Raw genomic sequence first — 57,671 nt, forward strand, 5'->3', positions numbered from 1 at the left:
CGGCTCTACTCGGCCATCCGGAACCGGGCCCCCGCCGCCCGTGTCGTGGTGCTCGGCTACCCGCACCTGTACCACCTCCGCGGCGCCTGCGCGCTGGGACTCCCGGACAGCGAACGCGCCACGCTGAACGAGGCCGTGGACCACCTCAACGCCGTCATCGCCCAGCGCGCCACCGCCCACGGGTTCACCTTCGCCGACGTCACCGCCGCCTTCGCCGGCCACGAGATCTGCTCGTCCCGGCCCTGGCTGCGCGGTGTCGACGTGCTGGCGATCACCGAGTCGTACCACCCGACGGCACCGGGACAGTCCCTCGGTTACCTCCCGGTGCTCACCCGGGTGTCGTGACCGCTCCAGCGGCTCGGGCTGGAGCTGGGCCTCCGCGTGCACGCCGTCGAGCAGTGCGGCGTACGCGGCGATCACGCGCGTACGGCGATGCGTCCGCGGCGAACGGAACGGCGGCTAACAGAACTCCTTTTCCAGCACGTCCGCCGTGTCCCCGGCCCAGTCCCCGTTGAAGTTGACCGCCACGGAGTGCCGGCCGTCCGCCGTCGATGCCGCCTCGGACGCCGAGCCGTGGATCCCGCCGTCGTGGCCCCACACGTGGACGCCGCAGGTCAGCCGGGTGTTCATGAGGCCGAGGCCGTACCGGATGCGGGGGGCGCCGGTCCCCGTGGCCACCGTGGTCTTCATCTCCTTCAGCTGCCGTGCCGGGAGCAGTTCGCCGCCGAGCAGGGCGCCGTAGAAGCGGGCGAGGTCGGCGGAGTCCGAGATCATCTCTCCGGCGGAGGAGGCCATGGACGGGTTGAGGGTCGTGACGTCGTACGCCGGGCCGCCGGGGACCCTGAACGTCGAGTACGCCCTGCTGCTCGGCCGCGGCAGGGTGACCCGCGTCCCGGGCACGGAGGTCGCCCTCAGATGGAGCGGGCCGATGACGCGGCGGTTGATCTCGGTGGCGTACGACCGGCCCGTCACCTTCTCGGTCACCATCCCGGCGAGGACGTAGTTGATGTTGGAGTAGCGCCAGGAGGTGCCCGGCGCGAAGTCCGGCGCGTGCCGCATCGAGAGGTCCACCAGGTCCTGCGGGGTGAGGGTGTCGTAGCGGTGCCGGAAGAAGCCGTCCTTGGTGAAGTAGGCGCTGCCGAAGCCGGGGTCGGCCAGGTAGTCGTGGATGCCGCTGGTGTGGTTCAGCAGCTGCCGGAGGGTGATCCTGCGGCCGTCGTGGCCGTGACCGCGCACCACGCCCGGCAGCCACCGGTCCACCGAGTCGTCGAGGGAGAGCCGGCCCTCCGCCTCCAGCTGGAGCAGGACGGTGGCGACGAAGGTCTTGGTGATGCTGGCGACGCGGAAGCGGTCGGCGGGCAAGCGCGGCCCGCCCGTGCGGGTGTCGCCCACGCCGGCGGTGGCGGACCAGACGCCGTGACCGTCCCGCGCGGTGACGGCCGCGCCGGGGACACCGGCCTTGACCGCCGCCTCGACGGCCTCGCGGGTGCGCTCGTGGGGTGCGGGGCCGGCCGCGACGGCCGGTCCCGCGAGGGCCGCCGTGAGGAGCAGGGCGGTGCTGCCCACCAGAGCTGTGCGTGCGCGCATGTCTTCCCCAACCTGTGGTGTGCCGGTGCGGTCGCGGGAAGGGACCCGGGAGTGTTCTGCGAAGGTTGCCTGGTGTAGGCCGGTTGAGTGACTCTCAGCCCTTCTTCAGCACCAGCTCCGTGTTCCGGTCGGCCGCCTTGCCCGCGAACGTCCTGCCGGCGCCGGGGGCGTTGAACGACAGCTCGCGGTAGAGGGCGGCCAGGCCGGTCTGCGAGAGGTCCGCGAAGTCGGTGCGGTGCGGGGCCGCGGACTCGATGAGGGTGGTGAAGACGGAGAGCGTGCCGTCCTTGTTGTCGACCAGCTCGACGATGCGGGCGAGCTGGGGGTGGTCGATGTGCGAGGCGGTGGAGATTTCCCAGAAGGAGCCGCCGCCGGAGGCCGCGTGCGGGGTGATGATGTTCCTGTGGACGTGGCCGTTCACCCAGGCGAGCACATTACGGTGCCGGGCGAGGAGGGCCACCAGTTCCTCACCGGTGTGCCGGCGCTCGCCGGGGCGGGCCGGGTCGGGGCGGGTGTTGGTCATGGTCGTGCTGGTGTGGTGGCTGAAGACGACGGCGTAGGAGTCCTTGTTGTCCTTCAGGGTCTTGTCCAGCCACTTCAGCTGGGCGGTGCCGAGGGAGCCCTCGAAGTGGCCGCCGGCGTCGTTGGTGTCGAGGCTGATCCCGACGACGTCGTCGGAGACACGGAAGGAGTAGTACTGGGTTCCGGCGTCGAGGTTCGCGGAGGAGTAGCCGTGCCCGACCGGGCCGACGCCCTGGTGGGCGGGGTCGAGGTGGGCCTTGAGGTAGTCGGCGGGCGTGTACGGTGCCCGCTTCTCGTCGGGGGTCACGGAGCGCATGGCGCGCGCGTGCGCCTTGAGGAAGTCCCGGTAGCCTGCGCCCTGCGGATCCCGGGCGTTCTTGTTGGTGTCCCGGAACTTCTTCGCCTCGGCGGCGGAGACGGTCATCAGCTTCCTGCCGCCGATGGCGGCCTCGGCCAGGTACGAGTCGCCGTGGGAGCCGTAGACACCGAGCTGGAGCATGTCGTGGTTGCCGACGGTGGAGTACCAGGGCAGCTGCAGGCCGGGGCTGCGCACTTCGCGGATCGCGGCGGCCAGGAAGCCCTTCAGATGCGGGAAGCCGAGCGCCTTGTCGTGGTCGCGGAGGGCGGCGTCCGGCTGCCAGTACAGCTTCAGGCCGCTGTTCTGCACGCCCTCGTAGTGCGCCGGGTCACCGGAGTTCGGGGTGATGCGGCCACCGCTCATCACCTTCATGTACCACTCCAGCTCGCACAGCGCGTTGTTGTCGGTGTTGTCGCCGGTGGTCATGACGAAGTGGAGCGGAGTGCCGGTGACGGGCCCGCCGCGCAGCGCGTTGACCCGTTCGACGAAGGCGATGGAACCCTGCACGGTCAGCGCCTCCTGCGGGCGCCAGGCGTGCGGGTCGGCGGCGCGCACGAACTCGGCGCGCAGGGGGTGCTGCACATCGGTCAGGTGCATGTCCGTGAATTGCACGAACGCGGCGAGGGCCTTGCGGCGGCCCGCGCGGCCGGCCCTGGGCGTGGCCAGCTCGCCGCGCACGACCCGCTTCCAGCCGGGACCGTCGCCGAGGCGGCGGTAGCCGGAGCTGTTCCTGGGGGCGGCGACGGAGGCGAGCGTCGTGCCCTTGGCGGAGGGGGCGAGCGGGGCAGCCGCGAGGGCCCGGCCGCTGTGGGCGACGGGCTCCTCGGCGGCGGTGGCGGCCTCGCCGTCGGCCCGGCGCAGGGCGTAGCCGACGCCCGCGGAGAGCGAGACCGCTCCGGCGGCGGCGAGGACGGTACGGCGGTTGACCCCCAGAGCGGAGGTGGCGACAGAGCGTGTGCGCGGCATGGCGCGGTCTCCCCGGATGCGAACGCGTCGGCAGTGGTCGCGGGGCCGTCACGGACGCGAACGCCCCGCTCACCGTGGATCGTCGGCACCGGGGATGGCCTGCGCGTGAACGCGGCGGCAACGCGCAGCACCGATCACCGTACGTGGATCACCGGGTACCGGCCGTGGCCATGGAGTGGATCGCGGGTGGACCGGGGGCGGTCACTCCTCGTTCAACTGCCGGGGCAGGGAGAGGTCCTCCAGGTGTCCGTGCGGCGGCTGTTGGCGCCACAGCCGCAGCGCGGTGTCGACCAGCGGCACCCGGGTGAGCCCGGGTACGGCGTCGAGGTCCTGCCAGGCGGCGAAGTCGGTGGAACCGCCCACCTCGTAGCGGAGTTCACCGCCGACGACCTCACCCGTGTACAGGATGCGCACCCCGTGGTGGTCGGTGCGGCGGCGCGGGCGCCCGCTGGGAAAGACGTGGCGGAAGGAGTCGATGCCGAGGAGACCGGTCACCTCGATGCGGTAGCCGGTCTCCTCGCCGACCTCGCGGCGGACGGTGTCGTACGGGTCCTCGCCGTGCTCCATGCCGCCGCCGGGCAGCACCCACTCGGGCGTGCCGTCCGGTGCCGGCGAGCGGGCGAGCAGAAGCTGTCCGTCGCGGACGCACACGGCGTAGGCCGCCACCCTCAGTTTCCGTCGCATGGACGGACGTTAGCGCGCGGCGTCCGGGTTGGCGGGCGAATACTCCGGCGCGGACCAGCGCAGGGGCACGGCGGCCGGGGTCCACAGGGCCTCGGTGAACGTGAAGCGGACGGTACGGGCGCCGTCCCGGGCGAACTCGGTACGGGCCTCGCCGGTGAGCTGGAGGGTGGTGCCCGTGTCCCAGTCCAGGAAGAGCAGGCCGGCGCGTGGGTCGGTGCGCAGGTTGCCGAGGCTGAGGAACATGGCGTTGCCGGGGTAGTCCGGCCAGGTCAGCTCGCGCGGGGACGTGACCTCGACGAAGCCGGGGTTGCCGCCGCGGTGGCTGGCGTCGGCGCCGGCCCCGTGCACGGTGGCCAGGAAGAAGGTGTCGGCCGACCGGATGAAGTCCGCCTCCTCGTCGCCGAGTTCGGTGAGGTGGCGGGGGATGCCGGGCGTACGGTCGACGGTTTCGTACGACTCCCGTCGCTGGATGTGTCGGGGGCAGTTGGAGAAGACCTGGTCCGCCTCCACGGTGAATCCGGTTGCCGTCGGGCGCAGTCGGCCGTTGAGGCGCATGCGGCGGCGGGTCCGGGGGTCCAGGGCGATGGTGCCGACGCCGATCGGGCCGTCGTTCGGGTGCGGGCCCGTTGTGGTGCTCACGGATATCCGCCGAGGCCCTGTCACCCTCACGAAACCCGGCGCTCCCGTGAGCACCGAGGCCCACACCCTTCCCGTCTCCGGGTCCGCCGCGCCCACGATCAACAGGGGCTGTTGCTCCAGGAAGGCCGCCGCGACCGGCTTGATGTCCTGGCCGAGGGAGCGGCCGACGTGGTCGGCCCGGTCACGGACGCCGGCCTGGTCCTGGATGGCCCGCGAGCCCGCGTGATACACGCTCATGGCTAGAAGAAACCGCAGGTCGGGGCGGCGGCGTGCGGGGCGGGGGCCTGTTCCGCGCCGTGCGGGACGGAGATCTCCAGGCGGGTGCCGTCCGGGTCGTGGAAGAAGATCCCGCCGGAGGCCGCGCCTTCCCGGTGGGCGACCACGCCGTCGTGGGCGAACTCCACTCCGGCGGCCCTGAGCGCCGTCTCGTACTCCCGGACCCGGTCCATCGTGTCGGCGGTGAAGGCCAGGTGGTGCAGTCCGGCCCGGCCCCGGTCGTACGCCCCCTGCGCCTGCTGCCAGAGGGTGAGGAGGAGCTGGTCGCCGCCGTGGCCGAGGAACGCGTAGCGCCGGTCGTCCTCCTTGCCCTCGCCGAGCACGGTGAAGCCGAGGACGTCCCGGTAGAAGGCGAGCGAGCGGTCGAGGTCGGTGACGTTCAGGCCGGTGTGGCCGGTGCTCAAGGTCATGGCTCTTCCCTTCGGCGTGCCCTCACCGGGCATCTCTAACCGTCATACTCACGTTAGGTGGTTAGACTCGACCGAGTCAACCGGTCACGTAGGCTTGACCGGTTAGCCGAGAAGGAGTGCCCGATGTCCAGCGCCCGCGATCCCCGCCCGCTCACCGGCGAGCCGCTCGCGCTCGACCTGCTCAACACCCGGTGGAACAGCGACGGCGTCACCCAGGACCTGCTCGCGGACACCGAGGGGCTGGCGGTCTGGCTCGCGAGCAACGGGCTGGCCGGGACCCACCCGGCCGACGCGGCGGCGCTGCGCCATCTGCGCGCGGCACGCGAGGCGATCAAGGCGGCCGTGGACGGGTCACCGCAGCGGGCGGCGCCGCTCGTGGACGCCGTCCTGGAGCACGGCCGCATCCGGGCCCGGCTGACCGCCGGCGGTCCGGCCGAGGAGCCCGAGTTCGCCGATCCCGCCTGGGGCCCGGCCTGGCTCGCCGCCCGGAACTACCTGGACCTGCTCGCCCGGGCTCCGGAGCGGATCCGCACCTGCGCCGGCGGCAGCTGCGTCCTGTACTTCTTCGACACGTCCCGGAACGGCACCCGCCGCTGGTGCTCGATGTCCGCGTGCGGCAACCGGGCCAAGGCCTCCCGGCATTACGCCCGTTCGAAGGAGGGTTGAGCGAATTCCGGCCCATACCGGCCGGATTCGCTCATATCTCATCGGGGGTTTTCCCCATACCTTGATTTCGATTCGGTCAACGGTCCCCAAAATCCGAACCCTTCGGTCAGGCTGAGCGCTCCCGTCCGCTCGTTCCTTGACCTGAGGGATGCCGATGACCCACACGCCCGAGCGTGATCCGATACCCGGTCCGAGACGCCTGGCCCGCATAGCCGTGGCCGTGGGCGTCGTGGCCGCCCTCTCCGCGGCGGGGCCCATACCCCTGGCCCTCGCCGCGGACCCGGCCCCCGCCCCGGCCGCCGACCCCGCCGTCAAGTCCGCCCACGACAAGCTCGGCTCCGACGACGCCGCCCTGCTCGCCGAGGCCAAGGCGGACGGCGACAAGAACGTCACGATGATGATCGCGACCTCGCCCGGGAAGACCGAGCAGGTCGCCGCGGAGCTGGACGCGGTCAAGGGCGGTCTGGTGGGCCGTACCGACGACGAGCTCGGCTACGTCCGCGCCACCGTCCCGACGGGCCGGGCGGACTCGGCGATCGCCGCCGCCGTGAAGCTCTCCTCCGTCCAGGCCATCGACCTGCGGCAGGAGATCCCGCTGGACGACCCGGCGCCCAGCGGCACCAAGTCCGCGGCCGGCAAGAGCACTTACCCGGCGCCGGGCAAGCAGACCCCCGCCGAGAACCCCTACAACCCGTCCTTCGAGACCGGTGCCGTCGACTTCGTCGAGGACCACCCGAAGGCGGACGGCCGCGGCATCACCATCGGCATCCTGGACTCCGGCGTCGACCTCGGCCACCCGGCCCTGCAGAAGACCACCACCGGCGAGCGGAAGATCGTCGACTGGGTGACGGCGACCGACCCGGTCACCGACGGCGACGGCACCTGGCGGCGGATGACCACCGGCGTCTCCGGCCCGTCCTTCTCCCTCACCACCGCCTCGCAGGGCACCGAGAAGTTCACGGCGCCCGAGGGCTCGTACAAGTTCAACTACCTGTACGAGTCCGCCACCGCGGGCGGCGACGAGAAGGGCGACCTCAACCGGGACGGTGACACCACCGACGCCTGGGGTGTGCTGTACGACCCGGCCGCCGGCACGGTCCGCGTCGACACGAACGACAACCTGGACTTCACCGACGACGCGGCGATGAAGCCGTACAGGGACGGCTACCAGGTCGGCTACTTCGGCACCGACGACCCGGCGACGGACGTCGTGGAGCGCGTCCCCTTCGTGGTCGAGACCCGCAAGGACGTCGTCTACAACTCCTCCGGCGCCAAGGCCGACTACGTCAACATCGGCGTCATCGAGTCCGAGCACGGCACCCACGTCGCCGGCATCACCGCCGCCCACGGCCTGTTCGGCGGCAGGATGAACGGCGCGGCCCCCGGCGCCAAGCTGGTCTCCTCGCGGGCCTGCACCTGGACCGGCGGCTGCACCAACGTCGCCCTCACCGAAGGCATGATCGACCTCGTCACCAAGCGCGGCGTCGACATCGTCAACATGTCGATCGGCGGCCTGCCCGCGCTGAACGACGGCAACAACGCGCGCGCCGAGCTGTACACCCGGCTCATCGACACCTACGGCGTCCAGCTGGTGATCTCCGCCGGCAACTCCGGCCCCGGCGCCAACACCATCGGCGACCCCGGCCTCGCCGACAAGGTCATCTCCGTCGGCGCGACCATCTCCAAGGAGACCTGGGCCGCCAACTACGGCTCGGTGGTGGAGAAGAAGTACGCCATGATGCCCTTCTCCTCGCGCGGCCCGCGTGAGGACGGCGGCTTCACACCGACCCTGAGCGCGCCCGGCGCCGCGATCAACACCACCCAGACCTGGCTGCCGGGCTCCCCGGTCGCCGAGGCGGGGTACGCGCTGCCGGCCGGCTACTCGATGCTCCAGGGCACCTCGATGGCCTCCCCGCAGGCCACCGGCGCCTCCGCGCTGCTGCTGAGCGCGGCCAAGCAGAAGGGCATCGACCTGACGCCCGCCAAGCTGCGCACGGCCCTGACCTCGACCGCCGACCACATCAAGGGCGTGCAGGCGTACGAGGAGGGCGCGGGCCTCATCGACATCGTGGACGCGTGGGAGTCGATCAAGGACGACGTCACCGCGCACGAGTACACCGTGAAGGCCCCGGTCGACACCGCGATCGACTACGCCCTCAAGACCCCGGGCTACGGCACCGGCCTGTACGACCGCGAGGGCGGCCTGAAGGCGGGCGAGAAGAAGACGTACGACGTGACGATCACCCGTACGTCCGGCCCGGACAAGGCGGTCCGGCACGAGCTGCGCTTCGCGAACAACGCCGGCGGCACCTTCCGGATCGTCGGCGACGACGACGTCAGGCTGCCGCTGAACCAGCCGGTCACCGTCAAGGTGCAGGCGGCCCCGGAGTCCGCGGGCATCAAGAGCGCGATCCTGGAGGCCGACGACCCGCGGACCGAGGGCGTCGACAAGCAGATCCTGTCCACCGTCGTGGTCGCGGCCCCGGTGAAGTACACCTACTCCGCTTCCGGTTCGGTGCAGCGCAACAGCACGCGCTCCTACTTCCTGACCGTGCCCGAGGGCGCGACGTCGCTGGAGGTCGCGATCGGCGGGCTGAAGGACAGGAGCCAGACCCGGTTCATCGCCATCCACCCGTACGGCGTCCCCTCCGACAGCACCTCGACCCCGTACTGCTACAACAACTACCTGGACGGCAACGGCTGCAAGCCCGACGTGCGCTCCTACGCCGACCCGCAGCCCGGCGTCTGGGAGGTCGAGGTCGAGTCCCGGCGGACCTCCCCGCTGCTCGACAACCCGTACCGGCTGGACGTCACCGTCCTCGGCGCCGCCTTCGACCCGCAGACCGTGACCGTCCCCGAGGCCAAGGTCGGCACCCCGGCCACCGCCTCCTGGAAGGTGACCAACACGTACGCCGCGCTGGACGGCAAGCTGGTCGGCGGCCCGCTCGGCTCCGCCAAGACGGCCCGCACGGCCATCAAGGAGGGCGAGACGCAGACCACCACGGTGACCGTCCCGGCCGGTGCCACCTCACTCGACGTCGCCATCGGAGGCGTCTCGGACACGGCGGCCGACCTGGACCTGACGGTGTACGACGCGTCCGGCAAGGAGGTCGGCAAGTCCGCCGACGGTGACTCGGAGGAGGCGGTCTCCGTGCCGTCCCCGGCCGCCGGCACCTACACCATCGAGGTCGTGGGCTACGCGGTCCCGGCCGGCTCGACCGACTACGACTACCGGGACGTGTTCTTCTCCACCGCGCTCGGCTCCGTCACGGTCGACGGCTCGGCCCCGGTCAAGCTCGGCACGGGCGCCTCGGCGACGGTGACCGGCCAGGTCACGGCCGCCGCGGAGGCTCCGGCCGGCCGCGAGTTCTTCGGGCAGGTCCAGCTGGTGAACGCGCGCGGAACCGTCGCGGGCAGCGGCAGCGTGAAGATCGAGAAGGTCACGCCGTGACGCTGTGACGGGGTGACGTGAAAGGGAGGGGCGGGCGTCCGGACGGACCCCCGCCCCTCCTCTTTTCCCTCAGGACGCGTCGTCCGAGGGGCACGTCAGGGTCCGGGAACCGGGCAGGGCGTCGGTGATCCAGGCGCGTGCGGCGGCCACGCGGGAGTCGCCGACGGCCCACAGGCTCGCGTACCGCTCGCCCCGACCGACCCGCACCAGCACGTGCTGTCCCGCGCGCGGTGCCGGCCGCGCGTCCGCGTCGAGCAGGAAGCCGGCCTCGGCCGGGCCGTGCGCCGGCCGGTAGGAGCGGATCACGGTCAGCGTGACCCGGCTGCCGGGCGCGTCCTCGTCCCGTGCCACCCGCGCCACGGTGCCCTCCACGACGAGCCGGGAACAGGCCAGCTCCCGCTCCGGGTCCGCCGGCCGCCCGCCGGCCCCGGCCTCCCGGCCCGTCGCGTCGACGTCGCCCTTGGCCGCCGACGACGCCCCGCCCTTGTCGTCCGCCCCGCCACCGCCCTGGGTCACGAGCCAGCCGAAGCCCAGGACCAGGGAGAACGCCGCGGCACCGGCGAGCGAGCCGAGCGCGGTCCGCAGGGCCCGGCGGGGCCCACTCGCCCGCCCGGGGCGGGGCGGCCGGCCCGGCCGGGCGGGAGCGGAGGGGCGGGTGCGGCTGCGGGGATGCGGGGGTGCGGTGGGGGGCAGGGGGGACACGGCGTCCGGGGACGCCCCGGCCCCTTCCCCGGTGCTCTCCTCCCCCGTCAGCGCCTCGGCCAGCCGCACCAGCTGGTCCCGCAGCACGGCCACGTCGGCCTCGGCCGCCCGGTGCGCGGCGAGGAAGGCGGGGTCCCGCCGGGCCCCCTCCGGCAGGGGTCCACCGGTGATCGCGGCCATCAGGGCGTCCATGCCGTCGTACTCCCGGTGCTCCCCGTCCTCCCCGTTCTTCCCGTTCTTCCCTGCACGCTCGGCGCCCCCGAAATCCCCGGCGTCCCGCGCGTCCTCGTGTTCGGCGGTCATGTCACGCCACCTCGTCCTCGTGCAGCCGGTCGCGCAGTGTGCGGACCGCCGTGTGCAGCCTGCTCTTGACCGTGCCCTCCGGGATGCCCAGTTCCTCGGCGATGTCCCGCACCGGCAGGTCGGCGAAGAAGCGCAGCACGACCACCTGCCGCTGGGCGGCCGGCAGCTCGTCCAGCCCCCGTGCGACGGCGAGGGACAGCAGGCTGGTCTCCTCGCCGGAGGCGGGCGCGGGCCCGCGCAGCGCGGCCAGCCGCTCCCCCAGCCGCTCCTGGCGCCGCTTGGCCCGGTGCCAGTCCATGGCCAGGTTGGAGGCGACCACCGCCGCCCACGCCGACACGTCCCGCGGTGCCTCCCGACCGCTCGCGGCCCGCTCCAGCAGCCGCAGCCGGACCTGCTGCACCCCGTCCGGCAGGTCCGACTGCGGCACCCCGCCGAGCGCCAGCACCGCCCGCACCCGGCGTTCCTGGGCCGCGTCCAGCGGATCGCCGCCGGTACCGTCCGTACCGTCGGCGTACACCGCCCCTCGGTCGCGGCGCGCCCTTCCGCGCAGCACAAGCCACCCCCTCCCGCGTTTGCCCCTACGACGTGGCGGCGGACCGAAACGTTCGGCCGGCACCGGAAGTCTTCAGAGGCGTACGTCACACCCCCGTATGGCCCGGACCCGGACGGGCAGGGGCGGGACGGCACAGCTTCCGGCGCGGACCCCCGGTGGAGGGAATTTCTGCAGCTCAGCGGGGTGCGCGGCGGAGGTATGGAACCGTCCGCCGGGTGATCGTGTCCCACTCTTCGGGCACGCGCGGCAAAGAATTGGACAGGTGGACCGGGGTCGGCCGCATGATGGAAACGCCCCGGTCAGGCAAGAGACACATAGAGGGAGTCGCTGTGAGGGTCGGAATCGTCGGAGCCACCGGTCAGGTGGGCACGGTCATGCGCAGGATCCTCGCGGAGCGGAACTTCCCGGTCACGAAGCTGCGCCTGTTCGCCTCGGCCCGTTCCGCCGGGACCGTGCTGGACGGCGTGACGGTGGAGGACGCGGCGACCGCCGACTACAGCGGCCTGGACATCGTGCTCTTCTCCGCGGGCGGCGCGACCTCCAAGGCGCTGGCCGAAAAGGTCGCCTCCCAGGGCGCCGTCGTGATCGACAACTCCTCCGCCTGGCGCAAGGACCCCGAGGTCCCGCTGGTGGTCTCCGAGGTGAACCCGCACGCCATCGCCGACCGCCCCAAGGGCATCATCGCCAACCCGAACTGCACCACGATGGCCGCGATGCCGGTGCTCAAGCCGCTGCACGAGGAGGCCGGCCTGGAGGCGCTGGTCGTCGCCACGTACCAGGCGGTGTCCGGCTCGGGTCTCGCGGGCGTGGCCGAGCTGCACGGCCAGGTGCAGAAGGTGGCCGCCGAGGCCGACAAGCTCACCCACGACGGCGCGGCGGTCGACTTCCCCGAGCCGCAGGTCTACAAGCGCGCCATCGCCTTCAACGTGCTGCCCTTCGCGGGCAACCTCGTCGACGACGGTCTCAACGAGACCGACGAGGAGCAGAAGCTGCGCAACGAGTCCCGCAAGATCCTGGAGATCCCCGGTCTGAAGGTCTCCGGCACCTGTGTGCGCGTCCCGGTGTTCTCCGGCCACTCCCTCCAGGTCAACGCCCGCTTCGCGCGCCCGATCTCCCCGCAGCGCGCGACCGAGATCCTCTCCGGCGCCCCCGGCGTGGCCCTCTCCGACATTCCGACCCCGCTCCAGGCGGCCGGCCAGGACCCGTCGTACGTCGGCCGCGTCCGCCGCGACGAGACGGTGGACAACGGCCTCGCCCTGTTCATCTCCAACGACAACCTCCGCAAGGGCGCCGCACTGAACGCGGTGCAGATCGCGGAACTCGTGGCGGCGGAACTGTCGGCGAAGTAACCCACACCTCCGACAAGGGGCGGCCCCTCCGGGCCGCCCCTTTCGCGTCCACCTGGCGGGGATCCCGCTCGCAGCTCCGTTCGAGGGCGGCGCCTTGCGCGGCCTACCCCCGGCGCACCTCGTACAGGAAGCACCCGTACTCCACCGCCCGCACATGCACCACCGCCACCTCCGGGTCGGCGAAGGCCTCCGTGAGGGCGGGGGCGAAGGCGTCCGGGTGCTCCACCAGGCGGCCGCCGAGGATGCGGCCGTCGCCCGAGTAGCGGCGCAGGACGCGGTGGGAGTTGGTGAAGGGCAGGGCGTCGCCGGCCGGGCCCGGGCACTCCTCGGCGTGGACGAAGACCGGGCCCTGCTCGTCGTAGGCCCCCGGGTCGGCGCCCGTCCCGGCCGCCCAGCGGCGCAGCGGCGCGTACGAGACCAGGGCGATCCGTTCGCCGGGCACGCTGTGGCGCAGGCAGCAGCGCAGCGGGGCGCCGCCCTCCTCGTCGGTCACCGGGACCGGGGGGCGGCCGGCGTCGTCGGCGGTGCGCAGCTCCTTCAGGACGGCCGGGTCGACGGGGCGTGCCGTGTGTGTCGTCGTCATGGGTCCAGCGTCGGGTTCCGGCGGCGCGCCGACCGGCGGGATACGGACATCGCGTTCCCCCTCGATCCCATGGAAGGATGACGCAACCGACACATAACGAGGAGATGACCGCGTGCCTGGCACAAACCTGACTCGCGAAGAGGCGCAGCAGCGGGCCGAGCTGCTCACCGTTGACTCGTACGAGATCGATCTCGACCTCTCCGGCGCGCAGGAGGGCGGTACCTACCGGTCCGTGACCACGGTGCGCTTCGACGTGGCCCGCGGCGGTGCCGAGTCCTTCATCGACCTGGTGGCCCCGGCCGTCCACGAGGTGGTCCTCAACGGTGACCACCTGGACGCCGCCGAGGTCTTCAAGGACTCGCGGATCGCGCTGCCCGGGCTGCTGGAGGGGCCCAACGTCCTGCGGGTCGTCGCGGACTGCGCCTACACCAACACCGGCGAGGGCCTGCACAGGTTCGTCGACCCGGTCGACGACCAGGCCTACCTCTACACCCAGTTCGAGGTCCCGGACGCCCGCCGCGTCTTCGCCTCCTTCGAGCAGCCGGACCTGAAGGCCACCTTCCAGTTCACCGTGAGGGCGCCCGAGGGCTGGACGGTCATTTCCAACTCGCCGACCCCGGAGCCGAAGGACAACGTCTGGGTCTTCGAGCCGACCCCGCGGATCTCGACGTACATCACCGCGCTGATCGTCGGCCCGTACCACTCCGTGCACAGCGTGTACGAGAAGGACGGGCAGTCCGTGCCGCTCGGCATCTACTGCCGGCCCTCGCTCGCCGAGTTCCTGGACTCCGACGCGATCTTCGAGGTCACGCGGCAGGGCTTCGACTGGTTCCAGGAGAAGTTCGACTACGCGTACCCGTTCAAGAAGTACGACCAGCTCTTCGTGCCCGAGTTCAACGCGGGCGCGATGGAGAACGCGGGCGCGGTGACCATCCGCGACCAGTACGTCTTCCGGTCCAAGGTGACCGACGCGGCGTACGAGGTCCGCGCGGAGACCATCCTGCACGAGCTGGCCCACATGTGGTTCGGCGACCTGGTCACCATGGAGTGGTGGAACGACCTGTGGCTGAACGAGTCGTTCGCCACCTACACCTCCATCGCCTGCCAGGCCGCGGCCCCCGGCTCGCGCTGGCCGCACTCGTGGACCACGTTCGCCAACTCGATGAAGACCTGGGCGTACCGGCAGGACCAGCTGCCGTCCACGCACCCGATCATGGCGGACATCCGCGATCTGGACGACGTCCTCGTCAACTTCGACGGCATCACGTACGCCAAGGGCGCCTCCGTCCTGAAGCAGCTCGTCGCCTACGTCGGCGAGGACGAGTTCTTCAAGGGCGTGCAGGCGTACTTCAAGGCGCACGCGTTCGGCAACACGCGCCTGTCCGACCTGCTGGGCGCCCTGGAGGAGACCTCCGGCCGCGACCTGAAGACCTGGTCGAAGAAGTGGCTGGAGACGGCCGGCATCAACATCCTCCGCCCGGAGGTGGAGACCGACGCCGAGGGCCTGATCACCTCCTTCGCCGTCCGCCAGGAGGCCCCGGCGCTGCCCGCCGGCGCCAAGGGCGAGCCGACCCTGCGCCCGCACCGCATCGCGATCGGCCTCTACGACCTGTCCGACGCCGGCAAGCTGGTGCGCGGCGACCGGATCGAGCTGGACGTCGACGGTGAGCTGACGGCCGTACCGCAGCTGACGGGCACGCGCCGCCCCGCGGTCATCCTCCTCAACGACGACGACCTGTCCTACGCCAAGGTCCGCCTGGACGAGGAGTCGCTGACGACCGTCACCGAGCACCTCGGCGACTTCGAGGCGTCCCTGCCGCGCGCCCTGTGCTGGGCGTCGGCCTGGGACATGACGCGGGACGCCGAGCTGGCCACCCGCGACTACCTCTCCCTGGTGCTGTCCGGCATCGGCAAGGAGTCCGACATCGGCGTCGTGCAGTCCCTGCACCGCCAGGTCAAGCTGGCCATCGACCTGTACGCCGCCCCGGCCGCCCGCGAGGCCCTGCTGACCCGCTGGACCGACGCCACGCTGGCCCACCTGCGCGCGGCTGAGCCGGGCAGCGACCACCAGCTGGCCTGGGCGCGTGCCTTCGCGGCGACCGCGCGCACCCCGGAGCAGCTGGACCTGCTGGAGGCCCTGCTCGACGGCACGCAGACCGTCGAGGGCCTGGCCGTGGACACCGAGCTGCGCTGGGCGTTCGTCCAGCGGCTCGCGGCCGTCGGCCGGTACGACGAGGCGGAGATCGCGGGCGAGTACGAGCGGGACAAGACGGCCGCCGGCGAGCGGCACGCGGCCACCGCCCGCGCGGCCCGCCCGACGCCGGAGGCGAAGGCGGAGGCCTGGTCCTCGGTCATCGACTCCGACAAGCTGCCGAACGCCGTGCAGGAGGCCGTGATCGGCGGCTTCGTGCAGATCGACCAGCGGGAGCTGCTCGCGCCGTACACGGACAAGTACTTCGAGGTCGTCAAGGGCATCTGGGACTCCCGTTCGCACGAGATCGCCCAGCAGATCGCGATCGGCCTCTACCCGTCCGTCCAGGTCTCCGAGGAGACCCTGGCCAAGACGGACGCCTGGCTGGCCTCGGCCGAGCCGACCGCGGCCCTGCGCCGCCTCGTCTCGGAGTCCCGCGCGGGCATCGAACGGGCCCTGAAGGCCCAGGCGGCGGACGCGGCGGCCTCCGCCGAGTAGCCGCCGATACGGCGACGGGGGCGCCCGGTGCGGCACCGGGCGCCCCTGCGCGTTGGCGGTCTGCACAGGAGCAGTACCAGGCGTTGCGGCTGCCCAGCGATCTTCCGGTACTCCGTACCCTGCGCGTGGTCTACAGCGACGACGACCGGCCCATCGAAGCCACCGTCATGGTCAAGGCAGGTCATCTCTACGAGTTGCAGTACGAGTTCTCGCCGGAGTGACCGGTTCGGCGGGGGCGGCATGCCGATGCCGGGCGGGCTCGGGCCCGTCCGGCATCGGGGTTGGGTTCAGCGGTCCGGGACCGTGACCGGCTGTCAGTTGACGACGACCACCACGACGCCGCCGCCGCCGAAGCCGGGGACGAAGCCCGAGCCGTAGAAGCCGTTGCGGAAGCCGTTGTAGAAGCCGTTGCCGTAGCAGTTGTTGAACCCGAAGCCGCGGTCGAAGCAGCCGCGGTTGGTCGTGACCTGATGCGGGGTGGCCGCCGAGGCCGTACCCGCCGTACCGATCGCGGCACCACCCGCCAGGAGGACGCCGGCGGCGGATACCGCGAAGAGACGCCTCACGCTACGTACTGTCATGGGCCTACCTTCCTTCCACGCCCGCACGGGGTTTCCGGTCCGGGGGCGATGGCCGCGGCCGCGGTGCGAACGTGGCACGGCGCGGTCGTAGGTGTTGCCGCGGGGGACGAGCAGCAGGCCTGGCCACATCGGCTGCCGGTCCCGGTGAACAGGGCACTCGCCGCCTGCGGCGGGCACACCCCTGATCGCGGCCCTTTTACTTCACGCTAACCGGCCTTCGGTGAGTCAGCATCTCGGGCCGCGACGGACCGTGACTCCCCGGCCGCCGACGATTCCGTCCGGTGAACGGTCCCCGCCCGCCTCCGGACTGCCCCGCCACGGTTGCCCCGAACGCCAGCGCCATGCCCGCCAGCTGCACCGGGGTGAGCGTCTGGCCGAGGGCCGCCCAGCCGGTGACCGCCGCGGTCAGCGGGGAGAGGGGGCCCAGGAAGGCGGCCTGGGTGGCGGGGAGCCGGCCGATGCCGCGGAACCAGAGCCAGTAGGCGACGGCCGTGTTGGCCAGGGCGAGGTAGAGGTAGCCGCCGGCTGCACGGACGTCGAGGGCGGGCGGGGCGCCCTCGGCCAGGAGGGCGACCGGGGCGATGAACAGGCCGCCCGCGGTGAGCTGCCAGCCGGTGAGCGCGAGCGGGCCGACCCCGTCCGGGCGGCCCCAGCGCTTGGTCAGCACGGTGCCGGCGGCCATGGCGGCGGTGGACGCGAGGGCCGCGAGGACGCCGACCAGGTCGAGCGCGCCGGCCCCCTTCAGCACGACGAGGCTGACTCCGCACGCGGCCATCAGCCCGGTGAGCAGCGTGCGCGGGGCCGGTCGCCGGCCGAGGAGCAGGGCGGAGAGTCCGACGACGAACAGCGGGCCGGCCGAGCCGACGACCGCGGCCATCCCCCCGGGCAGCCGGTACGCAGCGACGAACAGCAGCGGGAAGAACGCGCCGATGTTGAGTGCCCCGAGCACGGCCGCCTTGGCCCACCAGGCGCCGCGCGGCAGCACCCGGGTGAGGGCGAGCAGCAGCAGCCCGGCGGGCAGGGCGCGCGCCAGGGCCGTGAACAGGGGGCGGTCCGGCGGCAGGAACTCCGTGGTGACCGCGTACGTCGTGCCCCAGGAGATGGGGGCGAGGGCGGTGACGGCGATGACCGTGGTGCGGGGACGGATGGGCATGGCAGTGGCCCCTTCCGGAAGCGTGCGCGGCCTGGTGGCTCACCCTTAAGTAGCTTAGTCCTAAGCAACTTAGCGTCAAGTGGCTTTCTTGCGGGCGAGCGGAATCGGGCCGATACTCAGCGCATGCAGCCACAGCCCGCCGACACCGTCGACGCGATCATCGAGCAGTGGGCGCGCGTGCGGCCCGATCTGGACACCCGCGCCATGGAGGTCTTCGGCCGGATCTTCCGGCTCTCGCGCGCGATGGGCGACCGGATGGAGAGGGCGTACAAGCCCTACGGCATCTCCCGCGGCGAGTTCGACGTCCTGGCCACCCTGCGCCGGTCCGGCGAGCCGTACACCCTCTCGCCCCGCCAGCTGTCGGCCACGCTCATGCTCACCACCGGCGGGATGACCGGCCGGCTCGACAAGCTGGAGAGCGCCGGACTGCTGCGCCGCTCCCCCGACCCGCACGACCGGCGCGGCCTGAAGGTGACGCTCACCGAGGAGGGGCTGCGGCTGATCGACGAGGCGGTGGGCGCCGGGCTGGCGGAGGAGAGCGCCGCCCTGTCCGCCCTGGACGCCGAGGAGGCCGGCCACCTGGCCGGACTGCTGCGCAAGCTGCTCGACGCGACGGCCGGCTAGCCGCCGTCGGCAGCGCGGAGGACGTTCACGAGGACGCCGGGGGCGCTCGCGAAGACGCCGAGCGCGTTCACGGAAACGCCGGAGGCGCCGGTCTCACCCGGGTACGGCGTGCGCGCGTACCGACGGGAGGACCGGCGCCCCCGGCGAACGAACCGACGGTCGGTCAGGCCTTGGCCTGTGCGTCGGACTTGACGTTGATGTTGGACGAGGTGGTGTCCTTCTTGGCCCGGGACTTGTCGAGGGCCATCACCAGACCGGCGATGACCAGGAACAGCACCACCGGGGCAAAGACGTACAGGCCCAGCGTCTCGATGACGCTCAGGCCCTTGCCGGGGTCGTCGCCGTCGTCGCGGGTCAGCGCGAGCGCGGGGGACGACATGAGCAGCATCATCAGCGTCGTACCGGCGGCCAGGGCGCCGGCGCGCAGGGCGTTCTTCTTGTCCACGGAATCAAGTTAGCGAACCGCCGCCGGGGCCGCGCGGCCGGGGTGCCCGTACGGGGGCGGGGGCGGTCAGCGCAGCACCTCCAGCAGGGCCCGGAGCCGGGGAGAGGTCACCAGTTCCTCCAGGGGCACGGGGCGGCCGTCGGGGTCGGCGACCGGCAGCCGCCAGTTCGGGTACTGGTCCCAGGTGCCCGGCAGGTTCTGCGGGCGGCGGTCGCCGATGCCGTCCGGGAGCCAGACGCCGATCAGCCGGGCGGGGGTGCGCAGCAGGAAGCGGTGGACGGCGCGGATCTCCTCCTCCTCGTCGGAGCCGGGCGGTCCGGCCGCCGGGCTGTCCAGCAGACCGAGGCTGCCGAGCAGGGCGAGCCACTCCGCGGTGTCGGCGGCGGCCTCGGCGCGTTCCTCGGCGGCCGAACGGGTGAGCAGGCCGAGGCGGTCGCGCAGCTCGACGTGGTCGCCGGTGAGCCGGGCGGCGGTGGGCGGCAGGTCGTGGGTGGTGGCGGTGGCCAGGCAGTCGGCGCGCCAGCGGTCGGGCGGCAGCGGGTGGCCGTCGCCCTCCCAGTCCCGTTCGAACCAGAGCACGGAGGTGCCGAGCACCCCGCGCCGCTGGAGTGTCTCGCGCACGCCGGGCTCGACGGTGCCGAGGTCCTCGCCGATCACGACGGCGCCCGCGCGGGCCGCCTCCAGGGCCAGGATCGCGAGCATGGCGTCGGCGTCGTAGCGGACGTACGTGCCGTCGGTGGGCGGGCTGCCCTGGGGGACCCACCAGAGCCGGAACAGGCCCATGACGTGGTCGATGCGCAGGGCGCCGGCGTAGCGGAACAGGGCGCGCAGGAGATCGCGGTAGGGGGCGTGGCCGGTAGCGGCGAGCCGGTCGGGGCGCCAGGGCGGCAGCCCCCAGTCCTGGCCGCGGGCGTTGAAGGCGTCCGGCGGGGCGCCGACGGACATCCCGGCGGCGAACACGTCCTGCTGGGCCCAGGCGTCGGCGCCCGCCGGGTGCACGCCGACGGCGAGGTCGTGCACGATCCCGACGGGCATGCCGGCCTCGCGGGCGGCGCGCTGGGCGGCGCGGAGCTGGCCGTCGGTGAGCCAGGCGAGGCGGGTGTGGAACTCCACCCGGTCGGCGAGCTCCCCCCGCGCCCCGGCCGTGGCGGCCGAGCGGGGGTCGCGCAGCCCGTCCGGCCAGCGGTGCCAGTCGGAGCCGTGGATCTCGGCGAGGGCGCACCAGGTGGCGTGGTCGTCCAGGGCCTGGCCGTGGGCGGCGCGGAAGGCGTCGTAGGCTGCCTGGCGGCCGGGCCCGAGAGGGACCCGCGCGACCAGCTCCAGCGCCTCCCGCTTCAGCTCCCACACCGCGTCCCGGTCGATGAGGGCGCCCTTGTCCAGGACGGCGGCGCGCAGCCGTCCGGCCCGCTCCAGCAGCCCGTCGAGCCGCTCGCGGTCCTCGGCGTACGCGTACTCGGGGACGTCCTCGATCCGCAGGTGGACGGGGTCGGGGAAGCGGCGGGAGGAGGGTCGGTACGGGGAGGGGTCGGTGGGGGCGCCGGGTACGGCCGCGTGCAGCGGGTTGACCTGGACGAACCCGGCGCCGGCGGTGCGTCCGGCCCAGCCGGCCAGCTCGGCGAGGTCGGCGAGGTCGCCCATGCCCCAGGAGCGGCGGGAGAGCAGGGAGTAGAGCTGGACGAGGAGGCCGTAGGAGCGACCGGGCGGGGCGGGCAGCCGGTCCGGGGCCACGACGAGACACGCCTCACCGCTGCGCCCGTCGGGCGCGGTGGCGGTCAGCCGGTGGACGCCGAGCGGAAGATCCCCGGCGCCGTCCCGTTCCTCCCCGTCCTCGGTCCGGACGCGCAGCCGGGTGCCGGCGGGCAGCGCGGTGAGGGCGGCGGGCGGTTCCGCGCCGGCCCACTGGACCACCGTCGGCGGCAGCAGGCGCTCGCGCAGTTCACGCTCCCGGGCGGCGAGGGCGGCGCGTACGGCGTCCGGGCCGGCCGCGTCGACGCCGAGAGCGGCGAGGGCGGCGGTCACGGCGGAGGCGGGGACCTGGACGGTGCGGTCCGGGGCGGGGCGGTAGGACGTGGCGACCCCGTGCAGCTCGGCGAGCCGGGCGAGGTCCGCGGTGGGGTGCTCGTCGGGCGCCGCGGCCATCTACAGCCCCGGCGCGAAGGAGTCCGGGACCGGGTCGGACTCGCTGGTCAGCGGGGCGGCCTCGGCGAGCGGGGGCTCGCTGGTCAGGGGCTCGGCGTCGGGCAGCGGCGGCTCGCTGGTCAGCGGTGCCTGCGCGCAGGCGCTCTCCGCGCTGAACACCCACAGCGGCGCCGCGTCGGTCTCGGCGGACGGCTCCGCCACGGGTTTGAGCTGGGCCGGGATCGTGAGTCGGACCGGTACGGCCACGGGGGACTCCTTGTCGGTGTGCGGATGCTGCGGCTTTGGACGGGTTACGGCAGGCCTACCCCGTGAGCCCGCCGCCACGCGCGGCAAAAACCGGGGCCGGGGTGATCCGGCACGGGCCCTGTGATCGATAGAGGGGGTGTGAGACTGTTCCGCCCCATGGGGGGCCAGCGGGAGAAGGACGACGGGAGCGGCGGGGACGCGGCCCTGTTGCGGGCCGTCGCGCAGGGGGACGCCTCGGCGATGGCCGCCCTGTACGACCGGCACGCCGGGTGGCTGCACGCGCGGCTGACGCGCCGGTGCGCCGACCCCGAGCTGGTGCGGGAGGTGCTCCAGGACACGTTCGTCACGGTGTGGCGGTCGGCGGCCGGGCACCGCGGCCAGGAGGCCGGCGGCTGGCTGTGGACGATCGCCGCGCGCCGGCTGGTCGACGCGCGGCGGGCGCAGGAGCGGGCCGCGCGGGTCGCGGGACCGCTGCCGGAGCCGGAGTCCTCCGGGCGGTACGGGTCCGCCGCCGCGCCGTCCGCCGAGGACCGGGTGCTGGCGGGTCTGGAGTACGGCGATGTGGGCACCGCGCTCGACCGGATCTCCCCCGAGCTGCGGGAGGTGCTGCGGGCCACGGTCGTCGACGGGCTGAGCACCCGGGAGGCGGCCCGGCTCCTCGGCATCCCGGAGGGCACGGTCAAGTCCCGGGCCCGCCGCGCCCGCGCGGAACTGCGCGAAGCGCTGGCCCAGCTGAACCCGTCCCCGTTGGGAGGCACGGCATGACCCACCGCGACAGCCACCAGTGGCACATCCCCGGCGACCAGGTCACCCGCTACGCCGAGGGCACCCTGCCGGACCCGGACGCCTGGTCCCTGGAGAAACACGTGGAGGACTGCGCGACGTGCGCGTCCCGGGTGTCGGCCGCGGTACGCGGCACGGCGGCGGGGACGGTCCTCGCGGCGGTACGGACGGCGGTGCTGGAGTCGGCGCCGGGGGCGGTCGCAGCGGCGGAACCGGTCGCCGGGCGGGCGGGTGGGACGTCGGCGCCGGAAGCCCTCCTGCCGGGCCGCCCGCCGGCCGGCGGGCGGCCCGGCTCGTCGCGGCTCGCCCGGCTGCTGTGGGCCGCCGGGCCCGCCGTGCGCGGGGCCTGGCTGCCGGCCGTGCTCGGCGTGGCGGTGGCCGCGCTGGCCATGTCGTACGGGGCCGGGTTCCCCGGGGCACGCGCGTTGCTGCTGGCCATCGCCCCCGTGGTGCCCGTCGCCGGGGTCACCCTGTCCTACGGCCCGCACGCGGACCCCTTGCACGAGGTCACCGCGGCCACACCGGGCGGCGGGCTGCGGCTCGCGCTCACCCGTACGGTCGCCGTGCTCGCGGTGAGCCTGCCCCTGCTGACCCTCACCGGGCTGCTGCTGCCCGCCTCGGGTGCCCCCGCCGCGGTGGCCTGGCTGCTGCCCGGGCTGGCGCTGGCGCTGGCCTCGCTGGCCCTGGCCTCCTTCGTCGGGTGCCGTGCGGCGGCCGGGGTGACGGGCGGCGGCTGGCTGTGCGCCGTCCTGGCACCGGTGGCGGTCGCGCCGGGCGGTGCGGCGACCCTGCGGCTGGCCGAGCAGCTCTCCCGCTGCCTGGACGGCGTCGCCGCGCAGAGCGCGTGGGCGGCGGCTGCCGTCCTGAGCGCGACCCTGCTGACGGCACGGCGTCCGGCGTACGACCGCCCCCTGCGCCCGTGACGACGCCCTCGCCGCTTCCCGCAGGGTCCTGCGCCACAGCCACGCTCACCAGGCTCACCAGAGCCTGCCGCCCCGATCACTTCTGACCCGAACCCCGGGACCCGCCATGGGGTCCCCGTGCCCTCCCCTGGAGAGACGATGAGTTCCATACGTGTGACCGGCCTGCGGGTCCGGCACCGCAAGACGCTCGCCCTCGACTCGCTCGACCTGGTGCTCGGCACCGGTGTGCACGGGCTGCTGGGGCCGAACGGGGCGGGGAAGACCTCGCTGATCCGGGTGCTGGCCACGGTGGCGCGGCCGGACGCCGGCCGGGTGGAGCTGCTCGGCGAGGACACCGCCGGTCACCGCGGGCTGGCCGGGGTGCGGCGCCGCCTGGGCTATCTGCCGCAGGAGTTCGGCTACTACCCGGGTTTCACCGTGCGGGAGTTCGTCGCGTACGTGGCCTGGCTGAAGGAGATGCCGGCGGCGGACGTGCCGGCGGCCGTGGAGCGGGCGGTGGCCCGGGTCGGTCTCGCGGACCGTATCGACGCCAAGGTCCGGACGCTGTCCGGCGGCATGGTCCGCCGGGTCGGCATCGCCCAGGCCATCGTCAACGACCCCGCCGTCCTGCTGCTGGACGAGCCGACCGCCGGTCTGGACCCGGAGCAGCGGGTGGAGTTCCGCGAGCTGCTGCGCGAACTGGGCACCTCGGCGACGGTGGTGGTCTCCACCCACCTGGTGGAGGACGTGGCCGCCGCCTGCACCGAGGTCACCCTGCTGGACGGGGGCCGGATCGCGTACCGGGGCACCCCCGAGGCGCTCACCCTGCTCGGCGAGGCGTCGGACGGGCCGGGCGACCATCCGATCGAGCGCGGGTACACGGCGGCGCTGCGGGCGCACCGCGCGCCGGGTGCTCGGGAGGCGGTCCGATGACCCTCGTCACCGAGCCGAAGGCGCCCCCGCGCGCGCCGCACCCGCTGCGCGCCGAGTGGGTGCGGGGTTTCGCGCCCTGGGCGGGGGCCGCGATACCGCTCACGCTCGGCGTGACGCTGTGGGCGAAGGCGGACCAGTGGCAGGGCGGCTGGTCGGAGACCGCCGGCCAGGTGCACTCGGCGATGCTGATCACCCTCCCCCTGGCCGCGGCGGCGGGCTGCTGGCAGGGCGGCCGGGAGCGCCGGCGCCGTACCGACGAGCTGTGGGCGACGACCGTACGGCCGCCACTGGCCCGTCTGCTGACCGCGGCACTGCCCGTGGCGCTCTGGGTGGCCGCGAGCTATCTGCTGACCGTGGTCCTGGCCCAGCTCGCCACCTGGCCCTACGCCCAGGGCGACCACCCCCACCTGGCGCTGCTGCCCGGGGACACGGTGGCGATGGCGGCGGGCGCGCTGACCGGGCACGTGGTGGGCCGGGCGGTGCCGACGCGGCTCGCGGCACCGCTGCTCGCGATGGCCGGCTACGTGGGCCTGGGGATCGTGACGACCGTCCGCTCGGCCCCCGGCCGTGTCCTGAGTCCCACCACCTCGCCCCTGACCGGCGAGCTGCCCGTGTGGTGGCAGCCGTGGGCCATGGCGCTGTGGACGGGCGGACTCGCGGTCGCCGCCGCGCTGGCGTACGCGGCCCGGCGCCGGGTGACGGCCCTGCTGCCGCTGGCCGCCGCGCTGGCCGCGGGCACGCTGCTCGCGCAGACCGGGGACGGCCTGTGGCGTGCCAACCCGATCGCCCGCCGTCAGGTGTGCGACACCTCCACCGCCCCGGCGGTGTGTGTCAACGCCCGGTACGCCGGGATGCTCCCGCAGGTCAGCGACGCGCTGTCGGGGGTCACGGACAAGCTGCACGGCGTGCGGAACCTGCCGGTGCGGTGGGCGGACCACGGCGGCGCCCCGCGCGCCGACGAGGCCCAGCTGCCGGGCATCACCCCGCTGGGCTGGTCGGCCGTACGGGGGCGGCTGACCGATCCGGAGCAGTTCGCGTGGGAGGCCGTCACCGCGCTGGAGGGCTACGACTGTCCCGAGGGGCCCCTGACTGCCCGGGAACGCAGGGCGGACGACGCGGTGGAGTACTACCTCGTGCCGACCTCGACGCGGAAGGCGATCGACGAGGACGACGCCCGGGGCGACACGGCCCAGCGCGCCGACCTGCGCGAGCGCCGCGCCGCCCGGGCGAAGCTGGCCGGCATGGACGAGCGGACGCGCCGGGAGTGGCTGTCGGCCTACTTCGCGGCCCGCGCCGACTGTGACGCCAAGGGGGTGCCGGCCCTGTGACCGGACTCGACTCGAAGGAGGTGCCGGCCCTGTGACCGGACTCGCCCTGTACGCCCGCTCCCGGGCGCTCCCCGCCACCCTGGCCGCGCTCGTCGGCACCGCCGCCTTCGCCCTCTGGGCGGCCGGCCGGCTGGACGCCTACCTCGATCCCGACCGCCGGGTGCCGATCGTCGCGCTGGCGCCGCTGCTGGCGTCGGCGGTGATCGGAGCGAGCCTGTACAGCGCCTCGGACGAGCTGGACCGCACGGCCGTACGCCCCTGGTGGCCGCGCCGGCTGGCCCAGCTGACGGCCCTGACCGCACTGGCGGCCCTGCTGGTCCTCCCGGCCGTGCTCGGCCACACGGACACCTTCGGCCCGCCCGCCGTCATCCGCAACACCCTGGGCTGCACGGGCGTCACCGCGACGGCGGCCGTCCTCCTGGGCGCACGCCTGAGCTGGCTCCCCGCGTTCGCCTACGTGACCGCCGTCTACCTGGGCTCGGGCGCCGCCCATGGCCGCGCGGCCACGGTGTGGGCCTGGCCGATGCAGCCGGGCGCCCAGCCGGGCGCCTGGGCGGTGGCCCTGACCGCGTTCGCGGTGGGCACGGCCCTGTACGCGGCGCGCGGGGCCCGCCCGGAGGGGCCGCGGATCTGAACCGAAGGCGCCCCACGAGCCCGCGCCCGCCGACGAACCACCGCTGCTCCTTTCCGCAGGCGCAGACACACCGGCCCGGATCTAGGCAGAGATGCCGTCGATCCGGGCCAGAGCATCGTCCGCGCCGTACGGCTGCAAGTACGGCAACCAGCGCGGGTCACGATGCCCCGTGCCGATGATCCGCCAGGCCAGCCCCGTCGGCGGAGCCGGTTTGTGCCGCAGCCGCCAGCCCAGTTCCACGAGGTGACGGTCGGCCTTGACGTGGTTGCAGCGGCGGCAGGACGCCACCACGTTGTCCCAGACGTGCTTGCCCCCGCGACTGCGCGGGATGACGTGGTCGACGCTGGTTGCGACGCCACCGCAGTACATGCACCGGCCCCCGTCGCGCGCGAACAGCGCACGGCGGGTCAGAGGAACAGGCCCCCGATAGGGGACCCGGACGAATCGCTTGAGCCGGACCACGCTGGGTGCGGGGAGCGTGACGGTCGCGCTGTGCATATAGGCGCCGGATTCCTCCAGGGAGACGGCCTTGTTCTCCAGGACGAGGACGAGCGCGCGGCGGAGCGGTACGACGCCGAGCGGCTCGTACGACGCGTTGAGGACCAGGACATGCGGCACGGGTGCCTCCTTGGGCGTCGGCGGCGCGTGGCTCGCGCCGGGACGAACTGCAGTCAGTCTCTCCTCATGCCTGGTGGACGCGCCACCATGTCCCGGTAACGGGCTGGGAGTGTTTTCGACCACATCCTGATTCATCCCCCGGATCATGGCCTGTTCAAGCCCGCGTGAGCCGTGTCTCTCCTGCGCGCCTCCTGCGCGGATCGGCACGAGGCATTCACAATGCCCCGTTAGTGTGGTGGTCCTGTCCGTCCGGTGACCTTTTCGTGACCTTGACCGCCCCGCCGGTACGGACCGCGCAGCACCTGGGAGGTACCTGCCGTGTCGTCCCTGCCCGCCGCCGTCCTGGCCGCCGGCGCATCGCCGTCTCCTTCGCCGTCGCCGTCGGGATCGACGGCCCCGGCCGTGCCGACGCTCCAGGACGCCCAGGAGAGCGCGACGAACGCGGCGAGCTGGGTCGAGCAGAACTGGTCGACATGGCTCGCGATGGGATTGCAGATCCTGCTGATCGTGGTCGTGGCGGTCGGGCTGCGCGCGGTGGTGCGGCGGGCGATCACCAAGCTGATAGACCGGATGGGCCGCACCGCGCCGGCCGTGGACGGCACTGCGCTGGGCGGGCTGCTGGTCAACGCCGAGCGGCGCCGGCAGCGATCGGCGGCGATCGGCTCGGTGCTGCGCTCGGTGGCGAGCTTCCTCATCCTGGGCACGGCCGCGCTGATGGTGCTGGGCACCTTCAAGATCAACCTGGCGCCGCTGCTGGCGTCGGCCGGCGTCGCGGGCGTGGCGATCGGTTTCGGCGCGCGCAACCTGGTCACGGACTTTCTCTCCGGCGTGTTCATGATCCTGGAGGACCAGTACGGCGTCGGGGACGTGATCGACGCGGGTGTGGCCACCGGCGAGGTGATCGAGGTCGGGCTGCGCGTGACGAAGCTGCGCGGCGACAACGGGGAGATCTGGTACGTCCGCAACGGCGAGGTCAAGCGGATCGGCAACCTGTCCCAGGGCTGGGCGACGGCCGGGGTCGACGTGACCGTGCGGGCGAGCGAGGACCTGGACCGGGTGAAGGCCACGCTGGACGAGGTCGCCGAGAAGATGGGCAAGGAAGAGCCCTGGAACGAGCTGCTGTGGAGCCCGATCGAGGTGCTCGGACTGGACTCCGTGCTGCTCGACTCCATGGTGGTCCGGGTCTCGGCCCGGACGATGCCGGGCAAGTCGGTGACGGTGGAGCGGGAGCTGCGCTGGCGGATCAAGCGGGCGTTCGACGCGGCGAGCATCCGCATCGTGGGCGGCGCGACGGCCGTCGAGGACCAGGAGGACACCCCCGACCCGACGACCACGGTCGCGGCCCCGTCGGTGTACTCCAACGCGGACTCCCCCCAGTCGGCGGCGGCCACCCCGATAGCCCCGCAGCGGTCAGCGCCTCCGGCGAAGTAGCGGAACGGCTCGGCACGCCGGTTCGAGTGAACGGACGGGGCATTCCGGCGCAGTGCACGAGGGGTGCCCCACCGCTGTGTCCATGAGCACCGGCCGCCCTGGGGAGCCGGACCTCATGGCACGGCCTCCACGGTGAGGAAGCGGCGGGCGCCGTCGAAGCCGATCCGGTCGGGTGCCGGGGACGGTGGGCCGTGTTCTCCCCCGGAGCCGTCAGGTCGCCCGTGTCATGGCCCGGGTGCCGCGCGAGCGGGGCCGCCGCCCGCCGCTGGGACACCTGAACGCCGTCCGTCTTGACCGAGGCGACGACCGTGCGCACGGGCGCGGTCCGGAAGGTGCCACCCGCCGTCCTCGCCGAGCGTCACCACCGGGGAGACACCGGTCAGCCGCGCCTCCTGCCGTACCGCACCCCCCGTGCACGCCACCGCGTACCGCAGCGCCCCCGAGGTAACGACTCTGTTGCCTCGGGGGCGTTGTCTATTGACGCCCCCTTCGTCCTCGGCTTACGTTCCTCCCACCCCAATAGGAAAGTTTCCTAACAGTGATCTCCCGGGCGGCCGTTGATCAAGACTGGACGTCATGCCCAGGTCACTGAAAAGCTGGGCGGCTGGAAAGGCAGGTGTCGACCCCCATGGCAGGAACCGCCGGTACGCCGGGCACCCCGCGCGTCCTGCGCGCCATGAACGACCGCGCCGCCCTGGACCTGCTGCTGGAGCACGGGCCGCTGTCGCGCACCCGGATCGGCAAGCTCACCGGCCTGTCCAAGCCCACCGCCTCCCAGCTGCTGGCCCGCCTGGATGCGGCCGGACTGGTCCGGGTGACCGGCACCAGCGAGGGCCGGCCGGGCCCCAACGCCCAGCTGTACGCGGTCAACCCGGCAGCCGCGTACGCCGCCGGGCTCGACGTCACCCCGCACCGCATCCGGGCCGCGGTCGCCGACATCACCGGCCGCACGGTCGGCGAGTACGAGCTGCCCACCCCCGGCCGGCGCCCGGCGCACCCCGTCGTCCAGCAGGTCACCGACGCCCTCGACGGCGCCGTCAAGGCCGCCGGGCTCGCCCGGTCCGACGTGCACCGGCTGGTCATCGGCACGCCCGGCGCCTTCGACCCCAACACCGGGCGGCTGCGCTACGCCTCCCACCTGCCGGGCTGGCACTCCCCCGCGCTGCTCGACGACCTCGCGGCGGCCCTGCCGATGCCGGTCGAGTACGAGAACGACGTCAACCTCGTCGCCATCGCCGAACAGCGGCTCGGCGCGGCCCGCGGCCACGCGGACTTCGTGCTGCTGTGGAACGAGGAGGGCCTCGGCGCCGCCCTGGTCCTCGGCGGCCGGCTGCACCGCGGCTGGACCGGCGGCGCCGGCGAGGTCGGCTTCCTGCCGGTACCGGGCACCCCGCTGGTCCGGCAGGTCACCAAGGCCAACAGCGGCGGCTACCAGGAGCTGGCCGGCTCCCAGGCCCTGCCGAGGCTGGCCCGGGAACTCGGTGTCGAGGACGTGCCGTCGGGGCCGCACGCCGAAGCCGCCACCACGCTCGTCGCCCGCGCCGCCGACCACGCGAGCGGCCCGCACCGGGAACTGCTCCAGGCCTACGCCACCCGGCTGGCCACCGGTCTCGCCTCGCTCGTCTCCGTCCTCGATCCCGAACTCGTCGTCCTCAGCGGCTCCGCCCTGACGGCCGGCGGCGAGGTGCTGCGCGCCCTCGTCCAGGCCGAGCTGGAGGAGCTGGCCGCGGCCCGGCCCCGGCTGGTCGTCGGCGACGTCCACGAACATCCCGTGCTGCGCGGCGCGCTGGAGTCCGCGCTCGCCGCCACCCGCGACGAAGTCTTCGACACCTCGCGCTGAGCGCCCCCTCCTTTCCCTGCCCCCGTCCCCCTGGGAGACCTCGCCATGCCCACAGCCATACCCGAAGTCGCCCGAAAAGCGGCTTTTGCCCTGACTGCCTCCGCCGTGCTCCTCACCGCCGCGTGTACCGGCCAGTCCGACTCCGGTGCCACCGACGATCCCTCGAAGGACACGACGATCAACTTCTGGCACGCCTGGAGCGCGCCGAACGAGGTGAAGGCCGTCAAGTCCCTGGTCGCCGGCTTCGAGCACGCGCACCCCAACATCCACGTGAACATCGTCGGCAACATGACCGACGACAAGATCAACCAGGCGCTGCGCGCGGGCGGCGAGAAGGCCCCGGACGTGATCTCGTCGTTCACCACCAACAACGTGGGCAAGTTCTGCTCCTCGGGTGCGCTGGTGGACCTGAACCCGTTCTTCGAGAAGTCCGGGATCGACCCGGAGAAGACGTTCCCGAAGCCGATGAACGAGTACACCCAGTTCGACGGCAACCGCTGCACGGTGCCGCTGCTCGGTGACGCGTACGGGCTCTACTACAACAAGACGGCGTTCAAGAAGGCGGGCATCGCGAACCCGCCGAAGACCTGGTCCGAATTCCAGGCGGACGCGAAGAAACTGACGATCCCCCAGGGCGACGGGTACAAGCAGCTCGGGTTCATGCCGAACTACCACGGCTGGGAGTCCACCACCGAGCACTACCTGGGCCAGTTCTCGCCGACGTACTTCGACGACAACGGCAAGTCGAACCTCGCCAAGGACCCCGCCTTCGAAAAGGGCTTCACGCTCCAGAAGAAGCTCGTGGACGAACTCGGCGGATACCGGAAGCTGGAGAAGTTCCGCGCCACGCTGGGCGACGAGTGGGGCCCCAAGCACCCCTTCCACACCGGCCAGGTCGCCATGCAGCTCGACGGCGAGTGGCGGCTCGGCATGGCCGAGGAGGCGAAGCCGGACTTCGAGATCGGGGTCGCGCCGCTGCCGGTCCCGGACGACCAGGCCGACCAGTACGGCAAGGGCTACATCACCGGCACCATCGCGGGCATCGCCGCCACCAGCCACAAGCGGAACGCGGCCTGGGAACTGGTGAAGTACATGACCACGAACACGGACGCGGTGGTCGGCTTCGCCAACGACATCCACAACGTGCCCTCCACGCTGGCCGCGCTGAAGTCGCCCAAGCTGAAGTACGACCCCCGGTTCAAGACCTTCCTGGACATCGCCGCCAACCCGCACTCCACCACGACTCCCGCCTCCCTCAACGGCGGTGTGTACCTCGTGACGATCCAGCAGTTCGGCTACGACTACGAGAGCGGCAAGGCCACCGATCTCAAGGCCGGGCTGAAGAAGACGGCCGCGCAGATCGACACGGACATCGCGCAGGCCAAGTGATGAGCGCCGTGACCCTCGCGTCGAAACGCCGGCGCTCGGCCCTGCGCACGCTCGCCTTCATGTCCCCGTGGCTCATCGGCTTCGCGGTCTTCTTCGCCTACCCGCTGATCTCCACGGTCTACTTCTCCTTCATGCACTACGACGGCTTCCGGCCGCCGACGTGGAGCGGCGGGAAGAACTGGACGTACGTCTTCGAGCACTACCCGCTGTTCTGGCCCGCCCTGCGCAACACGCTCTGGCTGGTCGTGATCATGGTGAGCCTGCGGGTGGTCTTCGGGCTGGGCGTCGGGCTGCTCATCACGAAGATCAAAACCGGTACGGGTGTCTTCCGCACCCTGTTCTACCTGCCGTACCTCGCCCCGCCGGTCGCGGCCACCATGGCCTTCGCGTTCCTGCTCAACCCCGGCACCGGCCCGGTGAACTCGATCCTGGAGAAGACCGGACTGCCGGCGCCGGGCTGGTTCAACGACCCCACGTGGTCCAAGCCGGCGCTGACCCTGCTGGCCCTGTGGGGCGTCGGCGACCTGATGGTCATCTTCATGGCCGCGCTGCTCGACGTACCGACGGAGCAGTACGAGGCGGCGGAGCTGGACGGCGCCTCGGCCTGGCAGCGCTTCCGCTACGTGACCCTGCCGAACATCTCCCCGATCGTGATGTTCGCCGTCGTCACCGGCGTCATCCAGACCATGCAGTACTACACCCAGCCGCTGGTCGCCGGGAAGGTCGCCTCCGGCGTGATCCAGGGCGCCGGCACCCAGTTCGAGCCCGGCTACCCCGACAAGTCCACGCTCACCCTCCCCCAGCTCGTCTACAACCTCGGCTTCCAGCGCTTCGACTACGGCTCGGCGTGTGTGGTGGCGCTGGTGCTGTTCGCCCTGTCGATGGCGTTCACCGCGCTGCTGATGCGGCGCCGGGGCGGCCTGATCCAGGCAGGTGACTGACCATGACCCAGGTACTGGACCAGCCGGTGAAGCCGGCGCCGCTCGTCACCGGAGCCGAGCGCACCGCCCGCCGCCGGGCGGTGCTGGAGTGGATCGCGGTCCACTCGCTCGGCGTCGCCGCCGCGCTGTTCTTCACGCTCCCGTTCGTGTTCGTGTTCCTGACCTCGCTGATGAGCGACAGCCAGGCGCTCAGCCGGGACCTGATCCCGCACACCTGGGAGTGGGGCAACTACCGGAAGGTCTTCGACACGCCCGGCTTCCTCACCTGGTGGAAGAACACGCTGCTCTACGCCGGTCTCGGCACCCTGCTGACCGTGGTGTCCTCGATCCCGGTGGCGTACGCGCTCGCCAAGTTCCGCTTCCGGGGCCGCAACCTGTCGCTCATGCTGGTGATCTCGATGATGATGCTGCCCCCGCAGGTGGTCGTCATCCCGATGTACCTCTTCTGGGCGAAACAGCTGGACCTGTCGGGCACGCTGTGGCCGCTGATCGTCCCGATGGCGTTCGGGGACGCGTTCTCCATCTTCCTGCTGCGCCAGTTCCTGATGACGATCCCGAACGAGTACCTGGACGCGGCGAAGGTGGACGGCTGCGGCGACCTGCGCACCCTGCTGCGGGTGGTCCTGCCCATGGCGAAGCCGGGCATCGCCGCGGTCGCCCTCTTCCAGTTCTTCTACGCCTGGAACGACTACTTCGGCCCGCAGATCTACGCGTCCGAGAACCCCGCCGCCTGGACGCTGTCCTACGGCCTGGAGTCCTTCAAGGGCGCCCACCACACCGACTGGAACCTCACCATGGCCGCCACCGTGCTGGTCATGGCCCCCGTGATCCTCGTGTTCTTCTTCGCCCAGAAGGCGTTCGTCGAGGGCGTCACCCTCACCGGAGTAAAGGGTTGAACTGGCTATGAAACTCACCGTGGTCGGCGGCGGCTCGACCTACACACCGGAACTCATCGACGGCTTCGCCCGCCTCAGGGACGCCCTGCCCATCGAGGAACTGGTCCTGGTCGACCCGGCCGAGGACCGCCTGGAGCTGGTCGGCGGCCTGGCCCGGCGGATCTTCGCCAAGCAGGGCCACGGCGGCCGGATCGTCACGACGTCCGACCTGGACGCGGGAGTCGACGGCGCCGACGCCGTCCTGCTCCAGCTGCGCGTCGGCGGCCAGGCGGCCCGCCAGCAGGACGAGACCTGGCCGCTGGAGTGCGGCTGCGTCGGCCAGGAGACCACCGGCGCGGGCGGCCTGGCGAAGGCCCTGCGCACGGTCCCGGTGGTCCTGGACATCGCCGAACGGGTCCGCCGCAGCAACCCGCGCGCGTGGATCATCGACTTCACCAACCCGGTCGGCATCGTCACCCGCGCCCTGCTCCAGGCCGGGCACCGGGCGGTCGGCCTGTGCAACGTGGCGATCGGCTTCCAGCGGAAGTTCGCGGCCCTGCTGGGCGCGGCCCCGGCGGATGTGCACCTGGCCCATGTGGGCCTGAACCACCTCACCTGGGAAACCGGTGTGCGTCTGGGCGGACCGGAGGGCGAGAACGTCCTGCCGAAGCTCCTGGCCGAGCACGGCGGGGCCATCGCCGACGACGTCCGCCTCCCCCGTCCCCTGCTGGACCGCCTCGGCGTCGTCCCCTCCTACTACCTGCGTTACTACTACGCGCACGACGAGGTCGTCCGGGAGCTGCGCACGAAGCCCTCCCGGGCGGCCGAAGTGGCGGCGATGGAGCGGGAACTCCTGGCGATGTACGGCGACCCGGCGCTGGACGAGAAGCCGGCCCTGCTCGCCAAGCGGGGCGGTGCCTTCTACTCGGAGGCCGCCGTGGACCTGGCGGCGGCCCTGCTGGGCGGAGGGGGCAGCCCCTACCAGGTGGTGAACGCGCTCAACAGAGGCACGCTGCCCTTCCTCCCGGACGACGCGGTGATCGAGGTGCAGGCGGCGGTCGGCCCGGCCGGCCCGGTCCCGCTCCCGGTCCCCGACCTGGACCCGCTCTTCTCCGGGCTGATCGCGAACGTGACGGCGTACGAGGACCTGGCCCTGGAGGCGGCCCTGCGCGGCGGCCGGGACCGCGTCTTCCGCGCGCTGCTGGCGCACCCCCTGATCGGCCAGTACGCGTACGCCGACGCCCTCACCGACCAGCTGATCGCACACAACCGGGAGCACCTCGCGTGGGCCTGACCGCACCTGACCCCCTGACGGTCCTCGCCATCGACGCGGGCAACAGCAAGACCGACGTGGCCGTGGTCACCGCCGCCGGGGAGGTACTGGCCACGGCTCGCGGCGGCGGTTTCCGCCCGCCCGCGGTGGGCGTGGCCGCGGCGCTGGACGCGCTGGCGGAACCGGTGGCCCGGGCGTTCGCGGACGCCGGGGTCACCTCCGTCAGCCATGTCGCGGCCTGCCTGGCCAACGCCGATCTCCCGGTGGAGGAGGAGCAGTTGGCGACCGCGCTGCACGCGCGCGCGTGGGGCGCGTCGGTGGAGGTCCGCAACGACACCTTCGCGATCCTGCGCGCGGGCGTCGCCGAACCGCGCGGGGTGGCGGTGGTGTGCGGCGCGGGCATCAACTGCGTGGGCATGCGGCCCGACGGCCGTACCGCCCGCTTCCCGGCCATCGGCCGTATCTCCGGCGACTGGGGCGGCGGCTGGGGCCTGGCGGAGGAGGCCCTGTGGCACGCGGCCCGCGCGGAGGACGGGCGCGGCGGTCCGACCTCCCTGGCCCGGACCCTGCCCGCGCACTTCGGCCTGCCCACCATGTACGCCCTCATCGAGGCCCTGCACCTGGAGCACGTGGACCACGACCGCCGGCACGAGCTGACGCCGGTCCTGTTCGCCACGGCGGCGGACGGCGACCCGGTGGCCCGCTCGATCGTCACCCGGCTCGCGGAGGAGGTCACGGTGATGGCCACGGTCGCCCTGACGCGCCTGGACCTGCTGGACGAGGAGGCCCCGGTCCTCCTCGGCGGCAGCGTCCTCACCGCCGGCCACCCCCAGCTGAACGACACCGTCCGCGCCCTCCTGGCGGCCCGCGCCCCCAAGGCCGACGTCCGCGTGGTGACGGCGAGCCCGGTCCTGGGAGCGGCACTGCTGGGCCTGGACCGGCTGGGGGCGGACGCGGGGGCGCGGGAGCGGGCTCGGGGCTACTGGGAGGCGGGCTGATCCTGAGTCGTCCCGGGGGCGGAGCGGGGCAACAATGTGACCACAGGTGCGGACCCGACCTCGGGAGGCGTCATGAGCACATCAGCCGGGCCAAGAGTGTCCGGTCTGGAGGTCCGGTCCATCGACTACGTCCCGCTGGACGAGCGGCACGGCAAGCTCTGGCATCTGGGCCCGCTGTGGTTCATGTCCAACGCGCAGATCGCCACCCTGGCGGTCGGGCTGGTCAGCATCACCCAGGGCGGCAACCTCCTCTGGTCACTGCTGGCCATCGTCTCCGGCACCGTGATCGGCACCTTCTTCATGGCCTTCCACTCCGCCCAGGGCCCCCAGCTCGGGCTGCCGCAGATGATCCAGTCACGGCCCCAGTTCGGCTACGTCGGCGCGCTGCTGGTGTGGCTGTTCGCCTATGTGCAGTACGCCGGGTTCAACGTCTTCAACAGCATCCTCGCCGCCGACTCCCTGCACACCACGCTGCACGGCGGCGTCAGACTGTGGGTCGTCGTGGTGACCGTCGTCGCGCTCGTCATCGCGCTCGTGGGCTACGACATCATCCACAAGGCCGAGCGGGTCCTGACGTACGCCTTCCTGGTGATCTTCGGGATCTTCACCGTGGGCGTCCTGGTCACCCTGCACTACCCGGCGGGCTCCTTCGACCTCGGCGGCTTCCGGTTGACGCCGTTCCTCGCGCAGTTCGGCGTGGTCGCGGGCTACCAGATCAGCTGGGCCATCTACGTCTCCGACTACTCCCGCTACCTTCCGCCGGACGTGACCGTCCGCAAGACCTTCTACTGGACCTACTTCGGCTCCGCGCTGGGCGGCATCTGGCTGATGGTGCTCGGGGCGCTGCTGGCGGCCTGGGCGGGCCCGAAGACCTTCCGGACGATCCCGGCGATCGACTCCGCGGGCGACAAGGTCTTCACCGGGTTCGGCGCCGTCGTGCTGCTGTTCTCGGCCCTCGGCCTGGTCTCGGTGACCGCGCTGAACATGTACGGCGGGTCACTCACGCTCATCAGCGCCATCGACTCCTTCCGACGGGTCCGGCCGACGCTCGCCGTGCGGCTGGTCACCCTCGGCCTCACCGCGGCGCTCTCCCTGGTCGGCGCGCTGGCCGCGACGTCGAACTTCCTGGCGAACTTCGAGAACTTCCTGCTCCTGGTGCTCTACCTGTTCATCCCGTGGACCGCGGTGAACCTCATGGACTACTACGTGGTGCGCCGCGGGCACTACGCCATCGCCGAGATCTTCAACCCGCACGGCGTCTACGGCCGCTGGGGCCGGCACGGCATCATCGCCTACCTCGTCGGCTTCGCCGCCATGGTCCCGTTCTTCTCCGTCGGCACCCTGTTCCTCGGTCCCGCCGCGAGGGCGCTGGGCGGCGCCGACATCTCCCTCTTCGTCGGCCTCCCCGTCAGCGCCCTCCTGTACTGGTGGCTGACCCGCTCGATCGACGTGGAGGCGGAGACCCGGCTGGCGGAGGAGGAGGCGGCAGCCCTGGAACAGGCCGCCCACGAGCACCGCGAGCCGTGAAGGCCGTCCCCGGCCGGCCCGCCGCCCAGGGAACCGATCCCCCGTCACCAGCGTGTTCCAGCACGGGGGGTGGTGCGCCCGCCGGTACGCGCCCCCGGGGCGCGCTGCGATCCGATCAAGATCCAGTGAAGGCCGGTGCGGAATGTCAGTGCGGGCGGTGATACTGGGCGGCGTACGGATGACCATGGGGGAGGTCGAGTGACACACCCGCCGAAGAGCAGCGCGGCGCCACCGCCGGCCGGGTCGGCCGGTGTCCCCGGCATCCCCGCTCAGCCCGGGCCGCCCGGGCTCCCCGCGGCCGTCGGTCCTCAGGTGCCGCCCGCGCGCCGGACCGCCTTCGCGGAGGGTGCCGAGCGGCTGCGGGCCGCCGCGACGACCGAGCCGGGGCGGTTGCGGATCATCGGTGCCGTCCTGGCGCTGCTGGTCGTCGCGTTCGGGACGGTCACCGCCTGGCAGACCAGCGCCCGCTCGGCCGCCGCCGACGACGTGCTGCACCACAGTCAGCCGCTCAGTTCCGGCGCGGCCGGCATCTACCGGTCGCTGGCCGACGCCAACACCGCGGCCTCCAGCGGGTTCCTGGCGGGCGGGCAGGAGAACGCCCGGTCCAGGGACCGCTACGAGAAGGACATCCGCACCGCCGCCGCCGGACTCGTCACCGCCGCCGCCAACGCCGAGCCCGGCTCCGCGTCCGAGACGACCATCACCGAGCTGAACCGGCTGCTGCCCGAGTACAAGGGCCTCGTCGAGCGGGCCCGGACCTACAACCGGCAGGGCTATCCGGTCGGCGGCGCCTACCTGCGGTACGCCAACGAGAAGATGCAGAAGGAGATGCTCCCGGCGGCGGAGGCTCTCTACACCACGGAGAACCGCCGGCTCGACGCCGACTACGCGGACGCGACGCCGTACCCGTGGATCGCCATCGGCCTCGGGCTGCTCGCGCTGGCCGCGCTCGGCTGGGCCCAGCACCGCATGTACCGGCGCACCCACCGCGTCCTCAACCACGGTCTGGTCGCCGCCAGCGCCGCGACGACCGTCGCCCTGCTGTGGCTGGTCGTGGGCCACGCCGTCGCCCGGTCGGGGCTCGACGGCTCGTACGAGCACGGCATCCGCTCGCTCAACGTGCTCCACGACGCCCGGATCGCCTCCCTGAAGGCGCGCGGCAACGAGAACCTCAGCCTGGTGGCGCGGGGCGCCGAGACCGTCACGGTCGACGGCACGACGTACGACGCCTACTACCGCGACTTCGACAAGGACATCGCCGTGCTCGGCAAGGGGCTGACCGAGGCGTCGCGGCTCGCCGACGACCAGGAGGGCACCGCGCCGGTCAAGGCGGCCGAGGGCGACATGGCGGTGTGGAAGCAGCGCCACTCCGCGGCCCGCGCCGAGGACGAGAACGGCAACTACCAGCAGGCGCTGGACAAGGTGATCGGCGCGAAGGGCGCGACCGCCGAGTGCTTCGACGGCGTCGACCGCAGTCTCGCCCGGGCCATCGACCATGAGCGGGCCGAGTTCCAGCGGGCGGCCGGGGACGGGCGGGACGCGATGACCGGGCTGCCGGAGGGCGCCGCCGTCCTCGCGGTGCTGGGCGCGGCCGGCGCCGTCGCCGGCATCGGCCGCAGACTTTCGGAGTACCGGTGACAGGGGGCAAGGCGATAGGGGGCAAGGCGATGGACCTGAGCCGTGCGCGGTCCGCCCTGCGGGGCTGGGGCGGGGTCGCCGCGATGGCGGTACTGTGCGCGCTGGCGCTGGCGTTCGTCCTGCTGCTGCCGTGCACCCAGCGGACGCCGGACGACCCGCAGCGCGCCGGGCAGAAGGTCGCCACCGGCACCCAGGCCCGCGCCGACGGGTGCGTGGACGCCGAGGCGCACGAGCAGACATGGGCGCCGTCGGACGCGGACGGCCCGACGATCGACGCGATCAAGGCACGCACGGGCGCCAAGCGGAAGCTGATCGTCGGCGTCGACCAGAACAGCTACCGCTGGGGCTACCGCAACCCCAACACCGAGGGCGCCCAGCTGGAGGGCTTCGACATCGACCTCGTCCACCGGATCGCCGAGGACATCCTCGGGGACCCGGAGGCGGTGCAGTTCAAGGCCATACCGACCAACCAGCGCATCCCGGCGGTCGAGGACGGACGCGTCGACATGGTCGTGCGCACCATGACGATCACCTGTGACCGGCTGAAGCAGGTCGCCTTCTCCGCGCCCTACTTCAAGACCGGCCAGCAGGTCCTCGCCCCCAGGTCCGCGCGGATCACGGGCTACGACGGCTCACTGGCGCACAAGAAGGTGTGCACGGCGGCCGGTTCGACCGCCCACGCCAAGCTGGACGCCGACAGGAAGGGCGGCCGGCTGCCCGCCACCACCGACATCTCCACCACCGTGCCCAACCAGCTCGACTGCCTGGTCCGGCTGCAACTCGGCGAAGTGGACGCGGTGGTGACCGACGGCGCACTCGCCGCCAGCCAGGCCGCGCAGGACCCGACCGTCGCACTGAAGGGCGAGCCGTTCACGACCGAGTACTACGGCGTGGCGATGAAGAAGGACGCAGGCGATCTGGTACGCCGGGTCAACCGCGTTCTGGTGGACTACCGCGCACACGGCTGGCAGACGTCGTACGACGACTGGCTGTCGGCGACACTGGGCAAGGACTCGGCCGCGTCGAAGCCGCCCGCGCCGCGGTACCGGCACGGCAGTTGAGCCGTACCGACCGGAACAGACAGCAAGCGAGAGGTGATCGATGGGCGTCACGGACCCCGCCGGGCCGGTGATGGACCGGGACGAGGTGGACCGTGCGCTGGCGCGGCTCGGCCAGGAACACGAGGCGATCGAGACCTCGCTGCTGGCCCTCCAGGACCACGCGGGCCGCAGACTCCTCGAAGGCGCGGAGCTGACCGGTGTCACCAAGGAGCGCTGGCAGGCCACGGAGGAGCGGATCACCCGGCTGTGGGCGTACTTCGACGCCTACACGGCCGCGTTGCGCGGCGCCCGTGAGATCCGCGCCCGGCGCCGCTGGTCCAGCCGGGAGGACCTGGCGGAGCTGACCGAGCTGCTGCGCGGCGAGTCCGTGACCGTCCCCGGCGGGGGGACGGGCAGGCTGAGCGAGACGTTCTCGCTGTCCGCGCTGGTGGACCGGATGAACGAGCTGTACGCGACGAGCCTGGACATGATCGTCGCCGCCGACGCGGTCTGGTCGGCGCTGCCCGCGCGGATCGATTTACTCGCCGCGGAACTCCAGCGCACCCGGCAGCTCGCGCACTCGGTCGGGGTGCGCCCCGGCGAACACCCGGCCGGTGACGACCTGGAGCGGATCACCCGCACGCTGACCAGGCTGCGCGAGGACGTCGTCTGCGACCCGCTCGCCTTCTGGGTGCCGGCCGGGGGCAGTTCGGCGCCCGGCGGCGGACGTCCGGACACGACGGTGTACGACCGTGAGGCGCGCGCCCTGGAGGACGTGCGCCGGGAGATCGACGCCGTGTTGACGGTCCGTCAGGATGCGGAGGCGCGGCTGATCCGGCTGCGGGACGTCCTCTCGCGCGCGGACCGCACGCTGGCCGAGGCACGGACCGCGCGCGGTGAGGTGCTGGCCAAGATCGCCGCGACCGAGGTGCCGGTGGTGAGCGGGCCGCCGACCGCGCTCCAGGAGCAGCTGGCGACCGCGGCCGAGTACCGCAGGCAGGCCCAGTGGCACCGGCTCTCCCCGCTGCTGGAGTCGCTGGAGGAGAAGGCGGAGGAGGAACTGCTGCGCGCCCGCGAGTCGTTGACCGCGGTCACCGCGCCGCTCGCGGTCCGCGCCGAGCTGCGCGGCCGGCTCGACGCGTACAAGGCGAAGGTCGCCCGGCACGGTCTCGCGGAGGACCCGCTGCTGGTCGAGCGGTACGACGCGGCCCGCCGCATGCTGTGGAGCGCGCCCTGCGACCTGCGCGTGGCCGAGCAGGCCGTGCTGCGCTACCAGCAGGCGGCGGCGGAGCTGCTCGGCAGCGCGAGCGCGCCGGAGGACCGTAAGGGGGACGAGTCATGAGTCAGCCGGGGCAGAACTGCCAGCGGCCGGGCTGCGAGGGGACGTACGAGGACGTCGGCGGCGGCGAGCTGTACTGCGACACGTGCGGTCTCGCGCCGGTCGTCTCGGCCGGGGGTCCCCCCTCCGGGGGAGGCATGGTGGGCTCGCCGCCCACCGGGGTCGCCCGGGGGGCGTCCGACAGCGGCAGCTCTCGCAGTGCGCGCACGTCCTCGCAGTCGTCGAGGTCGCGCCGCTCGGTGTCCGGGCGGCTGTCGCGGTCGCTGTCCGGGAAGCCCACGGGCCGCTCGGTGTCGGTGCGCAGCTCGGGCTCGTCGTCCGGGGCCTCCTCGCGGGGGCGGCTGGGCGCGGGGCTGGTCTCGGTGCCGCAGGTGCCGCGGCCCGACCCGCGCGCGATGGTGCTGGAGAACCCGGAGGTGCCGGAGCGGAAGCGGTTCTGCTCGCGGTCGGACTGCGGGGCGCCGGTCGGCCGGGCGCGGGGTGACCGGCCGGGCCGCACGGAAGGTTTCTGCACCAAGTGCGGGCACCCGTACTCCTTCGTGCCCAAGCTGAGGGCCGGGGACATCGTGCGCGGCCAGTACGAGGTCGCGGGCTGCCTGGCGCACGGCGGGCTCGGCTGGATCTACCTGGCGGTGGACCGGGCCGTCTCCGACCGGTGGGTGGTGCTCAAGGGCCTGCTGGACACCGGCGACCAGGACGCGATGGCCGCGGCGATCTCCGAGCGGCGGTTCCTCGCGGAGATCGAGCACGCCAACATCGTGCGGATCTACAACTTCGTGGAACACCTGGACCAGCGCACCGGCTCCCTCGACGGTTACATCGTCATGGAGTACGTCGGCGGCAAGTCCCTGAAGGAGATCGCCAACGCCCGCCGGGCGCCCGACGGCCGCCGCGACCCGCTGCCGGTGGAACAGGCGTGCGCGTACGGCATCGAGGCCCTGGAGGCGCTCGGCCATCTCCACAGCCGGAACCTGCTGTACTGCGACTTCAAGGTCGACAACGCCATCCAGACCGAGGACCAGCTCAAGCTGATCGACATGGGCGCGGTCCGCCGGATGGACGACGACGAGTCGGCGATCTACGGCACGGTGGGCTACCAGGCCCCGGAGGTCGCCGAGTCCGGCCCGTCCGTGGCCAGCGACCTCTACACGGTGGCCCGCACGCTCGCCGTGCTGACCTTCGACTTCCAGGGCTACACCAACGTCTACGCCGACTGCCTGCCCGACCCCGACACCATCGAGGTCTTCCGCCGCTACGAGTCCTTCTACCGGCTGCTGGTGCGCGCCACCGACCCCGACCCGGGCCGCCGGTTCGCCTCCGCGCAGGAGATGGCCGAGCAGCTGACGGGTGTGCTGCGCGAGGTCGTCTCGCTCCAGACCGGGCGGGCGCGGCCCGCGCTGTCGACGCTGTTCGGGCCCGAGACGAAGGTCACGGACACGGAGTTGTTCCCCCCGCTGCACGGGGACGTGTCCCGGCTGGGCGCCCGGCCGCCGCGGAAGGCTCCCGCCGCTCCCGCTCCACCCCCGCCGGCCCTGGTCAAGCCCGTCGACACACCGGCCGCCGCGCTCGCCCTGCCGGTCCCGCTGGTCGACCCGAACGACCCCAGCGCCGGTTTCCTGGCGGGCCTGATGGCCTCGGCGCCGGCCGAGCTGATGAGCGCGCTGGCGGCGGCGCCCGCGCAGACCGTGGAGACCCGGCTCCGGCAGATCCGGGCCCGGCTGGAGAGCGGCGACCACCAGGGCGCGCTGATGAGCCTGGCCACGCTGGACGAGGAACAGGGCGACGACTGGCGGGTGGTGTGGTACCGGGGCGTGGCCGCGCTGGTCACCGGGGACTTCGAGCACGCCGCGCTCGCCTTCGACGCGATCTACGACGCCTTCCCCGGCGAGGCCGCGCCCAAGCTGGCGCTCGGCCTGTGCGCCGAGGTGCTGGGCCAGCTGGACAACGCGGCCGAGTACTACCGCCTGGTGTGGACGACCGACCCGAGCTTCGTGAGCGCCGCGTTCGGGCTGGCCCGGGTGCAGCTGGCCGCCGGGGACCGGCGGGGCGCCGTGACGACGCTGGAATCGGTGCCGGAGTCCTCCATCCACTACACGGCCGCCCGGGTCGCCGCCGTCCGGGCCCGGCTGAGACAGCGCACGGCGAGCGCGGGTGACGTACCGTTCCTGGACGACCTGACGGCCGCCGCCGGTCAGGTCGAGGCACTCCAGGCGTACGGCCTGGACCCGGCGCGGCGCGAGCTGTTGTCGGCGGAGGTGCTCGGTTGTGCGCTGGACTGGATACTCTCCGGGGGCCAGGGCACCGGGCCCGCCGCCGGAGGCCGGGTGCTGCTGGGCAGCGGTCTGGACGAGCGGGGCCTCCGCTTCGGCCTGGAGCGCGCCTACCGCACGCTGGCCCGGCTGGCGCCCGGCGGCGAGGAGAGGATCGAGCTGGTGGAACGGGCCAACCGTTACCGCCCCCGGACGTGGGTGTAGTCGATGTCGCAGATGCCCCAGCAGGCCGCACTGGCGAAGTGCCCGAGCTGCGCGGAGCCCGTGGAGTCGGGTGACCTGTTCTGCGGAGCGTGCGGATACGACCTTTCGGTGGTGCCCGCACGGCCGCAGGACCATCCGACGCTCACCATGACGGGCCCCGCCGGCCCCGGGGACGGCACGACGTGGCCCACCCCCGAACCACCCGGCCCCGCGGCCTCACCCGCCCCCCACCTCCCGGCAGACCTACCGGGCACCGACTCGGGCGGCACACCACTGTCCGGCGAGGAACCCGGCACCGCCCCGGGGACCACACCCCCGCCGGGACAGGAGTTCGGGCCCGCCCCGGCTGCCGCACCGCCGACCGGCCAGGGGTCCCACAGCACCTCGGGCGGCACACCCCCGACCGACCAGGGACCCGGCGCCGCCCCGGGGACCACACCCCCGCCGGGACAGGAGTTCGGGCCCGTCTCCGGCGGCGCGTCGTCGGCGGGGCGTGAGGCCGGCTCCGGTCCGGGCGGCGCACCGCTGCCCTCGCACGAGAACGGTGGCACGCAGTCGGGCGGGCATGAGGCCGGCGTTGGGCATTCCTCCGGTTCCGGGGTGCGGTTCGACCGGCCGGACGAGCCCGACGAGTACCCGTTGCAGGCACCGGATCCACGGCTGGCCTCCGCACCGGCCGATCCGGCGCAGCTCTGCGTGGCCTGCCGGGCGGGCCGGGTGGACAGCGACGGCTACTGCGAGAACTGCGGGCACGCCCAGCCGCGCGAACGCGACCACGTGGAGCGGGAGTCGGGACCGGTCGCCGCCGTCAGCGACCGCGGCCTGCGCCACCACCGCAACGAGGACGCCTTCGCCGTCGGCCACACCACGCTGCCCGACGGCACGCCGGCCGCGCTGGCGATCGTCTGCGACGGCGTGTCGTCCGCGACCCGCCCCGACGACGCCTCCCTGGCCGCCTCGCAGGCGGCCGGCGACACGCTGCTGGCCGCGCTGCCGCGCGGCACCCACCCGCAAGCGGCGATGCACGAGGCGATCGTCGCCGCCGCGCAGGCCGTCAACGCGCTCGCCGAGGAGCCGGCGACGGCCCGCGAGCACGCCCCGCACCAGAACGCGCCGGCCTGCACGATCGTCGGCGCGGTGGTCACCCCCGGCCTGCTGGTCGTCGGCTGGGTCGGCGACAGCCGCGTCTACTGGGTGCCCACCGACCGCGCGGCCCCGCCCGCCCGGCTGACCGAGGACGACTCCTGGGCCGCGCAGATGGTCGCCGCCGGCCTGATGAGCGAGGCCGAGGCGTACGCCGACGCGCGCGCCCACGCGATCACCGGCTGGCTCGGCGCGGACGCCTACGAACTGGAGCCGCACACCGCGTCGTTCAAGCCGGACCGGCCCGGCGCCGTGGTGGTGTGCACCGACGGACTGTGGAACTACGCCGAGACGGCCGAGGAGATGTCCGAGGTGGTCCCGGTCGACGCGGCGGCCCGCCCGCTGCACTGCGCACGGGTGCTGGTCGGGCACGCCCTGGACGGCGGGGGCCACGACAACGTAACAGTGGCGGTCCTGCCGTTCCCGACGCCACCGCAGGGGGCAGGATCGGCCTGAGGGCCGTATCCGACGGGGGAACGGCACGGGGAAGCCGCGGCGGACCGGAGGGGACCGGTCCGCTCATAGTCGTCGCCTCGCGTCGGCGAGGCGTCCGAGGGGGATGCGAGCAAGCATGGCCAGTTTCGCGAAGTCGAACGTGCCACGGTTCTCGGTGGACGTCTACCAGAACGAGTACCTGCCCGAGGGCGGCAGCGAGGTCAACGCCATCGTCACGGTGACCGCGACCGGCGGCGGCACCATCGGCAGCGCGGTCTCCGCGCCGGTGCACCCGCCGGGCGGGCAGCCGTCCGCCGCCGTGGCGGTCATGGTCGACTGCTCGGGTTCCATGGACTACCCGCCGACCAAGATGCTGGGCGCCCGGAACGCCACGGCCGCCGCGATCGACACCCTGCGCGACGGCACCCGCTTCGCGGTGATCGGCGGCACGCACGTGGCGAAGGAGGTCTATCCGGGCGGCGGCCGGCTCGCCGTCGCCGACGCCACCACCCGCGAGCAGGCCAAGCAGGCACTGCGCCGGCTGAGCGCGGGCGGCGGTACGGCCATCGGCACCTGGCTGCGCCTCGCCGACCGGCTGCTGTCCGCGGCGGACGTCACCATCCGGCACGGCATCCTGCTCACCGACGGCCGCAACGAACACGAGTCGGCGGAGGATCTGCGGGCCGCGCTGGACGCCTGCGCCGGCCGGTTCACCTGTGACGCGCGGGGCGTCGGCACCGACTGGGAAGTGAAAGAAGTCACAGGGATCGCCTCGGCGCTGCTCGGCACCGCCGACATCGTCGCCGACCCGGCCGGTCTGGCCGCCGACTTCACGCGGATGATGGAGACGGCGATGGGCAAGGAGGTCGCCGACGTCTCCCTGCGGGTGTGGACGCCGGTCGGCACGACCATCCGGTTCGTCAAACAAGTCGCCCCCACCGTCGAGGACTTGACCGGCCGCCGCACCGAGACCGGGCCGCGCGCCGGGGACTACCCGACCGGGTCGTGGGGCGACGAGTCCCGCGACTACCACCTGTGCGTGACGGTCCCGCCGGCCGGGCTCGGCCGGGAGATGCTCGCCGCACGGGTCTCCCTGGTCGTTCCACAACCGGACGGAACCGCACAGAACCTCGGCGCGCAGGGGCTCGTACGCGCCGTGTGGACCGACGACATGACCGCCTCCACCTCGATCAACCCCCAAGTCGCCCACTACACCGGGCAGGCCGAACTGGCGCAGGCCATCCAGAAGGGCCTGGACCTTCGCAAAGCGGGCGATTTCGATGGAGCAACCGCCAAACTGGGGCGCGCGGTTCAGCTCGCGAACGCCTCGGGGAACGCGGATACTGCGAAACTGCTTGCGAAGGTGGTGGACGTGGTCGACGCCGTGACAGGTACTGTGCGGTTGAAGACGAGGGTCGCGGAGGCGGACGAGATGACTCTGGAGACCCGGTCCACCAAGACTGTTCGTGTGAAGAAGTGACCCTCGGAAGCGTAGGAGAAGGGGAAGCACCGACATGCCGACCTGCCCGAACGGACACCAGTCGGGTTCCGACGACTGGTGCGAGGTCTGCGGTCACCGCATGGCCGGTGCCGTACCTCCGCCCCCTCCGCCGCCCCCGCCCGCGGGTGGTTACGGCTTCCCGCCCCCGCAGGGCGGCCCGGCCGGCGCCCGGCCGCGCCCGGCCGGCGGGTCCGACCCGGAGCCGGAGCTGTGCCCGCAGTGCCGTACGCCCCGCGAGGGCGGCGCGCCCTTCTGCGAGGAGTGCCGGTGGAACTTCCTGACCAACACGGCGACCTCCTACACCCCGGCCGCCCCGCGCCCGCCGCAGCCGCGGTTCCAGCCGCCGAGCTCGACGTACGGCGGGGGTGACGGGTACGAGTACCAGGGCTCGCGGCCCTCGCAGGTGAACCGGCCCGCCGAGCCGATCCCGTCCTTCCACAGCGAGCCGTCGGGCCCGACGCCGTTCGGCGGCGACCGGGGCCCGTCCGGCCCGCCGACCTCCCCCGGCCCCTCGGGCCCGCCCGCCTTCGGCGCCGGCAACCAGCGCCCGCCGGGGCCGCGGCAGGGCTTCGGCCAGGCACCGGGTCAGGGTGGTCAGGGCCAGGGTGGTCAGGGCCGGGGCCCGGGTGCCGGTGCCCCGTCCGGTCCGTCGGGTCCCGGCGGTTTCGGCGGCCGGGGCACGGTGCCGGGCCAGGGTTCCGGTGGCCCGGGCGGCCCGGGTTCCGGTGGCCCGTCCGGCTTCGGCGGCGGCCCCGGGCAGGGGCCGGGTGCCGGTGGCCCGTCCGGTCCGTCCGGCTTCGGCGGCGGTCCGGGGCAGGGTCCCGGTGGTCCCGGCGGCCCGTCCGGGTTCGGCGGCGGCCGGGGCCCCAGCGGCCCGGGTGGCCCGGGATCCGGCGGCCCGTCCGGCTTCGGCGGAAACCCGGGGCAGGGTCAGGGCCCGGGGTCCCAAGGCCCCTCCCCCTTCGGGCGTGACCCCTCGCGTCCGGTGCCGCCGCCCGCCGGTCCCGGCGGTGCCCCGCAGGCGTTCCAGCAGTCCGGTGCGTCGGCTCCGCCCGCGTTCCCGGGCGAGACCCGCCGGCCCCCGGCCGCCGACGACGACTGGGTGATCTCCCCGCCGTCGTCCAGCGGCCCCGGCGGTCAGGGCGGTGGCTACGGCTACCCGCAGCCCGGCGGCGCCCAGACCCCGCCGGGACCGGGCGGACCGGGCGGCTTCCCCCAGGCGCCGCAGGCACCGCACGCACCGCAGGCCCCCCAGTCGGCCACCTGGACCGCGACCATCGGCCCGGACCGCGAGTACTTCATGGCGATGATGCAGCGCTCCGGCCCCGAGGCCGCGGGCCTGAACCTGCCCGCGTACTCGCCCGAGCAGCAGCGCACGCTGACCGGCAACCAGGTCACCATCGGCCGCCGCCGGCACTCCACCGGCGACACCCCCGACATCGACCTGTCGGTGCCGCCGGAGGACCCGGGTGTCTCGCACCAGCACGCGGTGCTGGTGCAGCAGCCGGACGGCAGCTGGGCGGTCGTCGACCAGAACTCGACGAACGGCACCACGGTCAACATGTCGGAGGAGCCCATCCAGCCGTTCGTGCCGGTCCCGCTCCAGGACGGCGACCGGGTCCACGTGGGCGCCTGGACGACGATCACCGTCCGCCGGGGCTGACCCCGCTCAGGGCAGGGGCCAGGCGTACGGCCCCTGCGGGTCGTCCAGCCACGCCCAGGCGTGCTCGCCGGCGACCGTGACGCCGTACCGCCCGCGCCCCGGCTCGCCCTCGCGCTCCCACAGGGCGTACGCCTCCTGCGGGTCGAGGGTGCCGCGGGTCAGCGCGAGCAGGAAGCGGAACGGCTCCTGCTCGTGGGCCCGGCGCGGCAGTCCGGCCAGGGAGACGCCCTCGGGCCGCGCCCCGCGCCCGCCGCGCAGCGGCACGAAGAAGGCGGCCCCGGGCAGGAACGGGCCTTCGGCGTGCTCCGCGTCCCGCACGGTGAGCGTCAGCAGGCCGGTGGCGAGCGGGGTGAGGACGCGCGCGCCGGGGCGGCACTGGGCGAGCCAGGCGCGCGGCACCGTGGGCAGCTCACAGGTGGCGATGATGCGGTCGAAGGGGGCGCGTTCGGGCACCCCGCGCGCGCCGTCGCCGGTGACGACGACGGGGTGGTGGCCGGCCGCCGCGAGGTGCTGCCGGGCCGACTCGGTGATCTCCGGTTCCAGGTCGATGGTGGTGACGAGGTCGTCGGCGCCGAGCCGGTGGGCGAGCAGGGCCGCGTTGTAGCCGGTTCCGGCGCCCACCTCCAGGACCCGGTTGCCGTCCTCGACGCGCAGGGCGACCAGCATCCGGGCCATCAGGGACGGCTGGCTGCTGGAGGAGAGCAGCTCGCCGTCGCGCAGCCGGGTGGCCAGCGGTACGTCCGCGTAGGCGCCGCGCACCCAGCGTTCCCGGGCTTCGCGGTCGGGGCTCTCGCCCCAGCGGCGCTCGTAGCCTTGCGGTCCGGCGACGTAGTAGTACGGCACGAACAGGTGCCGGGGCACCGCCGCGAACGCCTCCCGCCACACCGGGTCGTCCGCCCAGGCCCCGTCGGCGTCGATCTCCCGCACCAGCTCGGCCCGCGCCGCGTCGGCGAGAGCCTCGGTCTCGGTGTCGTAGGCGCCCATGGGTCCACAGTAGGGGCGGACGGTCCGCGGACCGGGCGGACGGCGCTGGTCCTAAGCCTTGAGTCCTCGGTCACCCGGTCTGAGACGATGGACGGGTGAATGAGATTCGGCGCGGCACGCTTCAGGAGCAGACCTTCTACGAGCAGGTCGGCGGGGAGGAGACCTTCCGCCGGCTCGTCCACCGTTTCTACGAGGGGGTCGCGCAGGACCCGCTGCTGCGGCCGATGTACCCGGAGGAGGACCTGGGCCCGGCCGAGGAGCGGCTGGCCCTGTTCCTGATGCAGTACTGGGGCGGCCCGACGACGTACAGCGAGAACCGCGGCCACCCCCGGCTGCGCATGCGGCACGCCCCGTTCACCGTGGACCGGGCGGCGCACGACGCCTGGCTGCGGCACATGCGGGTGGCCGTCGACGAGCTGGGGCTGTCGGAGGAGCACGAGCGGACGTTGTGGAACTACCTGACGTACGCCGCCGCGTCGATGGTGAACACGCCCGACTGATCCCCCTGGGGTGATCACTCCAGACTGACGGATCGTCGCTGAAGGTCGGATTCCGGTAACTCGTCGCCGCATTCCGATCACAATCCGGTATAGACCGGCCGACAACCGCTTACCCGCCGCCCGGCCCTCTGCCAGCATCGCCCGAAGGTCTGGAAACGCCGGACACACGGGGGCCGGGTGACGGGGTTCGTCTTCTCACGCGCGCGTGCGCACCGCCTGCTGCTGGGCGCCGCGCTGCTGACGGTGGTGCTGACCACCGCCGTGCTGGCGACGCTCACGGCGTACTCGGGGGCGATCGGCGACGCGGCGCTGCGCCATGTGCTCGGCGACCCACGCAACGCCGCCGACACCGCGCTGATCGTCAAGGCGGACGTGCCCCCGGCCGAGCGGACCGCCGCCGACACCGCCGTACACCAGGGCGCGCGCCGTACCTTCGCCGGGTCACCGGTGACCGTACGGACCCTGCGCCGCTCGGGGCCGTACGCCCTGCCCCGCTCCCTCCAGCCGCCCGCGAGCAGGTCGGGCGACCCGGACCTGACCTACTTCGCGGCACTGGACCACACGCAGGTGCGGGTGGCCGCCGGCCGTCTGCCCCGCCGTACCGACGGCGAGGTCGAGGTGGCGCTCCCGGAGACGGCCGCCCGCGCGCTGCGGCTGAAGCCCGGCGCCCGGCTCACCCTGGCGAACCGGTTGCGGGGCCCCGCGGTCCCGGTCCGGGTCGTCGGCGTCTACCGCCCCGCCTCGGTGACGGCACCGTACTGGCGGCTGGACGACCTGCTCGGGCGCGGGGTGAAGAAGTCCGGCTTCACGACGTACGGCCCGCTGCTCGCCGACCCCGCCGTCCTCACCGGCGGCCGGGTCAGCGCCGGTGCGACGGGCTGGCTGGCGTCGGCGGACTTCGCCTCGGTGACGACCGGACGGATCGGGGAGCTGCGCGCGGCGGCCCGGACCGGCAGCGCGGCCCTGCGCGAGCCGGGCGCGCTGAGCGGTACCACGGTGTCGCAGACCGCGCTGCCGGACCTGCTGGACCGGGTGGAGCGTTCGCTGCTCGTGGCCCGCTCCACCCTGCTGATCGTCGCGCTCCAGCTGGTGCTGCTCGCCGGCTACGCGCTGCTGCTGGTCGCCCGGCTGCTGAGCACCGAACGCGCCGACGAGACCCGGCTGCTGAGGGCCCGGGGCGCCTCCCGCACCCGGATCGCCGCGCTCGCCGGGGCCGAGGCGCTGCTGCTCGCGCTGCCCGCGGCCGTGTGCGCACCGCTGCTCGCCGGTCCGCTCACCGCCCTGCTGGCCGGGCACGGCCCGCTGGCCCGGCTCGGCCTGCACCTGGACCTCCCGCCCGCCGGCCGGCCCGCCGTCTGGCTGGTCGCGGCCGGGGTCGCCGTCGGCTGTGCGCTGGCGGTGACCGTACCGGCGGTGACGGGGACGGGGCCCGAGGTGCGCCCGGCCGGGCCCCGGCGCTCCTGGGCCCTGCGGCTCGGCGGGAAGACGGCACGGCCGGGCGGCGCGCGGGCCGTACCGGCCCCGCTGCGGGCCGGCGCCGACCTCGGGCTGCTCGCGATCGCCGGGGTGGCCTACTGGCAGCTGGGCCGACAGGACTCCGGCGCCGTGGCCGCCGACCGGTCGGGCGCGCTCGGCGTCGACCCGCTGCTGGTGGCCGCGCCCGCGCTGGCCCTGCTCGCCGGGACCGTGCTCACGCTGCGGCTGCTGCCGCCCGTGGCGCGGTTCGCCGAGCGGTGGGCGGCCGGCGGGCGGGGACTGCCGGTGGCGCTGGCCGGCTGGCAGTTCAGCCGGCGCACCGCGCGCGGCGCGGGACCGGTGCTGCTGCTCGTCCTCGCCGTCGCCCTCGGCATGCTCGCGATCGGCCAGGCCGCCTCCTGGGACCGCTCGCAGGACGACCAGGCCGACTTCCGGGCCGGGGTGCCGGTGCGGGTCCTGGCCGGCGGGGAGGACGGGTTCGGCCGTACGGACCTGTACGCCGGCCTGCCCGGGGTGCGCGAGGCCGCCCCCGCCGTGCGCGCCGCCCAGCCGCTGTCCGGAGACCGCACGGCGACCGTGCTGGCCCTGGACACCGCGCACGCGGCGGACGCGGTCCTCATGCGCCCCGACCTGGCGGACGAACCGGTACGGCCGCTGCTGGGCCGGCTCACCCCCAGGGGCACCCCGGCCGGGGCCGAGGTCCCGGCGGGCACCGCCCGGCTGAAGCTGACGGCGCGTCTGCACAGCTCGACCGGACCGGGCACCACGACCGCGGTGACGGTGACCCTGACCGACCGGTACGGGGTGCCGTACCAGCTGCCGGCCGGGCAGCTCCCCGCCGACGGACGCCCGCACACCCTGACCCTCGCCCTGGGCACCGCCGGCGGACCGGCGACCCTCACCGGTCTGCGTCTGGACCTGACCCAGCCCGCCGAACGGGCCGAGCACCACCGCCTGACGATCGACGGGCTGACCGCGTCGGACGAGGACGGCACGGACCACCGGCTCGCGCCGCCCGCCCGGTGGACCACCACCGCGGAGGCCGGCGGCGCCGCCGTACCGAGCGCCGCCACCAGCCCCACCCGCCCCGAGGTCACCGGCACCCACCCCCTGACCTTCACCTACAGCACCGGCTACCTCCCGGACGCCGACATCTGGAGCGTCGCCTCCGTCACCCTCCGGCTCCAGGCCGCCCAGACCGCGCCCGCCGAGGTGCCGGCCGTCGCGACCGACCGCTACCTGGCCGCGGCGGGCGCCCGCACCGGGCAGCGGGTCGACCTCACCCTCGGCGACCGACGGGTGCCGGTGCGGATCGTACGGGCGGTACGGGCGCTGCCCGCCACCGCCGACCCGGCCGCCACCGGCTCCCACGACGGCGGTGCCGTCCTGCTCGACCTGCGCGCCCTGAACCAGCTGCTTCAGGCCCGGTACGGCGAGGACGCCACCCCCACCGAGTGGTGGCTCGCCACCGCGCCCGGCGCCTCCGCGCACGTGGCCGCCGCGGTCCGGGCGTTGCCGGACGTCGACCCGGGGCAGGTCGTGGTGCGCGACGAGATCGCCACCGAACTGCGCGACGACCCGTTCGGCGCCGGACCCGAGGCCGCGTTCACGGCGGCGGCCGTGGTCGCCGCGGCGCTCGCCGCCGTCGGCTTCGCGGTCGGCGCCGCCGGCGCGCAGCGGGCCCGCGGCGCCGAGTTCGCCGTCCTGCGCGCACTCGGCGCACCGCGCCGCCAGCTGGCCCGCACGGTCGCCGCCGAACAGGCCGTCCTGGTGGGCCTGGCCCTCGCGGTGGGCCTGGGCCTGGGCACCGTACTGGCCCGCACCGTCCTGCCCCTGATCGTCCTGACCGGCGAGGCGACCCGCCCGGTACCGGACCTGCTGGTACGACTCCCGCCCGGACACGTGGCGCTGCTGCTCACCGCCGTCGCCGTGGCACCACTGACGATCGCGGCGACAGCCGCCGTACGCCGGGCGGACCCGGCACGGGCGCTGCGTGCGCAGGGGGGTGAGTGACATGGGGCGTGGGGTGTCGCTCGTGGCCGCTCCGCGGATGCGGAGCCGGCAGCCGGCAGCGCCCGCGGCACCCGCCGTGCGTCGAAAGCAACCGGCACGAGTGCCGCACGCACAGGGAGGTGAGTGACATGGGCCGGCCGTCGGCGCGCGTGGCCGCTCCGTGGGTGCGGACCCGGCTGCGGGCCGCGCCCGGTGCCGCTGTCGCGCTCGCGTTGCTGGTCGCGCTGGCCGCGTGTCTGGCGGGTGCCTTCCCGCGGGCGGTGGACCGGTACGAGGACGCGGGACTGCAGCGCACGCTCCGGCAGGCCCGCCCGGAGCACACCACCGTACGGGTGTCGGCCCCCCAGCCCGACCTCGGCCTGCCGCCCGAGCGGCGCGCCGAGGCGCTGCGCCCCGAGGTGCTGAAGCGGCAGTACGAGAAGGTGCTCGGCACGGTCGGCAGCCCGCTGAACGTGCAGCGCGCCCAGTCCGCGTACGGCGTCGCCGGCACCGTCAGCCCGGCGGTGCCCGACCCGTGGCTGCCCCGGCCGACCGGACTGCCCGCCCACATCTCGCTGGCCGCGCGGAGCGGCCTCGCCGACCACGCGCGCGTGCGCACCGGCCGGCTGCCGCGCGCCCCGCACCCGGTCGACGCCTCGACCCCCGAGGTGGAGGCCGCCGTCACCGCCGCCACCGCCGAGGCCCTGCACATCGAGGTGGGTTCGGTCGTCCACATGCCGGCGCCCGGCCGCGACCCGCTCGCCGTCCGGGTCACCGGCATCCTCGTCCCGCGCGACCCCTACGGCGCCTACTGGTCCACCGTCCCGCTGCTGCGGACCCCGACCCTGGTGACGCTGCCCACCCCCGGCCCCGACCCCGACAAGTACTGGCTCGGCGCGCTGCTGCTCGCGCCCGAGGCGGCCCCCGCCCTGCTGGGCACCAGCACCAACCCGGCCCGCTACTGGCACCTCGCGCCCGACCTGCGCGGCCTGCACGCCCACGACCTGGACCGCCTGCGGCCGGCCGTCGCCGCCCTGGAGTCCGGTCCCGGCCTGCAACGCGCCCGCGCCGCCACCGACGACGGCACCGACATCAACACCGACCTGGACGACGCCCTCGCCTCCTTCTCCCGGCTGCGCTCCGGCATCGCCCCGCTCGTCTCCGTGGCCGCCGCGGGCACCGCGACGGTCGTCGCCGTGGTCCTGCTCATGACCGGTGGCCTGGCCGCCGACCGGCGCCGCGCCGAACTCGCCCTGCTGCGCGCCCGCGGCGCCTCCCTGTCCGGCCTCGCCGGGCGGCTGCTCGCCGAGACCGCCGTGATCGCCGTACCGGCGGGCGCGCTCGGCCTGGCCGGGGCCCTGCTCGTGGTCCCCGCAGGCCGCATCGCCCCGGCCGTCCTCTCCGCCCTGGCCGTCACCCTCACCGCCTGCGCCGCCCTGCCCCTGCGCGGCGCCCTCGCCCACCGCGCGGTCCGGCTGACGGCCCCGCGCGAGGACCTCGCCTCGGTACGGCCGTCCCGGCGCCGTACGGTCGCCGAGCTGACCCTGCTGGTGCTGGCCGCCGGTGCGGTGGCCACCCTGCGCCGGCGCGGCACGACGGGCGACCAGCTGACGGCCGTGGCCCCCGTCCTGGTCGGTGTCATCGCCGCGTTGGTGCTGCTCCGCCTGTACCCGCTGCTGCTGCGCCGCCTGTCCGGCCCCGCCGGGCGGCTCCGCGGCGCGGTCGGCCACCTCTCCCTGGCCCGCGCGGGCCGCACCCAGGCCTCCGCGGTGCTCCCGCTCCTCGCCCTGCTGACCGCGCTGACCACGGCGGCGTTCGGCGGCTCGGTGCTGGCGGGCGTGGCCGAGGCCCGCGACCGGGCGGCCCTGCTCACGGTCGGCGCGGACGCCCGCGCCGACGCGGGGGCCCCACTGCCGGCCGACGCCCCCGCCCGGGCCCGCTCGGTGCCCGGGGTGCGCGCGGTGACGCCCGTCAGCATCGCGTACCAGGCGAAACCGGAGGACGGCGAGGACGCGGTACCCCTGGTGGGCGTCGACCCGCGCGGCTACGGCGCCCTGACGACCCACACCGGCTTGGGCACGTTCCCGGCCGACCGGTTGCGGCTGACGGCCGGGGACCATCCCGGTACCAGCCCCCTGACCGCGGAGAAGCACTTCGGCACCGCCCGCCTGAGGGCTGCGGACCACTCCGAAGCCGGCGTCCTGGCAGCCGAGGCCCGCCCCGGCACCAGCCACCTCGCGGGCGACGACCGCTCCGGCCCCCTCCCTGCCGTCGCCTCCCCCTCCGTCGCCGCCTCGTACGGCACCCGGCGGCCCTTCCTGGTGCGGCTGGAGGACGGCAGCGCGGTCACCGTGCGGATCACCCTGGTCCGTGACCGGACGCCGGCCGTCTCCGGCCCCGACTTCCTCATCGTGGACCGAGCGGGCCTCCCCGCCCCGGCGGGCCGCCCCACGAGCCTGCTGCTCTCCGGCGGCCATGTGGACGCGGAGGCCCTGCGGAAGGCCGTCGGAGGCTCGGCCGCCGTACGGGTCCGGGCCGAGGAACGCGCCCGGTACGCCGACTCGCCCCTCCAGTCCGGCGCCGAGCACGTCTACACGGCGGCGGTCGCCACGGGAGCCGGCTTCGCCGTCCTGGCCCTGCTGCTGTCCCTGCTCCGGGCGGCCCCCGAACAGTCCGCGCTGCTGGCCCGCCTCCGCACGATGGGCCTCACCCGGGCCGCGTCCCGCCGTCTGCTGATCCTCGAATCCCTGCCCCAGGCCCTCCTGGCAGCCCTGGGCGGCACACTGACCGGCTGGACCGCGATCCGCCTCCTCGCCCCCGGCATCGACCTGACGACCATCGCCCTCCCGTCGGCCCAGACCCCCTTGACCGAGACCCGCCTCCACCCGGACACCTGGTCACTCCTGCTCCCGGCACTGGCGGTGGTGACGGTGGCGGTGGGAGTGGCGACGCTCCAGGCCTGGTGGACGGGGAGACGGGGCTCGGTGACAGAACTACGGGCGGGGGACGGCCGATGACTCCCTACGAGGAGAACCCCATGACAACCAACCCGAGCCTGACCGACCTGGCACACCGCGTCACCGAGGCCCGGTCGAACCCCGCCTACGGCCACGACGCCCTGATCAGCTGCGACCGCCTCGTCCGCATCTTCACCACCGCCGGCATAGAGGTCCAAGCCCTCCAGGGCCTGGACCTCCTCGTCCGCGAGGGCGAACTGATGGCGCTGGTCGGCGCGTCGGGGAGCGGCAAGTCCACCCTGATGAACATCCTCGCCGGCCTGGACACCCCCACCGCCGGCGCGGCCCGTGTCGCCGGCCGCGACCTGCTCACCATGACCGCCGCCGACCGCCTCGCCTACCGGCGCGAGGTCGTCGGGTTCGTCTGGCAGCAGACCGCCCGCAACCTCCTCCCCTACCTCACCGCGGCCCAGAACGTCGCGCTCCCCCTCCAGCTCTCCCGCACCCGCAAGGGCCGCCGCGCCCGCACCGAACGCGCCCTGGAACTCCTGGAGTTGCTCGAAGTGGCCGACTGCCGTGACCGCCGCCCGCAGCAGATGTCCGGCGGCCAGCAGCAGCGTGTGGCGATCGCCGTGGCCCTCGCGAACGACCCGGCCGTCCTGCTCGCCGACGAACCCACCGGCGAACTCGACTCCCAGACGGCCGCGCAGATCTTCGACGCGTTCCGCACGGCCAACGAGACCCTGGGCACCACGATCGTCATCGTCACGCACGACCAGGCGGTGGCGAGCGAGGTCCGCCGTACGGTGGCGATCCGCGACGGCCGTACGTCCACCGAGGTGCTGCGCCGTAGCGAGATCGACGCGGCGACCGGCCATGAGACGGTCGTGGCCCGCGAGTACGCCATGCTCGACCGCGCGGGCCGCCTCCAGCTGCCCGCCGACTATCTCCGCGCGCTGGACATGCGCGACCGCGTGGCCCTGGAACTGGAGCCCGACCACATCGGCGTATGGCCGGACGACACACAGTGAGCCGAACCGCCCGGCTCGGCCCACACTCACCGGCCGGGCTCAGCGCACGCTGACCCCGAAGGCCCCGAGCAGCCCGGCCTGCCGTACGGCCACCGAGCCGTACGGCGTACGCAGCCGCAGCCACGCCCCCGAGGAGAACAGCCCGGTGTCGCCCGGCTCGGTGCCGGGCCGCAGGAAGCCCAGTGACTGGGCCGCGTGCACGGCCCGTACCGGCAGCCGGGTGCCCGCGATCCGCCGGGACCAGATGTCCTGCCCGATCCGGTCCAGCTCCGCGCGGGTACGGCCCTGCGGCCCCAGCTCCTCGGTGCGCGAGCGGAACTCGGCCACCGCGGCGGCGACCGTGGCACGCAGCGCGTCGGGCGCCGGCAGTCCCGGCTCGGGCCGCCAGCCGGCACGCGGCGGCAGCACCCCGGCCCACGGCGGTCCGGTGACCGCGCCCGGCACGACGGCGGTGGCCGCTCGCTCGTCCACGGACTCCAGGAACTCACCGGCGGACACGGTCACGTCAAGGGTGACGTCGAGCCCGTCCTCGTACGGCTTCGCCAGCCGCACCGCGCGGACGGCCAGCACCTCGAAGGACGGCGGCCGGCCGAAGACGGCGAGTGCGGTGCCCGCCGCCTGCAGCCGCACCGCGGCTCCACGGTCGAAGTGGAGCAGCCGGGAGAGGAAGGCGGCGAGGTCCGCCGCCTCCGTCCCGTCGGCCAGGTGCAGCACGGTCATGCCGCGACGGCCTCCCCGTCGGGCTCCGCTTCCTCGGTGTCCTCGGCGGTGTCCGTGTACTCCTGGAGGAACTCACGCTCCTCCGCGGTGATCCGCCGCGGACGCTGGGCGTCGAAGTCGAACGGGACGATGACCGTCGACGCCCGCACGTAGACGAGATCGCCGTCCTTCACCTCGTAGGTGAGGGTGAAGGAGGCGGCCCTGATCTCCGTGACCCACAGCTCGATGTCCACCGGCTCGTGCCGGTGGACGAGCTGCCGCTTGTAGTCGATCTCGTGGCGCGCCACCACGGACCCCTGCTTGAAGTCCTTGTCCGGGCGGAACAGGAAGTCGATCCGGGCTTCCTCCAGGTAGCGGAGGAACACCACGTTGTTGACGTG

At 73.8% G+C, this 57,671-nt stretch carries 47 protein-coding genes and 1 pseudogene (2 of these 48 cut by a window edge); 31 read left to right on the forward strand and 17 right to left on the reverse strand.

Going from position 1 to position 57,671, the window contains the following annotated elements:
* Positions 1 to 345 carry the 3' end of an SGNH/GDSL hydrolase family protein gene (locus tag AB0L21_RS22735; RefSeq protein WP_365785988.1) on the forward strand. 465 nt of this gene lie to the left of the window's left edge, so only the last 345 of its 810 coding nucleotides appear in the window; the start codon falls outside the window, past its left edge; its stop codon occupies positions 343 to 345.
* Positions 346 to 459: 114 nt separating this feature from the next.
* Here AB0L21_RS22735 and AB0L21_RS22740 read toward each other — a convergent pair whose 3' ends face one another.
* From AB0L21_RS22740 to AB0L21_RS22760, 5 genes are all read right to left on the reverse strand, one after another.
* Positions 460 to 1,587, reverse strand: coding sequence for a serine hydrolase domain-containing protein (locus AB0L21_RS22740; RefSeq protein ID WP_365785990.1), 1,128 nt, complete (start codon positions 1,585 to 1,587; stop codon positions 460 to 462).
* A gap of 94 nt (positions 1,588 to 1,681) precedes the next feature.
* Positions 1,682 to 3,433, reverse strand: a complete 1,752-nt coding sequence (locus AB0L21_RS22745; protein WP_365785992.1) for a TIGR03767 family metallophosphoesterase — start codon at positions 3,431 to 3,433, stop codon at positions 1,682 to 1,684.
* Positions 3,434 to 3,634: 201 nt separating this feature from the next.
* Positions 3,635 to 4,117 (reverse strand): NUDIX hydrolase, encoded by a 483-nt coding sequence (locus AB0L21_RS22750; protein WP_365699901.1) that lies wholly within the window; start codon positions 4,115 to 4,117, stop codon positions 3,635 to 3,637.
* A 9-nt stretch (positions 4,118 to 4,126) separates the two neighbouring features.
* Complete coding sequence (locus AB0L21_RS22755; RefSeq protein ID WP_365785994.1) at positions 4,127 to 4,993, reverse strand: pyridoxamine 5'-phosphate oxidase family protein; 867 nt, start codon at positions 4,991 to 4,993, stop codon at positions 4,127 to 4,129.
* A 2-nt stretch (positions 4,994 to 4,995) separates the two neighbouring features.
* Positions 4,996 to 5,442 (reverse strand): VOC family protein, encoded by a 447-nt coding sequence (locus tag AB0L21_RS22760; RefSeq protein ID WP_365699897.1) that lies wholly within the window; start codon positions 5,440 to 5,442, stop codon positions 4,996 to 4,998.
* 123 nt (positions 5,443 to 5,565) lie between these two features.
* On the opposite strand from AB0L21_RS22760, the gene AB0L21_RS22765 reads away from it, so the two are divergent.
* Both AB0L21_RS22765 and AB0L21_RS22770 read left to right on the forward strand, forming a co-directional pair.
* Positions 5,566 to 6,108 carry a CGNR zinc finger domain-containing protein gene (locus tag AB0L21_RS22765; RefSeq protein ID WP_365785996.1) on the forward strand — a complete coding sequence of 181 codons (543 nt, stop codon included), beginning with the start codon at positions 5,566 to 5,568 and terminating at the stop codon, positions 6,106 to 6,108.
* Positions 6,109 to 6,262: 154 nt separating this feature from the next.
* A complete protein-coding gene (locus tag AB0L21_RS22770; RefSeq protein ID WP_365785998.1) occupies positions 6,263 to 9,559 on the forward strand; it encodes a S8 family serine peptidase in 3,297 nt (1,098 codons plus the stop codon).
* 69 nt (positions 9,560 to 9,628) lie between these two features.
* On the opposite strand, the gene AB0L21_RS22775 is transcribed toward AB0L21_RS22770, so the two are convergent.
* Entirely contained in the window at positions 9,629 to 10,564 is a 936-nt protein-coding gene (locus AB0L21_RS22775; RefSeq protein WP_365786000.1) for a hypothetical protein, read from the reverse strand.
* A gap of 1 nt (position 10,565) precedes the next feature.
* Positions 10,566 to 11,081: a sigma-70 family RNA polymerase sigma factor gene (locus AB0L21_RS22780; RefSeq protein ID WP_365786002.1), complete on the reverse strand. Its 516-nt coding sequence runs from the start codon at positions 11,079 to 11,081 to the stop codon at positions 10,566 to 10,568.
* A 365-nt stretch (positions 11,082 to 11,446) separates the two neighbouring features.
* On the opposite strand from AB0L21_RS22780, the gene AB0L21_RS22785 reads away from it, so the two are divergent.
* Positions 11,447 to 12,466, forward strand: a complete 1,020-nt coding sequence (locus tag AB0L21_RS22785) for an aspartate-semialdehyde dehydrogenase (RefSeq protein ID WP_365786004.1) — start codon at positions 11,447 to 11,449, stop codon at positions 12,464 to 12,466.
* A 103-nt stretch (positions 12,467 to 12,569) separates the two neighbouring features.
* Here the strand turns inward: AB0L21_RS22785 and AB0L21_RS22790 are convergent, their stop codons facing one another.
* Entirely contained in the window at positions 12,570 to 13,049 is a 480-nt protein-coding gene (locus AB0L21_RS22790) for a DUF1203 domain-containing protein (protein WP_365786006.1), read from the reverse strand.
* Positions 13,050 to 13,161: 112 nt separating this feature from the next.
* On the opposite strand from AB0L21_RS22790, the gene pepN reads away from it, so the two are divergent.
* A complete protein-coding gene (gene pepN, locus AB0L21_RS22795; RefSeq protein WP_365786008.1) occupies positions 13,162 to 15,738 on the forward strand; it encodes an aminopeptidase N in 2,577 nt (858 codons plus the stop codon).
* Between the two features lie 65 nt (positions 15,739 to 15,803).
* Positions 15,804 to 15,959: pseudogene (locus AB0L21_RS22800) on the forward strand (GntR family transcriptional regulator); the annotation flags it as partial.
* Positions 15,960 to 16,052: 93 nt separating this feature from the next.
* On the opposite strand, the gene AB0L21_RS22805 reads toward AB0L21_RS22800, so the two are convergent.
* Complete coding sequence (locus tag AB0L21_RS22805; protein ID WP_365699881.1) at positions 16,053 to 16,319, reverse strand: hypothetical protein; 267 nt, start codon at positions 16,317 to 16,319, stop codon at positions 16,053 to 16,055.
* 196 nt (positions 16,320 to 16,515) lie between these two features.
* The gene (locus tag AB0L21_RS22810; RefSeq protein ID WP_365786010.1) at positions 16,516 to 17,472 is read right to left on the reverse strand and encodes an EamA family transporter; all 957 of its coding nucleotides are present in this window, start codon (positions 17,470 to 17,472) and stop codon (positions 16,516 to 16,518) included.
* Between the two features lie 123 nt (positions 17,473 to 17,595).
* Here AB0L21_RS22810 and AB0L21_RS22815 point away from each other — a divergent pair, with 123 nt between their 5' ends.
* Complete coding sequence (locus AB0L21_RS22815) at positions 17,596 to 18,096, forward strand: MarR family transcriptional regulator (protein ID WP_365699877.1); 501 nt, start codon at positions 17,596 to 17,598, stop codon at positions 18,094 to 18,096.
* A gap of 163 nt (positions 18,097 to 18,259) precedes the next feature.
* Here AB0L21_RS22815 and AB0L21_RS22820 read toward each other — a convergent pair whose 3' ends face one another.
* The 3 genes from AB0L21_RS22820 to AB0L21_RS22830 form a co-directional block, all read right to left on the reverse strand.
* Positions 18,260 to 18,541: a hypothetical protein gene (locus AB0L21_RS22820; protein WP_356338383.1), complete on the reverse strand. Its 282-nt coding sequence runs from the start codon at positions 18,539 to 18,541 to the stop codon at positions 18,260 to 18,262.
* A 66-nt stretch (positions 18,542 to 18,607) separates the two neighbouring features.
* Positions 18,608 to 20,680, reverse strand: coding sequence for a 4-alpha-glucanotransferase (malQ, locus tag AB0L21_RS22825; RefSeq protein ID WP_365786012.1), 2,073 nt, complete (start codon positions 20,678 to 20,680; stop codon positions 18,608 to 18,610).
* Positions 20,681 to 20,926, reverse strand: a complete 246-nt coding sequence (locus AB0L21_RS22830) for a hypothetical protein (RefSeq protein WP_365699873.1) — start codon at positions 20,924 to 20,926, stop codon at positions 20,681 to 20,683.
* Between the two features lie 156 nt (positions 20,927 to 21,082).
* On the opposite strand from AB0L21_RS22830, the gene AB0L21_RS22835 reads away from it, so the two are divergent.
* From AB0L21_RS22835 to AB0L21_RS22855, 5 genes are all read left to right on the forward strand, one after another.
* Positions 21,083 to 21,691 carry an RNA polymerase sigma factor gene (locus AB0L21_RS22835; protein WP_059261577.1) on the forward strand — a complete coding sequence of 203 codons (609 nt, stop codon included), beginning with the start codon at positions 21,083 to 21,085 and terminating at the stop codon, positions 21,689 to 21,691.
* The gene (locus AB0L21_RS22840; RefSeq protein WP_365786014.1) at positions 21,688 to 22,632 is read left to right on the forward strand and encodes a zf-HC2 domain-containing protein; all 945 of its coding nucleotides are present in this window, start codon (positions 21,688 to 21,690) and stop codon (positions 22,630 to 22,632) included. Before AB0L21_RS22835 ends, AB0L21_RS22840 begins: the two co-directional genes overlap by 4 nt.
* A gap of 138 nt (positions 22,633 to 22,770) precedes the next feature.
* Positions 22,771 to 23,544: an ABC transporter ATP-binding protein gene (locus AB0L21_RS22845; RefSeq protein ID WP_365699869.1), complete on the forward strand. Its 774-nt coding sequence runs from the start codon at positions 22,771 to 22,773 to the stop codon at positions 23,542 to 23,544.
* On the forward strand, positions 23,541 to 24,872 hold the full coding sequence (locus tag AB0L21_RS22850) for a hypothetical protein (protein ID WP_365786016.1): 1,332 nt from the start codon (positions 23,541 to 23,543) through the stop codon (positions 24,870 to 24,872). The genes AB0L21_RS22845 and AB0L21_RS22850 overlap by 4 nt, the downstream gene beginning before the upstream one ends.
* Positions 24,873 to 24,903: 31 nt before the next feature.
* Positions 24,904 to 25,506 (forward strand): hypothetical protein, encoded by a 603-nt coding sequence (locus AB0L21_RS22855; RefSeq protein ID WP_365786018.1) that lies wholly within the window; start codon positions 24,904 to 24,906, stop codon positions 25,504 to 25,506.
* Positions 25,507 to 25,587: 81 nt separating this feature from the next.
* On the opposite strand, the gene AB0L21_RS22860 is transcribed toward AB0L21_RS22855, so the two are convergent.
* Entirely contained in the window at positions 25,588 to 26,124 is a 537-nt protein-coding gene (locus AB0L21_RS22860) for an HNH endonuclease (protein WP_014672759.1), read from the reverse strand.
* Between the two features lie 318 nt (positions 26,125 to 26,442).
* On the opposite strand from AB0L21_RS22860, the gene AB0L21_RS22865 reads away from it, so the two are divergent.
* The 15 genes from AB0L21_RS22865 to AB0L21_RS22935 all read left to right on the forward strand — a co-directional run bounded on the left by AB0L21_RS22865 (position 26,443) and on the right by AB0L21_RS22935 (position 47,631).
* A complete protein-coding gene (locus AB0L21_RS22865; protein ID WP_365786020.1) occupies positions 26,443 to 27,555 on the forward strand; it encodes a mechanosensitive ion channel family protein in 1,113 nt (370 codons plus the stop codon).
* A gap of 628 nt (positions 27,556 to 28,183) precedes the next feature.
* Positions 28,184 to 29,395 carry an ROK family transcriptional regulator gene (locus AB0L21_RS22870; protein ID WP_365786022.1) on the forward strand — a complete coding sequence of 404 codons (1,212 nt, stop codon included), beginning with the start codon at positions 28,184 to 28,186 and terminating at the stop codon, positions 29,393 to 29,395.
* A 45-nt stretch (positions 29,396 to 29,440) separates the two neighbouring features.
* The gene (locus AB0L21_RS22875) at positions 29,441 to 30,784 is read left to right on the forward strand and encodes an ABC transporter substrate-binding protein (protein WP_365699860.1); all 1,344 of its coding nucleotides are present in this window, start codon (positions 29,441 to 29,443) and stop codon (positions 30,782 to 30,784) included.
* Positions 30,784 to 31,725, forward strand: coding sequence for a sugar ABC transporter permease (locus AB0L21_RS22880; RefSeq protein WP_365786023.1), 942 nt, complete (start codon positions 30,784 to 30,786; stop codon positions 31,723 to 31,725). Before AB0L21_RS22875 ends, AB0L21_RS22880 begins: the two co-directional genes overlap by 1 nt.
* Positions 31,726 to 31,727: 2 nt before the next feature.
* Positions 31,728 to 32,621, forward strand: coding sequence for a carbohydrate ABC transporter permease (locus AB0L21_RS22885; protein WP_365786025.1), 894 nt, complete (start codon positions 31,728 to 31,730; stop codon positions 32,619 to 32,621).
* Positions 32,622 to 32,628: 7 nt separating this feature from the next.
* Positions 32,629 to 33,894: a 6-phospho-beta-glucosidase gene (locus tag AB0L21_RS22890; protein ID WP_365699854.1), complete on the forward strand. Its 1,266-nt coding sequence runs from the start codon at positions 32,629 to 32,631 to the stop codon at positions 33,892 to 33,894.
* Positions 33,885 to 34,871 (forward strand): BadF/BadG/BcrA/BcrD ATPase family protein, encoded by a 987-nt coding sequence (locus AB0L21_RS22895; RefSeq protein WP_365786027.1) that lies wholly within the window; start codon positions 33,885 to 33,887, stop codon positions 34,869 to 34,871. The genes AB0L21_RS22890 and AB0L21_RS22895 overlap by 10 nt, the downstream gene beginning before the upstream one ends.
* Before the next feature lie 72 nt (positions 34,872 to 34,943).
* A complete protein-coding gene (locus AB0L21_RS22900; protein ID WP_365786029.1) occupies positions 34,944 to 36,398 on the forward strand; it encodes a cytosine permease in 1,455 nt (484 codons plus the stop codon).
* A gap of 312 nt (positions 36,399 to 36,710) precedes the next feature.
* Entirely contained in the window at positions 36,711 to 38,036 is a 1,326-nt protein-coding gene (locus tag AB0L21_RS22905; protein ID WP_365699984.1) for a hypothetical protein, read from the forward strand.
* Positions 38,037 to 38,065: 29 nt separating this feature from the next.
* On the forward strand, positions 38,066 to 39,097 hold the full coding sequence (locus AB0L21_RS22910; protein ID WP_365699982.1) for a glutamate ABC transporter substrate-binding protein: 1,032 nt from the start codon (positions 38,066 to 38,068) through the stop codon (positions 39,095 to 39,097).
* A gap of 40 nt (positions 39,098 to 39,137) precedes the next feature.
* On the forward strand, positions 39,138 to 40,418 hold the full coding sequence (locus AB0L21_RS22915) for a hypothetical protein (RefSeq protein ID WP_365699847.1): 1,281 nt from the start codon (positions 39,138 to 39,140) through the stop codon (positions 40,416 to 40,418).
* On the forward strand, positions 40,415 to 42,889 hold the full coding sequence (locus tag AB0L21_RS22920) for a tetratricopeptide repeat protein (RefSeq protein WP_365786031.1): 2,475 nt from the start codon (positions 40,415 to 40,417) through the stop codon (positions 42,887 to 42,889). The genes AB0L21_RS22915 and AB0L21_RS22920 overlap by 4 nt, the downstream gene beginning before the upstream one ends.
* Before the next feature lie 3 nt (positions 42,890 to 42,892).
* Positions 42,893 to 44,488, forward strand: coding sequence for a protein phosphatase 2C domain-containing protein (locus tag AB0L21_RS22925; RefSeq protein ID WP_365786032.1), 1,596 nt, complete (start codon positions 42,893 to 42,895; stop codon positions 44,486 to 44,488).
* A 115-nt stretch (positions 44,489 to 44,603) separates the two neighbouring features.
* Complete coding sequence (locus tag AB0L21_RS22930; RefSeq protein WP_365699842.1) at positions 44,604 to 45,947, forward strand: VWA domain-containing protein; 1,344 nt, start codon at positions 44,604 to 44,606, stop codon at positions 45,945 to 45,947.
* 34 nt (positions 45,948 to 45,981) lie between these two features.
* The gene (locus AB0L21_RS22935; protein WP_365786034.1) at positions 45,982 to 47,631 is read left to right on the forward strand and encodes an FHA domain-containing protein; all 1,650 of its coding nucleotides are present in this window, start codon (positions 45,982 to 45,984) and stop codon (positions 47,629 to 47,631) included.
* 6 nt (positions 47,632 to 47,637) lie between these two features.
* On the opposite strand, the gene AB0L21_RS22940 is transcribed toward AB0L21_RS22935, so the two are convergent.
* The gene (locus tag AB0L21_RS22940) at positions 47,638 to 48,615 is read right to left on the reverse strand and encodes a methyltransferase domain-containing protein (RefSeq protein ID WP_365699838.1); all 978 of its coding nucleotides are present in this window, start codon (positions 48,613 to 48,615) and stop codon (positions 47,638 to 47,640) included.
* 95 nt (positions 48,616 to 48,710) lie between these two features.
* Between AB0L21_RS22940 and AB0L21_RS22945 the strand changes: the two genes are divergently transcribed.
* The 4 genes from AB0L21_RS22945 (at position 48,711) to AB0L21_RS22960 (ending at position 56,571) form a co-directional block, all read left to right on the forward strand.
* Complete coding sequence (locus AB0L21_RS22945; protein ID WP_365699836.1) at positions 48,711 to 49,115, forward strand: globin; 405 nt, start codon at positions 48,711 to 48,713, stop codon at positions 49,113 to 49,115.
* A gap of 177 nt (positions 49,116 to 49,292) precedes the next feature.
* Positions 49,293 to 52,604 carry an ABC transporter permease gene (locus tag AB0L21_RS22950; protein ID WP_365786036.1) on the forward strand — a complete coding sequence of 1,104 codons (3,312 nt, stop codon included), beginning with the start codon at positions 49,293 to 49,295 and terminating at the stop codon, positions 52,602 to 52,604.
* 128 nt (positions 52,605 to 52,732) lie between these two features.
* On the forward strand, positions 52,733 to 55,600 hold the full coding sequence (locus tag AB0L21_RS22955; protein ID WP_365786038.1) for an FtsX-like permease family protein: 2,868 nt from the start codon (positions 52,733 to 52,735) through the stop codon (positions 55,598 to 55,600).
* Between the two features lie 20 nt (positions 55,601 to 55,620).
* Positions 55,621 to 56,571: an ABC transporter ATP-binding protein gene (locus AB0L21_RS22960; RefSeq protein ID WP_365699830.1), complete on the forward strand. Its 951-nt coding sequence runs from the start codon at positions 55,621 to 55,623 to the stop codon at positions 56,569 to 56,571.
* Between the two features lie 39 nt (positions 56,572 to 56,610).
* Here AB0L21_RS22960 and AB0L21_RS22965 read toward each other — a convergent pair whose 3' ends face one another.
* Complete coding sequence (locus AB0L21_RS22965; protein ID WP_365699828.1) at positions 56,611 to 57,291, reverse strand: hypothetical protein; 681 nt, start codon at positions 57,289 to 57,291, stop codon at positions 56,611 to 56,613.
* Positions 57,288 to 57,671 carry the 3' portion of a thioesterase family protein gene (locus AB0L21_RS22970; protein WP_365699826.1) on the reverse strand. 54 nt of this gene lie beyond the right edge of the window, so the window shows 384 of its 438 coding nt (coding positions 55-438); the start codon falls outside the window, past its right edge; it ends in the stop codon at positions 57,288 to 57,290. The genes AB0L21_RS22965 and AB0L21_RS22970 overlap by 4 nt, the downstream gene beginning before the upstream one ends.

The organism is Streptomyces sp. NPDC052721 (assembly GCF_040678315.1).
GTDB lineage: Bacteria > Actinomycetota > Actinomycetes > Streptomycetales > Streptomycetaceae > Streptomyces.

Bases quoted from the DNA above. Each gene is read 5' to 3' on its own strand.
- AB0L21_RS22740 (WP_365785990.1), bottom strand. From the start codon at position 1,587: ATGCGCGCACGCACAGCTCTGGTGGGCAGCACCGCCCTGCTCCTCACG.
- AB0L21_RS22745 (WP_365785992.1), bottom strand. From the start codon at position 3,433: ATGCCGCGCACACGCTCTGTCGCCACCTCCGCTCTGGGGGTCAACCGC.
- AB0L21_RS22750 (WP_365699901.1), bottom strand. From the start codon at position 4,117: ATGCGACGGAAACTGAGGGTGGCGGCCTACGCCGTGTGCGTCCGCGAC.
- AB0L21_RS22755 (WP_365785994.1), bottom strand. From the start codon at position 4,993: ATGAGCGTGTATCACGCGGGCTCGCGGGCCATCCAGGACCAGGCCGGC.
- AB0L21_RS22760 (WP_365699897.1), bottom strand. From the start codon at position 5,442: ATGACCTTGAGCACCGGCCACACCGGCCTGAACGTCACCGACCTCGAC.
- AB0L21_RS22765 (WP_365785996.1), top strand. From the start codon at position 5,566: ATGTCCAGCGCCCGCGATCCCCGCCCGCTCACCGGCGAGCCGCTCGCG.
- AB0L21_RS22770 (WP_365785998.1), top strand. From the start codon at position 6,263: ATGACCCACACGCCCGAGCGTGATCCGATACCCGGTCCGAGACGCCTG.
- AB0L21_RS22775 (WP_365786000.1), bottom strand. From the start codon at position 10,564: ATGACCGCCGAACACGAGGACGCGCGGGACGCCGGGGATTTCGGGGGC.
- AB0L21_RS22790 (WP_365786006.1), bottom strand. From the start codon at position 13,049: ATGACGACGACACACACGGCACGCCCCGTCGACCCGGCCGTCCTGAAG.
- AB0L21_RS22805 (WP_365699881.1), bottom strand. From the start codon at position 16,319: ATGACAGTACGTAGCGTGAGGCGTCTCTTCGCGGTATCCGCCGCCGGC.
- AB0L21_RS22810 (WP_365786010.1), bottom strand. From the start codon at position 17,472: ATGCCCATCCGTCCCCGCACCACGGTCATCGCCGTCACCGCCCTCGCC.
- AB0L21_RS22815 (WP_365699877.1), top strand. From the start codon at position 17,596: ATGCAGCCACAGCCCGCCGACACCGTCGACGCGATCATCGAGCAGTGG.
- malQ (WP_365786012.1), bottom strand. From the start codon at position 20,680: ATGGCCGCGGCGCCCGACGAGCACCCCACCGCGGACCTCGCCCGGCTC.
- AB0L21_RS22835 (WP_059261577.1), top strand. From the start codon at position 21,083: ATGGGGGGCCAGCGGGAGAAGGACGACGGGAGCGGCGGGGACGCGGCC.
- AB0L21_RS22840 (WP_365786014.1), top strand. From the start codon at position 21,688: ATGACCCACCGCGACAGCCACCAGTGGCACATCCCCGGCGACCAGGTC.
- AB0L21_RS22845 (WP_365699869.1), top strand. From the start codon at position 22,771: ATGAGTTCCATACGTGTGACCGGCCTGCGGGTCCGGCACCGCAAGACG.
- AB0L21_RS22850 (WP_365786016.1), top strand. From the start codon at position 23,541: ATGACCCTCGTCACCGAGCCGAAGGCGCCCCCGCGCGCGCCGCACCCG.
- AB0L21_RS22870 (WP_365786022.1), top strand. From the start codon at position 28,184: ATGGCAGGAACCGCCGGTACGCCGGGCACCCCGCGCGTCCTGCGCGCC.
- AB0L21_RS22875 (WP_365699860.1), top strand. From the start codon at position 29,441: ATGCCCACAGCCATACCCGAAGTCGCCCGAAAAGCGGCTTTTGCCCTG.
- AB0L21_RS22880 (WP_365786023.1), top strand. From the start codon at position 30,784: ATGAGCGCCGTGACCCTCGCGTCGAAACGCCGGCGCTCGGCCCTGCGC.
- AB0L21_RS22885 (WP_365786025.1), top strand. From the start codon at position 31,728: ATGACCCAGGTACTGGACCAGCCGGTGAAGCCGGCGCCGCTCGTCACC.
- AB0L21_RS22890 (WP_365699854.1), top strand. From the start codon at position 32,629: ATGAAACTCACCGTGGTCGGCGGCGGCTCGACCTACACACCGGAACTC.
- AB0L21_RS22900 (WP_365786029.1), top strand. From the start codon at position 34,944: ATGAGCACATCAGCCGGGCCAAGAGTGTCCGGTCTGGAGGTCCGGTCC.
- AB0L21_RS22910 (WP_365699982.1), top strand. From the start codon at position 38,066: ATGGACCTGAGCCGTGCGCGGTCCGCCCTGCGGGGCTGGGGCGGGGTC.
- AB0L21_RS22915 (WP_365699847.1), top strand. From the start codon at position 39,138: ATGGGCGTCACGGACCCCGCCGGGCCGGTGATGGACCGGGACGAGGTG.
- AB0L21_RS22920 (WP_365786031.1), top strand. From the start codon at position 40,415: ATGAGTCAGCCGGGGCAGAACTGCCAGCGGCCGGGCTGCGAGGGGACG.
- AB0L21_RS22925 (WP_365786032.1), top strand. From the start codon at position 42,893: ATGTCGCAGATGCCCCAGCAGGCCGCACTGGCGAAGTGCCCGAGCTGC.
- AB0L21_RS22930 (WP_365699842.1), top strand. From the start codon at position 44,604: ATGGCCAGTTTCGCGAAGTCGAACGTGCCACGGTTCTCGGTGGACGTC.
- AB0L21_RS22935 (WP_365786034.1), top strand. From the start codon at position 45,982: ATGCCGACCTGCCCGAACGGACACCAGTCGGGTTCCGACGACTGGTGC.
- AB0L21_RS22940 (WP_365699838.1), bottom strand. From the start codon at position 48,615: ATGGGCGCCTACGACACCGAGACCGAGGCTCTCGCCGACGCGGCGCGG.
- AB0L21_RS22955 (WP_365786038.1), top strand. From the start codon at position 52,733: ATGGGCCGGCCGTCGGCGCGCGTGGCCGCTCCGTGGGTGCGGACCCGG.
- AB0L21_RS22960 (WP_365699830.1), top strand. From the start codon at position 55,621: ATGACAACCAACCCGAGCCTGACCGACCTGGCACACCGCGTCACCGAG.
- AB0L21_RS22965 (WP_365699828.1), bottom strand. From the start codon at position 57,291: ATGACCGTGCTGCACCTGGCCGACGGGACGGAGGCGGCGGACCTCGCC.